This is a genomic window from Niallia sp. M35, assembly GCF_050971705.1.
Taxonomy (GTDB): Bacteria; Bacillota; Bacilli; order Bacillales; family Cytobacillaceae; genus Niallia; species Niallia circulans_A.
In genome coordinates this window covers 1-57,671 of sequence record NZ_JBPCEP010000012.1, presented here as the reverse complement: position 1 = coordinate 57,671, position 57,671 = coordinate 1, and the positions used below count along the sequence as shown (strand labels likewise).

General features: G+C 36.5%; 51 protein-coding genes, 1 pseudogene and 1 riboswitch (1 of these 53 running past the window's edge). Of the genes and pseudogenes, 8 read left to right on the top strand and 44 right to left on the bottom strand.

What is annotated here, in order from left to right:
* The 4 genes from NiCM35_RS17345 to NiCM35_RS17330 all read right to left on the bottom strand — a co-directional run.
* Window positions 1–460, bottom strand: partial view of a bifunctional diguanylate cyclase/phosphodiesterase gene (locus tag NiCM35_RS17345; RefSeq protein ID WP_433780288.1) — the 5' end (the start) only. Its footprint begins 1,577 nt before the window's first position; 460 of the gene's 2,037 nt are visible here — the first part of the coding sequence; its start codon is at window positions 458–460; its stop codon lies beyond the left edge, outside the window.
* A 247-nt stretch (window positions 461–707) separates the two neighbouring features.
* Entirely contained in the window at window positions 708–1,307 is a 600-nt protein-coding gene (locus tag NiCM35_RS17340; protein WP_095333371.1) for a class I SAM-dependent methyltransferase, read from the bottom strand.
* 51 nt (window positions 1,308–1,358) lie between these two features.
* Entirely contained in the window at window positions 1,359–2,939 is a 1,581-nt protein-coding gene (locus NiCM35_RS17335) for a response regulator (RefSeq protein ID WP_433780286.1), read from the bottom strand.
* Complete coding sequence (locus NiCM35_RS17330; RefSeq protein WP_235973233.1) at window positions 2,917–4,722, bottom strand: sensor histidine kinase; 1,806 nt, start codon at window positions 4,720–4,722, stop codon at window positions 2,917–2,919. Before NiCM35_RS17330 ends, NiCM35_RS17335 begins: the two co-directional genes overlap by 23 nt.
* A 294-nt stretch (window positions 4,723–5,016) precedes the next feature.
* On the opposite strand from NiCM35_RS17330, the gene NiCM35_RS17325 reads away from it, so the two are divergent.
* The 3 genes from NiCM35_RS17325 (at window position 5,017) to NiCM35_RS17315 (ending at window position 8,123) form a co-directional block, all read left to right on the top strand.
* Entirely contained in the window at window positions 5,017–5,922 is a 906-nt protein-coding gene (locus NiCM35_RS17325) for a carbohydrate ABC transporter permease (RefSeq protein ID WP_433780379.1), read from the top strand.
* Window positions 5,922–6,749: a carbohydrate ABC transporter permease gene (locus NiCM35_RS17320; protein WP_047941802.1), complete on the top strand. Its 828-nt coding sequence runs from the start codon at window positions 5,922–5,924 to the stop codon at window positions 6,747–6,749. The genes NiCM35_RS17325 and NiCM35_RS17320 overlap by 1 nt, the downstream gene beginning before the upstream one ends.
* 75 nt (window positions 6,750–6,824) lie before the next feature.
* The gene (locus NiCM35_RS17315; protein ID WP_123260011.1) at window positions 6,825–8,123 is read left to right on the top strand and encodes an ABC transporter substrate-binding protein; all 1,299 of its coding nucleotides are present in this window, start codon (window positions 6,825–6,827) and stop codon (window positions 8,121–8,123) included.
* Window positions 8,124–8,386: 263 nt separating this feature from the next.
* On the opposite strand, the gene NiCM35_RS17310 is transcribed toward NiCM35_RS17315, so the two are convergent.
* The 12 genes from NiCM35_RS17310 to NiCM35_RS17255 all read right to left on the bottom strand — a co-directional run bounded on the left by NiCM35_RS17310 (window position 8,387) and on the right by NiCM35_RS17255 (window position 22,172).
* A complete protein-coding gene (locus NiCM35_RS17310) occupies window positions 8,387–9,544 on the bottom strand; it encodes a 3D domain-containing protein (protein WP_433780284.1) in 1,158 nt (385 codons plus the stop codon).
* 218 nt (window positions 9,545–9,762) lie between these two features.
* Window positions 9,763–10,215, bottom strand: coding sequence for a GNAT family N-acetyltransferase (locus NiCM35_RS17305; protein WP_095333385.1), 453 nt, complete (start codon window positions 10,213–10,215; stop codon window positions 9,763–9,765).
* Window positions 10,216–10,231: 16 nt separating this feature from the next.
* Window positions 10,232–12,172, bottom strand: a complete 1,941-nt coding sequence (locus NiCM35_RS17300; RefSeq protein ID WP_433780282.1) for a GTP-binding protein — start codon at window positions 12,170–12,172, stop codon at window positions 10,232–10,234.
* A gap of 94 nt (window positions 12,173–12,266) precedes the next feature.
* A complete protein-coding gene (locus tag NiCM35_RS17295; protein WP_341123777.1) occupies window positions 12,267–12,653 on the bottom strand; it encodes a ribosomal maturation YjgA family protein in 387 nt (128 codons plus the stop codon).
* Window positions 12,654–12,802: 149 nt separating this feature from the next.
* Window positions 12,803–13,006: a zinc ribbon domain-containing protein gene (locus NiCM35_RS17290; RefSeq protein ID WP_047941808.1), complete on the bottom strand. Its 204-nt coding sequence runs from the start codon at window positions 13,004–13,006 to the stop codon at window positions 12,803–12,805.
* A gap of 326 nt (window positions 13,007–13,332) precedes the next feature.
* Window positions 13,333–14,322 (bottom strand): tRNA dihydrouridine synthase, encoded by a 990-nt coding sequence (locus NiCM35_RS17285; RefSeq protein ID WP_433780280.1) that lies wholly within the window; start codon window positions 14,320–14,322, stop codon window positions 13,333–13,335.
* A 1,904-nt stretch (window positions 14,323–16,226) separates the two neighbouring features.
* Window positions 16,227–17,594: a 23S rRNA (uracil(1939)-C(5))-methyltransferase RlmD gene (rlmD, locus tag NiCM35_RS17280; RefSeq protein WP_433780278.1), complete on the bottom strand. Its 1,368-nt coding sequence runs from the start codon at window positions 17,592–17,594 to the stop codon at window positions 16,227–16,229.
* 138 nt (window positions 17,595–17,732) lie between these two features.
* Complete coding sequence (locus NiCM35_RS17275; protein ID WP_095333395.1) at window positions 17,733–18,692, bottom strand: diacylglycerol kinase; 960 nt, start codon at window positions 18,690–18,692, stop codon at window positions 17,733–17,735.
* Window positions 18,693–19,070: 378 nt separating this feature from the next.
* Window positions 19,071–19,988, bottom strand: a complete 918-nt coding sequence (locus NiCM35_RS17270) for a hypothetical protein (protein WP_095333397.1) — start codon at window positions 19,986–19,988, stop codon at window positions 19,071–19,073.
* A 65-nt stretch (window positions 19,989–20,053) separates the two neighbouring features.
* Window positions 20,054–21,139 carry a hypothetical protein gene (locus NiCM35_RS17265; protein ID WP_123258842.1) on the bottom strand — a complete coding sequence of 362 codons (1,086 nt, stop codon included), beginning with the start codon at window positions 21,137–21,139 and terminating at the stop codon, window positions 20,054–20,056.
* The gene (locus NiCM35_RS17260) at window positions 21,136–21,606 is read right to left on the bottom strand and encodes an anti-sigma factor (RefSeq protein ID WP_433780276.1); all 471 of its coding nucleotides are present in this window, start codon (window positions 21,604–21,606) and stop codon (window positions 21,136–21,138) included. Before NiCM35_RS17260 ends, NiCM35_RS17265 begins: the two co-directional genes overlap by 4 nt.
* Window positions 21,603–22,172 carry an RNA polymerase sigma factor gene (locus NiCM35_RS17255; protein ID WP_433780274.1) on the bottom strand — a complete coding sequence of 190 codons (570 nt, stop codon included), beginning with the start codon at window positions 22,170–22,172 and terminating at the stop codon, window positions 21,603–21,605. The genes NiCM35_RS17260 and NiCM35_RS17255 overlap by 4 nt, the downstream gene beginning before the upstream one ends.
* Window positions 22,173–22,330: 158 nt before the next feature.
* Between NiCM35_RS17255 and NiCM35_RS17250 the strand changes: the two genes are divergently transcribed.
* Both NiCM35_RS17250 and plsY read left to right on the top strand, forming a co-directional pair.
* On the top strand, window positions 22,331–24,010 hold the full coding sequence (locus tag NiCM35_RS17250) for a hypothetical protein (RefSeq protein ID WP_433780272.1): 1,680 nt from the start codon (window positions 22,331–22,333) through the stop codon (window positions 24,008–24,010).
* 172 nt (window positions 24,011–24,182) lie between these two features.
* Window positions 24,183–24,803 (top strand): glycerol-3-phosphate 1-O-acyltransferase PlsY, encoded by a 621-nt coding sequence (plsY, locus tag NiCM35_RS17245; RefSeq protein ID WP_164463757.1) that lies wholly within the window; start codon window positions 24,183–24,185, stop codon window positions 24,801–24,803.
* 37 nt (window positions 24,804–24,840) lie between these two features.
* Here plsY and NiCM35_RS17240 read toward each other — a convergent pair whose 3' ends face one another.
* The 5 genes and pseudogenes from NiCM35_RS17240 to NiCM35_RS17220 form a co-directional block, all read right to left on the bottom strand.
* The gene (locus NiCM35_RS17240) at window positions 24,841–25,305 is read right to left on the bottom strand and encodes a hypothetical protein (RefSeq protein WP_433780270.1); all 465 of its coding nucleotides are present in this window, start codon (window positions 25,303–25,305) and stop codon (window positions 24,841–24,843) included.
* A gap of 140 nt (window positions 25,306–25,445) precedes the next feature.
* A complete protein-coding gene (gene gatB, locus NiCM35_RS17235) occupies window positions 25,446–26,873 on the bottom strand; it encodes an Asp-tRNA(Asn)/Glu-tRNA(Gln) amidotransferase subunit GatB (protein ID WP_433780268.1) in 1,428 nt (475 codons plus the stop codon).
* A 12-nt stretch (window positions 26,874–26,885) separates the two neighbouring features.
* Entirely contained in the window at window positions 26,886–28,343 is a 1,458-nt protein-coding gene (gatA, locus tag NiCM35_RS17230; RefSeq protein WP_371472085.1) for an Asp-tRNA(Asn)/Glu-tRNA(Gln) amidotransferase subunit GatA, read from the bottom strand.
* Window positions 28,344–28,357: 14 nt separating this feature from the next.
* Window positions 28,358–28,648: an Asp-tRNA(Asn)/Glu-tRNA(Gln) amidotransferase subunit GatC gene (gatC, locus tag NiCM35_RS17225; RefSeq protein ID WP_095333415.1), complete on the bottom strand. Its 291-nt coding sequence runs from the start codon at window positions 28,646–28,648 to the stop codon at window positions 28,358–28,360.
* Window positions 28,649–28,935: 287 nt separating this feature from the next.
* Window positions 28,936–29,765, bottom strand: a pseudogene (locus tag NiCM35_RS17220) (VanW family protein).
* A 158-nt stretch (window positions 29,766–29,923) separates the two neighbouring features.
* On the opposite strand from NiCM35_RS17220, the gene NiCM35_RS17215 reads away from it, so the two are divergent.
* Window positions 29,924–30,358, top strand: a complete 435-nt coding sequence (locus NiCM35_RS17215) for a MarR family winged helix-turn-helix transcriptional regulator (protein ID WP_095333420.1) — start codon at window positions 29,924–29,926, stop codon at window positions 30,356–30,358.
* A gap of 64 nt (window positions 30,359–30,422) precedes the next feature.
* Here the strand turns inward: NiCM35_RS17215 and NiCM35_RS17210 are convergent, their stop codons facing one another.
* The 9 genes from NiCM35_RS17210 to NiCM35_RS17170 form a co-directional block, all read right to left on the bottom strand.
* Entirely contained in the window at window positions 30,423–30,851 is a 429-nt protein-coding gene (locus NiCM35_RS17210; RefSeq protein WP_047945001.1) for an organic hydroperoxide resistance protein, read from the bottom strand.
* Window positions 30,852–31,027: 176 nt separating this feature from the next.
* The gene (locus tag NiCM35_RS17205) at window positions 31,028–31,486 is read right to left on the bottom strand and encodes a YueI family protein (RefSeq protein ID WP_095333422.1); all 459 of its coding nucleotides are present in this window, start codon (window positions 31,484–31,486) and stop codon (window positions 31,028–31,030) included.
* A 168-nt stretch (window positions 31,487–31,654) separates the two neighbouring features.
* A complete protein-coding gene (locus NiCM35_RS17200; protein ID WP_095333424.1) occupies window positions 31,655–32,770 on the bottom strand; it encodes a CamS family sex pheromone protein in 1,116 nt (371 codons plus the stop codon).
* Window positions 32,767–34,791, bottom strand: a complete 2,025-nt coding sequence (gene ligA / locus NiCM35_RS17195; protein ID WP_433780264.1) for an NAD-dependent DNA ligase LigA — start codon at window positions 34,789–34,791, stop codon at window positions 32,767–32,769. Before ligA ends, NiCM35_RS17200 begins: the two co-directional genes overlap by 4 nt.
* A gap of 17 nt (window positions 34,792–34,808) precedes the next feature.
* On the bottom strand, window positions 34,809–37,040 hold the full coding sequence (pcrA, locus tag NiCM35_RS17190; protein WP_095333428.1) for a DNA helicase PcrA: 2,232 nt from the start codon (window positions 37,038–37,040) through the stop codon (window positions 34,809–34,811).
* A gap of 54 nt (window positions 37,041–37,094) precedes the next feature.
* Entirely contained in the window at window positions 37,095–37,787 is a 693-nt protein-coding gene (gene pcrB, locus NiCM35_RS17185) for a heptaprenylglyceryl phosphate synthase (RefSeq protein ID WP_171509282.1), read from the bottom strand.
* Window positions 37,788–38,385: 598 nt separating this feature from the next.
* Window positions 38,386–38,700, bottom strand: coding sequence for a YerC/YecD family TrpR-related protein (locus NiCM35_RS17180; protein ID WP_095333432.1), 315 nt, complete (start codon window positions 38,698–38,700; stop codon window positions 38,386–38,388).
* Window positions 38,701–38,759: 59 nt separating this feature from the next.
* Window positions 38,760–39,803 (bottom strand): DUF3048 domain-containing protein, encoded by a 1,044-nt coding sequence (locus NiCM35_RS17175; protein WP_095333434.1) that lies wholly within the window; start codon window positions 39,801–39,803, stop codon window positions 38,760–38,762.
* 133 nt (window positions 39,804–39,936) lie between these two features.
* Window positions 39,937–41,682 (bottom strand): adenine deaminase C-terminal domain-containing protein, encoded by a 1,746-nt coding sequence (locus NiCM35_RS17170; RefSeq protein ID WP_095333436.1) that lies wholly within the window; start codon window positions 41,680–41,682, stop codon window positions 39,937–39,939.
* A gap of 168 nt (window positions 41,683–41,850) precedes the next feature.
* Between NiCM35_RS17170 and NiCM35_RS17165 the strand changes: the two genes are divergently transcribed.
* Window positions 41,851–42,225, top strand: coding sequence for a YgaP-like transmembrane domain (locus NiCM35_RS17165; RefSeq protein ID WP_095333438.1), 375 nt, complete (start codon window positions 41,851–41,853; stop codon window positions 42,223–42,225).
* 115 nt (window positions 42,226–42,340) lie between these two features.
* The gene (locus NiCM35_RS17160) at window positions 42,341–43,225 is read left to right on the top strand and encodes an SDR family oxidoreductase (protein WP_095333462.1); all 885 of its coding nucleotides are present in this window, start codon (window positions 42,341–42,343) and stop codon (window positions 43,223–43,225) included.
* Between the two features lie 231 nt (window positions 43,226–43,456).
* Here NiCM35_RS17160 and purD read toward each other — a convergent pair whose 3' ends face one another.
* From purD to NiCM35_RS17090, 14 genes are all read right to left on the bottom strand, one after another.
* Window positions 43,457–44,713, bottom strand: coding sequence for a phosphoribosylamine--glycine ligase (gene purD / locus NiCM35_RS17155; RefSeq protein ID WP_123258836.1), 1,257 nt, complete (start codon window positions 44,711–44,713; stop codon window positions 43,457–43,459).
* Between the two features lie 29 nt (window positions 44,714–44,742).
* Entirely contained in the window at window positions 44,743–46,278 is a 1,536-nt protein-coding gene (gene purH, locus NiCM35_RS17150) for a bifunctional phosphoribosylaminoimidazolecarboxamide formyltransferase/IMP cyclohydrolase (protein ID WP_095333442.1), read from the bottom strand.
* A gap of 43 nt (window positions 46,279–46,321) precedes the next feature.
* Window positions 46,322–46,903: a phosphoribosylglycinamide formyltransferase gene (gene purN / locus NiCM35_RS17145; RefSeq protein ID WP_123260019.1), complete on the bottom strand. Its 582-nt coding sequence runs from the start codon at window positions 46,901–46,903 to the stop codon at window positions 46,322–46,324.
* A 16-nt stretch (window positions 46,904–46,919) separates the two neighbouring features.
* A complete protein-coding gene (purM, locus tag NiCM35_RS17140) occupies window positions 46,920–47,951 on the bottom strand; it encodes a phosphoribosylformylglycinamidine cyclo-ligase (protein ID WP_123260020.1) in 1,032 nt (343 codons plus the stop codon).
* Between the two features lie 79 nt (window positions 47,952–48,030).
* The gene (purF, locus tag NiCM35_RS17135) at window positions 48,031–49,443 is read right to left on the bottom strand and encodes an amidophosphoribosyltransferase (RefSeq protein ID WP_047944712.1); all 1,413 of its coding nucleotides are present in this window, start codon (window positions 49,441–49,443) and stop codon (window positions 48,031–48,033) included.
* A complete protein-coding gene (purL, locus tag NiCM35_RS17130) occupies window positions 49,428–51,644 on the bottom strand; it encodes a phosphoribosylformylglycinamidine synthase subunit PurL (RefSeq protein WP_433780259.1) in 2,217 nt (738 codons plus the stop codon). The genes purF and purL overlap by 16 nt, the downstream gene beginning before the upstream one ends.
* Window positions 51,628–52,314: a phosphoribosylformylglycinamidine synthase subunit PurQ gene (gene purQ / locus NiCM35_RS17125; protein ID WP_163187588.1), complete on the bottom strand. Its 687-nt coding sequence runs from the start codon at window positions 52,312–52,314 to the stop codon at window positions 51,628–51,630. The genes purL and purQ overlap by 17 nt, the downstream gene beginning before the upstream one ends.
* On the bottom strand, window positions 52,311–52,565 hold the full coding sequence (purS, locus tag NiCM35_RS17120; RefSeq protein WP_016205034.1) for a phosphoribosylformylglycinamidine synthase subunit PurS: 255 nt from the start codon (window positions 52,563–52,565) through the stop codon (window positions 52,311–52,313). The genes purQ and purS overlap by 4 nt, the downstream gene beginning before the upstream one ends.
* The gene (gene purC / locus NiCM35_RS17115; protein WP_095333454.1) at window positions 52,558–53,277 is read right to left on the bottom strand and encodes a phosphoribosylaminoimidazolesuccinocarboxamide synthase; all 720 of its coding nucleotides are present in this window, start codon (window positions 53,275–53,277) and stop codon (window positions 52,558–52,560) included. The genes purS and purC overlap by 8 nt, the downstream gene beginning before the upstream one ends.
* A gap of 136 nt (window positions 53,278–53,413) precedes the next feature.
* Window positions 53,414–54,706: an adenylosuccinate lyase gene (gene purB, locus NiCM35_RS17110; RefSeq protein WP_433780256.1), complete on the bottom strand. Its 1,293-nt coding sequence runs from the start codon at window positions 54,704–54,706 to the stop codon at window positions 53,414–53,416.
* Between the two features lie 3 nt (window positions 54,707–54,709).
* Window positions 54,710–55,864 carry a 5-(carboxyamino)imidazole ribonucleotide synthase gene (purK, locus tag NiCM35_RS17105; protein WP_433780255.1) on the bottom strand — a complete coding sequence of 385 codons (1,155 nt, stop codon included), beginning with the start codon at window positions 55,862–55,864 and terminating at the stop codon, window positions 54,710–54,712.
* A complete protein-coding gene (purE, locus tag NiCM35_RS17100; protein ID WP_095333458.1) occupies window positions 55,851–56,339 on the bottom strand; it encodes a 5-(carboxyamino)imidazole ribonucleotide mutase in 489 nt (162 codons plus the stop codon). The genes purK and purE overlap by 14 nt, the downstream gene beginning before the upstream one ends.
* 124 nt (window positions 56,340–56,463) lie before the next feature.
* Window positions 56,464–56,565, bottom strand: a riboswitch (purine riboswitch).
* Between the two features lie 110 nt (window positions 56,566–56,675).
* The gene (locus NiCM35_RS17095) at window positions 56,676–56,873 is read right to left on the bottom strand and encodes an NETI motif-containing protein (RefSeq protein WP_047944722.1); all 198 of its coding nucleotides are present in this window, start codon (window positions 56,871–56,873) and stop codon (window positions 56,676–56,678) included.
* Window positions 56,866–57,411, bottom strand: a complete 546-nt coding sequence (locus tag NiCM35_RS17090; RefSeq protein WP_095333460.1) for a DUF2179 domain-containing protein — start codon at window positions 57,409–57,411, stop codon at window positions 56,866–56,868. The genes NiCM35_RS17095 and NiCM35_RS17090 overlap by 8 nt, the downstream gene beginning before the upstream one ends.
* Window positions 57,412–57,671 lie beyond the last annotated feature (260 nt).

Below are 57,671 nucleotides of genomic sequence, written 5' to 3'. Positions count from 1 at the left end.
CAGATAAAGTAAAATAGCCAAAATGATAGGCATAATTAGCCTCTATAATCATTGCTTTCATTCCAATATAGTGCATAGCACTAATACCAATCCCCATACATATCCCAGCGAATACAATTAATCTACTAGAATTTCTAGCTTTACTTGATAGGAGGAAAGCCAAAAAAGCAGCTAGAATAGCTGGTACTATTGAAAGTATCGTTAATGGAATATTATATTTCATATTTACTGGGAGCATAGAGGCGCTCATTCCAATAAAATGCATCGACCAAATTCCAAATCCCATCGTAATAGACGCTAATCCTAACCAAATATATCGATGAAAAAAACTATTGTAAACAATCCGCTCATTCATGGAAAGCGCCGTATAAGATGCTAAACATGCGATTAAGATCGATAATAGAATAATAGGAATGGAATATTCCACTTGTAAATAAGTTACTGAATCAGCACTAGGCAACGTAAAAATAGTAATTTCCCCTCTAAAAATATTCTTATAAGCGATTTCTCCTGGTTATCTCTTTTCACTTTTGATTAACGCATGGTATATTCAAAACTTTTTACCTAAGACTTTCCGCTTGTATAAATTGAATATAAAGGAAAAATCCACTTTAGACAACCTTTCAATAATGGTATCATCTTCCAATTATTTAAAATAAATGAAAGCCTGTTAAATCTTTAAAGATTTAACAGGCAAGAAATAACGCCTAATAGAGAGATTGATAAATGATAAACGTATCCTTATCTGTCCTATTCCCGACTTTCACCTCTCCTTGCTGTTTGAATAATGCATGATTATCCATAAAAAATCGATATTCATCTGAGGGGAAATAGAGAATAATGTTGACCTTGCGACTACTTTCTTCCAGTGAGTATATGATATTACTAATAATTTTTTGAAAGATAGGCAAGGAAAAGGGATTAAAGAAATAGAAATAATTATCTTCTGGCTGTACCAAATAATCCTCTGCTCTTCCTAAATAAAAATGTATCTTTTCTTTCTTTTTCTTCCTGTTTTTTGCGTATCGTTCTAGATTATGAAGCGCTTGATGATAAAAATCTTCATTGATTTCAACTCCTTTTACAGTCGACTGAAATACATAATGAATATAAAAGTTTAAACGCCCTTTCCCACATCCAAAATCAACTATATGATCTGCTTCCCGAAGCGGAAATTCGCGAAATAATTGCTCCAAATGCTCATATGGAGTTGGTTCATATCGATGATAATGATAGGACTTATGGAATCCTACTTGTACTTCTTCTGTTCCAATATGTAATAATTTATCGTAGTTCAAAACATTCACCTTTCGTCTAGTTTCCTAATATCTAAAAAATCCGAAATATATATTTTCACTTTATCTTATTTCCATCTCACGATATTCATTTGGTGAAACACCTATGATTTTTTTAAATACTTTGCGAAAATATTTATCATCTTGGTATCCAATCATATTAGCAATATCATACACTTTCAAATTACTGCTCTTCAATAATTCTTGGGCTTTTTTCATTCGGATGGTAACTAAATACTCAGAAATATTGATATTATACTCTTGTTTGAATTTTCTTGAAATATATTCTCTACTGATGTAAAAGTGCTCCGATATTTCTTGAAGCTTAATCTCCCGATGAAAATTTGCTTTTATGTACTTTTCAATTTCGTGAATAACATTTTGCGTTCTTCGGGTATTCTGTCTTTTTACTCGGCGAAGAAACAATGATATTTCTTTTTTCTTCCTTGCTTTATATGCTTCCAACTGAAAAATCCCCTCTTTGTCCATAAATGAATAAATTCGCTCCTCTATATTGGAGGGAATTCTTATCGAAAGATTGAACTCCTTATACCATCTTGTACTTATCATTAAATATTCATGCTCCAAATGCAAAAGCTGGCTTAATGATAATGGTGGATTATTCGTTATATCTTTTTGAATCTGCCCAATAAGTGAGTGAAAAGCATGTATTTCTCCCGTTTGAATCGCCATTTTTATCGAGCTAGAATAACCCATTAAGCTTTTTATCTCATGTTCTTTTTTCTCTATCATTATTTTTCCTTGTTGATTATCTAAAACATCTCGATTCATCATAATAGACTTAGCATACTGATAAGAAAGATTCAACTGGTTAACCGAAGTAACTTCTAATCCCATTGATAAAGTACAAGAGATTCCTAATAACTTTAGGATAGTAGTATGTACCTCTCTCATGATGACAACCGCTTCCTCTTTCCTTCTTATAAGAAGGAGGACAATTTCTCCTTTTCCGGTTACATAATGAAAAGCAATTCCCTTATTATTGCTGCTAAGCTCCTCATTTATTACATTCAAGAGTGTAAAAAGAGTAAGATCCTTATCCCCGTTAAATTCTTCCACAATTCCATTACTTACCTGTAAAAGTCCGATTGTATAGACCTGTGCTTTGGTTAAAAGAAATTCCTCCAGGACATGTTTATCGAATAGATCATTATTTAACATCTGTGTCAATTGGTGATCACGGTATGTTGGCTTCATTTTATTAATAAGTTTTGTTCTATTAAGCTTCCTTTTTCTTTCCTCTTCCTCTTGTTTCCACTCATTCACTACCCTCCTTAGGGTATCATTCAGAATTTCAGGGTTAATAGGCTTCAATAAATAGTCTGAGCTTCCATAATGCATTGCTTTTCTCATGTAATGATAATCATCATAGCCCGTAACTACTATCGTCTTCCCATGAGCGTAATGCTCATCCATCCATTTTAAAAGCTGAGTACCGTCGACCTTTGGCATTTTCATATCAGAAAAAATAATTTCGGGATTTGCCGCTTCTATTATTTGAATAGCATCTTCTCCATTACTTGCTTCGTAAATGTCTGTAATTTCATTTCCTGACCAATCAGCAAGAAGCTTAATTCCTTCACGAACATGCCTTTCATCATCAACGATTAGTGCCTTCATCATCAATCACTCCTTCATATAAAAATATAGGAATACGAATCATTACGGTAAATTCTTTCTTTTCAATACTATCGATGACAAAGCTTGCTTGTCCCTCATAGTAAAGTTGCAAACGATCGTAAATATTAATTAATCCGATTGATTCTCTTTCTTTATTCTCCTTTCTACGTTCCTCATCATATAATTCTTCATGAATCATTTTAAGTCTTTCACTGCTTACTCCAATCCCATTATCCTGGACAATAATAACTAAATCACCATCCTCTGTATAAGCACGGATTGTGATTCCTGCATCCTCCATTTTTTGACTAAAACCATGTTTAAAGCAGTTTTCAATAATTGGCTGTAGCAGCATTTTCGGAACAGGAATTTCAAGCGTACTTTGTTCGATTGTTAATATTATATTCAAATCCTCCTCAAACCTCTGTTTTTGGAGACTCAGATAAGATTGTGTATGTTTTAATTCTTTCGTTAGCGGCACCACGTCCTCTCTCATATCCATACTGTATCGCATCATATCCGAGAGAGAAGTCAATAATGTATAAACAGGAACTGCATTCATTTTTAGAGCAAGTGTGCCAATGGACTGAAAACTATTGTATAGAAAATGGGGATTTATTTGTGACTGCAATACCTTTAATTGAGCTGACTTATTTTCAATTTGCAGCTTATATTCTTTGTCTATTAATCTATTGATTTGTAATACCATCGATTTGAAACGCCTACCAAGCATTCCGATTTCATCATATCCTCCCGCCTCAAAGTTTGCCACAAAAATCCCCTTCTCGACCTTTTTCATATTTTCCATTAAAACTTTAATTGGAGCAGTAATCTTAAAGGAAATAATCATTGTTATAACTAATACAATAACTAAAGCCACTAGGGCAATCATCGTATTCATAAATGCTGTTGCCTTCGCCCCTTGATAGAGACTAGAGTAAGGGATACTTTTTACCATATACCAACTATTATCTTGCACAGCAATATTTTCATAAAAAATAACCCCTGAAAAATCTTTACTTTCCCACTTCATGTTATTTTGTTGGGGATTTGTTTGAACTTTATAAAACCATTTATCCTTTGTTTTTTTGCCGATTACAGCTTTATTGGAAGAGTAAATTACAGTTCCATTTTCATTTATAATGGAAATACCTTCCTTATCGTTATATAGTCTATTCACGATTCCATCTATTATGGAAAGATTTATATCAATAGACATAAATCCCAAAATATCATTAGATGGCACATTTCTAATCTTATTATGAAGGGATAGAACAGTTGATTTCTCAGAGTTAGGAATAATCGATAAGCCATTATAACTGTATATCGTATGTGGTGGTTCGATAAGCGAATAGTTTGTTTCACTTTCCTCTAATCTCCGATAATATGGATGAAAATAGATATTTTTATTTTCACCTCTCCCACTTATGCGTGAGTGATAGTTTGTAACAGAATCTCTCCCTTTATTAATATATAAATGCATTTGCTCTATTTCTGAACGAGAATTGTACACATATGCCAGCACTCGACGTACCTCTTCCATATTCTCCTTGTTATTTTCTCCCACTCCCTGTGTTAGTACATTCATGAAAGGAGTATAACGATATAATACGGTAGACATTAAAGCAATATCCTCTAAGTACGTACCTAACTCTTCCTTTCCCTTCTTCATTAACTCTGTATTGTATGCAACTGATTCCTTGTTAACATGATGGATTGTTTGAAAATAGGTAAGGACGATACTGCTTCCAAAGGGAAGAATAGTAGCAAGAAGCAAGAAAATCATTAATTTTTTTCGAATACCCCATTTCATTTTCGGTCGAGAAGCCTTAAATAAACTCCGTTTTTTTGATATACGTCTAAAGTGGATATTATTCTAATCTTTCTCTCCTCCTCTCCAAACCATTCCTTATAAAAAGAATACAAAAGGAGTGGTCAATATATTACACCTTCCTTGTCAATGTAAGCGGTTACCTCAAAAGGTATAACCATTATATTATAAAATTAGGAGGTGCAGAAAGTGAATAATCCAAATAATATAGAAAAAGTAGAAACTCCCCCTATACACCAGACAAGTGTAATGAGAAAAAAATCACTCTCTACCAAAAAGAAAAAGAACTGGAAGGAAGCAGGTTTATTTTCTCTATTTGTAGGTCCCGTTTTTATTGCCTTTACAATTGTGGTGCTTGTTCCATTTTTTTCTGGCATCTATTATTCCTTTACCGATTGGAATGGCATAACTGGAGAGATTAAGTGGGTTGGATTGGATAATTTTAAGTATATCTTCACAGACGATAAACAGTTTCTCCAATCTTTTAAGCTGACTGCTGTTTACACTGTTGTAGCGATTATTTTGACAAACGCCATTGGTTTTAGCCTGGCACTGCTTGTTACTCAAAAACTAAAATCCAGCAATCTATTACGTACTGTATTCTTTATGCCTAATTTACTCGGCGGTCTCTTACTCGGCTTTATCTGGCAATTTATCTTTATTAGAGGATTCGCTTCTATTGGAGAACTTACAGGAATACCACTATTTGAGTTAGCATGGTTAGGAGATAAAAATACCGCCTTTTGGGGAATTGTAATTGTCAGTGTATGGCAAGGAGCAGGATATATTATGCTCATTTATATAGCTGCATTGCAAAACATTCCAAAAGAGCTAATTGAAGCAGCAAAAATGGATGGAGCAAACCGCTTTCAAGTGCTGCGAAATATTAAAGTTCCACTTGTTGCTCCTGCTGTGACAATATGCTTATTCTTAACAACTGCATCTTCCTTTAAAATATTCGACGCCAACCTTTCGTTAACCAATGGAGGTCCTTTTAAATCAACGGAAATGCTGGCACTTAATATTTATACCGAAGCCTTTGTTAACAATCGCTACGGAATTGGGGAAGCCAAAGCACTTATCTTCTTTATTGTTGTAGCTGCCATCTCCATTTTACAGGTTACAATTACTAAGAGAAAAGAGGTGGAATCTTGATGGAAAACAGGTATACTAGCAAAACTTTCTTAATGGAACTGCTTGGTATTATACTAGGCTTATTATTCTTGATTCCCTTTTATTATGTGATTTCTAATTCACTCAAGCCTTTTTCAGAAATACTAACAAATACCTCTTCCTTACCAAGTACGTTTGAATTTGGAAACTATCTAAATGCTTTTGAAAAGTTAAATTTCCTAAAGGTTTTTAGCAACTCTCTTCTTATAACGATAGCTAGCAATATTGTATTAGTCGTATTCTGTTCGATGGCTGCTTATATGCTGGTCCGGACGAAAAAGAAAATTAGCACGATCATTTTCATGGCTTTTGTTGCTGCCATGATTATCCCTTTCCAATCTATTATGATTCCACTTATTAAAACAGCCTCAAGTTTACACTTACTTAATAGTATTTGGGGGCTAGTATTTATGTATTTAGGTTTTGGGTCTGGGATGACTATCTTTTTATATCATGGTTTTATTAAAGGAATTCCAGTTGAATTAGAAGAAGCTGCTATTATGGATGGCTGCTCTCGTTTTGGGGTGTTCTGGAGAATTGTTTTTCCATTATTAAAACCAATTACCGTAACAATCATTATCTTAAATAGTCTTTGGATATGGAATGACTACTTATTACCATCACTTGTCCTACAAAATCCAGAACTGCGGACAATCCCACTTGCTACTTTCTTCTTCTTTGGCCAATACACAAAGCAATGGGATCTCGCTCTAGCAGCACTAATGATAGGAATTGTCCCACTGTTAATCTTCTTCTTTTCGATGCAAAAGCATATTATACAAGGGATTACTAGTGGATCTATTAAATAGGGAGCTAAGAGGCTGTGTTCACAAAGCCACCTCTTCCATATAAATAAGCTATTTCTATAAACAGGAGGAAATCAAATGAAATTTAACAAAATGAAAAGGTATTCCTTATTAACTGGTATCTTATCTGCTTCTCTGCTCTTTGCAAGTGCTTGTTCAAATGAGGGTGCCTCAAGTAACACCTCTTCAAGCAAAGGAGATAAAGTAGTGGTGGACTTGTTTAACGGAAAAGTAGAAATTGCGGATCAATTAAAAGCATTGACTGATCAATATTCAAAAGAACATCCAGATGTAACCTTTAATATTGAAACAGTCGGTGGAGGAGCAGATGGAACGGCTGCTTTAAAAGCAAAATTCGCCTCCAATACAGCTCCTGATATTTTTGGAAATGGTGGATATCAAGAGGCCTTAACTTGGCTGGATAAATTAGAGGATTTGTCAGATCAACCATGGGTAAAGGACGCATATGAAAGTGCCTTAGTTCCCATGACAGTAGATGGAAAAATTTATGGCCAGCCAGTTAACCTGGAGGGATATGGATTTGCCTATAATAAAGCATTATTTAAAAAGGCAGGTATTACGGAAATACCAACAACATTTTCTGAACTAGAAGCGGCTGCTAAAAAGTTAAAAGCTGCTGGAATTACACCTTTTTCAATCGGTTATGGTGAATGGTGGGTTTTAGCTAACCATGGATTAAATGTTCCTTTTGCTTATCAAGAAGATGCCGACGCCTTTATTAAAGGATTAAATGACGGATCAGCAAAAATCGAAGGGAATGAGCATTTTGACAAATACTTTGATTTATTGGATTTAACCATTGATTATGGTAATAAGAATCCATTAACAACAGACTACAATACCCAAGTAACTCTTTTTGCAACAGGTGAAGCTGCAATGATCCAGCAAGGAAACTGGATTCAGCCGATGATTGATAAAATTTCTCCTAACTTGGAAGTAGGCTTTATCCCAATGCCATTAAGTGATGAGAAGGAAAAATCGGATAAGCTAATGGTGGATGTACCTACAAACTGGGTTGTTCATAAGGATGCTCCTAAAAAAGATAAAGAAGCAGCATTAGATTTCTTAAACTGGATGGTTACTTCCGATTTCGCAAAAGAATCTATTGTAAAGGACTTTAAATATGTTCCAGCATTTGAAACAATCACTGCCACGGCTGAAGATATCGGTCCCTTAGGCGCAGAGATTCAAAACTACTCTCAAGAAGGCAAAACATATACATGGCAATTCACGAAATATCCTGATGGTGCTGGACAGGAGTTCGGTGCTAGTCTTCAAGCATATGTAGGAGGTCAAAAATCACGCGAGGAAACAATGAAAGCATTGGACGATACATGGGCTAAACTTAAAAAATAGTAGATTCACAATATAAGATACTAGCTAATATTTATACGTTTATCTTATCTTAACAATTTATTTAAGATTTATTGATAGTTTTGTCATATATTATTCATAATAGATGGGTATGATATAGCTATAGTCATTAAATTGCTTTTTCAAGTCCCCCCTTGAAAATAGACAGTATGAAGGAATGCCAAATAAAAGGCATTCCTCTTTTTTTAGCAAAAAAAAGACTCTTCACACCTGAGAGTCTATATAATAAGAAGAATAGTATTAAATTAATCCAAGATTTTTATTTTGACTGTCTTCCGTCCCCACGCCTTTGCTTTGCTAGTTGATGGCATTAAGACGTCTATTTTATGTCCTTTAATTGCTCCGCCTGTGTCTCCTGCCACTGCTTCTCCATAACCTTCTACCCAAACTTTAGAACCTAATGGAATGACTGCTGGATCTACTGCAATTAATTTCATATTCTTATTCTTTTTAATATTATATCCAAGTGCCGTAAAATCAGATTTTGTATCTTGATGACTATAAGCAGTTGAGGTTACATAAATAACATCTTTTCTGCTTGAAGACTTACTAGAAGATGCTTTGCTCGTAGTAGGTTTTGACTTAGTCGATGCACTAGCAACTTTTTTAGCTGGACTATTTACCTTTACGACTTTCTTCGCTTCTTCTTGCTCTTTCTTCAATGCGGACTCTGCTGCACCTATTTGATCAAGTACTGCTTTTTTCTGGCTCTCAGCCAATTCTACTTCTTTAGAAACAGAAGCATATTTTTTCTGAACAGCCGTTACTGCCTCTTGTCTTTGAGCAACATTTTGCTGCAGTTCATTTTGAGTAGCTGCTAATTCATCATATTGTCCTGTTAATTCTTCTTCTTGCTGATCAATTGCTGCCTTTTCTTCTTCAATTTTCTGAAGATCAGCTTGCTGCTGCTCTAATATATCTTTATCACCATCAAAAATCATCGAAATAGCTGTTGCTCTACTAAGAAAGTCAGCGAAGTCCTTTGAATTAAACAGCACTTCTAAAACAACATTTGTTTGGTCTGTATTCTGCAAGGAAACGAGACGATCTTTCATCACGTCTTTACGTGCCAATACTTTATCTTCTAGAACAACAATTTCTTCTTTCTTTTTCTCTATTTGTTGTTGCGTTTCTTCAATTTTCACCTGCAGATTTGCTATTTTATCTTTATTTTGCTGCATTACTGTTTCAATAGAATTTAATTCCTCTTGAACAGCTTCCAACTCTTTTAAAGTTTTTTGCTTTTCTGCTTCTTTTTCATTAATCAATTGCTGATTTTGATCCAACTGATTTTTTGCCTTGTTCAGTGTTTCTTGACTCGTTTCTGCTTGTACCATAATCGCTGATGTCAAAAAGATGACACTACTTAACGAAATGGCCATTAGTTTTTTTAAGGAACGCATCTAAAAACCCCTTTCTCTATTGTTATAACACATGAAAGAGGCTTCTAAATTACAATTCTATTAAAATAATAAGTCAATCCTTTTAAAATTAGTTTACAAGCTAGTTATTAAATATCGTATATTTTCTAGCATTCTGTAAGTCTAGAAGGGAGAATAACCCTTTGTTACCTTTGTAATAATTCTGTTAATTTTTAATTTTTAACCTTTTCAAAATTGGATTATATATCCTGTGTGAGCTTTATCATATCCATACACTGAATTCCATTTTCATAGATTTCCTCTTCATAGTGTTGAAGAAAAAAATCTTTCTCAATTCGATCGATCCGAAACCCGCATTTTTGATAGAGAGCAAGTTGTGAAATGCTGCTATTCCCAGTCCCTACTTCTATTCTGTTATATCCTAGTTTTCTCGCCTCTTCAATGGCATGCATAACTAACCTTTTCCCTAAGCCTATTCCTTGATAGCTTTCGCCAACAGCTAGATTGATTAATTCTATTGTTTCTTCTTCCATTGGTAATAAAACATAGACACCGATAGTTTGATCCCTATCTTCCGCCATATAGCAAATGCCCTTTTTAAGATATTCTCTGATTAAATGTTCAGATGGGTCTGCTAATAATAATAAATCAAAAGGGGGAGTTTCTCCTTCTCTAAGCTTACGAATCTTCATCAATCGTTCATCCTTTCTATAGACAATGCATCATTTTTTCCGCTTCTTGCCAAGGAACCGTATATCCTGCGCCTTTCGCACAGAAAATAGACGAGGATGTATATGCTGGATCGGCATTTTTATCATAGCCTAGTCCAGCAATCACCTCTTGTTCATTATGACAAGGGTAATAACCCGCAAAGGTAAAGGAAAGCTGGCCTTTTCCTTGCGTAAATGATGCTAAAGTTGTGCTGTATTCCATAAATGTGGAAACGGGAGCCTTTCCGGTAATAACTGCTTTATTATCTATTGTTTCGGGCGTATCAAATGCTCCATGGGCCATTTGTATATCAGCCAGCACTCTGCCCATTTGTTCAATAGCTACTTTTATTTTGAAAGCATAATAGGGCTCTAATAACCGGTTCTGTACTTTTTCCAGTCCTTGGCGCAATGCTCGAAAAGTAGCTTCCCGAAAATCACCGCCGTGTGTATGTTTATTATGGGCTCTCCCTGTTAATAATGTCACTTTTATATCTGTTAAGGGGGAACCAGTCAAAATCCCATGATGATCTCGCTCAAAAAGATGCTGGCAGATGAGATGTTGATTTGCTATAGATAAGTCATCTGTATGGCATCTACTCTCAAATGTAATACCTGTATTTCTTTTTCCTGGCTCTATATGGAGATGTACCTCCGCATAATGACGTAATGGTTCAAAGTGTCCATATCCGACAGTAGCTGTTTCGATTGTTTCTTTATACAAAATTTCCGGTTGACCAAAGTGCACATTTAAAGAAAATCTTTCTAATACTAGCTCCTGAAGAACCTCTAACTGTATTTTTCCCATCACATGCAAGTGAATATCTTGCTGTTTCTCCTCCCATGTTATCTGAAGAGATGGATCCTCTGCTTCTAATATCCGAAAAAGCTTTAGTACCTCTTTTTTATTTACTCCGGCTTCAACTACCACTTTTGAACGAAGCGTTGGCACCAATTCATATACTGTTTTTTCATGCATTGCCCCGACTCCATCTCCCACAACGGCCTCTGTAAGACCTGTTACAGCAAAAATCTCTCCAGCACCGGCTTCATTCACTTGTTGAAATTGTTTTCCAGTATATTTACGAATTTGCGTAATTTTCTCTACCATTCCATTTCCATATGGAAGTTCATCTCTGACATGTAGAGTACCACTTATTGCTTTTAGAAAAGTTATTCTTGTCCCAGCTTGATCATAACGAATTTTAAATACTCTTCCTGCAAAAGGTTGATTCTTCCTATACCTTGTCTTTGTTAATTGATGAAACTGATCGAAAAATTCCTTTATCCCAATATCCTGAAGGGCTGAACCATATCCACAAGGAAATAGCCGCGACGAAATAATCATTTCTTGGATTTTTTCCATCCACAATGTTGGTCGATAGCCATTATCCATATAGTAATCCAAGAGCTCTTCATCTCGCTCTGCAATAAATTCTATTTGCGCTTCCGACATACTGCTATTATCTAAAGAGGAAATATCATATACATCTGTCGTAAATTGGGAACGAATTTCTTCCAGAACACGCGCTGCATCCGCTCCTGTCCGATCTGTTTTATTAATAAAGAAAAATGTAGGAATCTGATGCTTCCTTAATAGATTCCACACCGTTTCGGTATGCCCTTCAATCCCTTCTACCGCACTAATAATCACAATAGCAAAGTCCATTACTTGAATCGCTCTTTCCATTTCTGGAGAAAAATCAATATGTCCAGGAGTATCAATTAAATAATAAGTAGAATCTCCATGTTCAATGATTCCTTGGTCTGCAAAAACCGTAATCCCTCGTTGCTTTTCAATTATATGACTATCTAAAAAGGAATCTTTATGATCTACACGGCCACGTTTAGTTATACTATTTGTATGATATAGAAGCTGCTCTGAAAAAGTAGTTTTTCCCGCATCAACATGTGCTAATATTCCAATTGTCTTATTCATTTTGAAAGCTACTCCTGCGTTTTTAGTTTATACCTATCATTATAGCTGAAATGGCCATAAGGATGGTATAACTACCAGAAAAATCAATTGTAGATCAGTCTCTTTTACTTCTCCAAACAAAGAATGTATCTACTATACAAGCCAGTAAAATTCCTGATGAATAGCGTATTAAATCCATAAATAGGAAGCCCTTTCCGAGAATTAACGCTCCAATTGTTGTATCTCGAAGCTGATTAAGCCAATCCGCTTGATATAATTGACTGCCTTCGATTCCAAAACTGAATAGTATGCTCAGTACTCCTGCTAATAGGAGGCTTTTTCTAATAAATAGAAACCGAAACCCAAAGTAAACCATCATCGCCCAAATCATATCTCCTGCATGAACAGCTATAAAATCAGGAAGATGATTACTAAATTTTCTAGAAGATAATCCTAATAACATCATGAGTATGGTTATAACAAAATAGAATAGTCGGTACATTTTTTTCACTCACAAATTATATTTTATTTAATAAAGCTTGATAATCTCTAACCTTTCTTTCCTATCTGCCCTTAAAATCTAGAGACCCGATATACTAATATGGTCTCTAGATTTTAACTAATTTTCTATTTGTTTAAATTTTGTGCTACTTATCCTAAAAATAAGTCTAAAATATTGGAACCTTTCGATGCTTGTTTATTATAAAACTCTGAGTACCCGCATTTCTTGCAAAAGACAACCGTAAATGTATTATGCTGAATATCCATTAACTTGGATAAACCCGTTCCTGTCATGGCCACATCTTTTGTTCCTATATCTGTTCCCCCGCATTTTACACAGCCTTTGCTTTCCATATTATTACGCTCCTTTTTTTTGTTATATCTTTGTTTCTGTTTTATCATCTCCTTTATTATTACGAAGTAATACGATATTTAGTTTCATTTCTATCGATACAAATAATGATGAATTATTTTTAAAAGCTTATCTAAATTTTCTTCCGAGACATTTTCACTTAATCGTGCCGCTGCGACAATTGGAATCCATTTCGTTTCCATTTGAGAGGCTTTTCACACAATTATAAAGCAGTGCTAGAATACAAAAAAATTGGTTGGCAAAAGTTCGGGTATTACCGATTCATGCCAACCAATTTACTATTTCAATTTATGCTTTTTAAGTTACATTAGCCTACTATCCCTGTCTCATCAGCATTCTTCGCTTCGAAATCATCAAGCATAGCACGGACATCATCAGACGATTGTGTACTCATCAATTGATTTCTCAATTCACTTGCCCCTCTAAATCCTTTCACATAAATTTTGAAAAAACGGTGAAGGGCTTTAAAAGATCGTGTTTCTAATTCCTGTGAATATTTGTCATGAAGATCAAGATGTAATCGTAATAGATCAAGCATTTCTTTACTGCTATGCTCTTTCGGTTCTTTTTCAAAGGCAAATGGATTTTTAAAAATACCGCGCCCTATCATAATACCATCCACTCCATATTTCTCAGCCAGCTCCAAGCCAGTTTGACGATCAGGAATATCACCGTTAATCGTTAAAAGTGTATTTGGTGCCACAAGATCACGAAGTTTTTTGATTTCCGGAATCAATTCCCAATGTGCATCCACTTGACTCATTTCTTTTCTTGTACGCAGATGTATCGAAAGATTCGCGATATCTTGTTCCAAGATATGTGTTAACCAGTCTTGCCATTCCTCTATCTCCGTATAACCAAGTCTTGTCTTAACACTGACAGGCAGTCCACCTGCTTTTGCTGCTTGTACAATTTCCGCAGCAACCTCTGGACGGAGGATAAGTCCGCTTCCCTTCCCTTTTGCTGCGACATTAGGAACTGGACAGCCCATATTGATATCGATTCCCTTAAAACCTAGCTTTGCCATGCCTATACTCATTTGTCGAAAATATTCAGGCTTGTCTCCCCAAATATGTGCAACCATTGGCTGTTCATCTTCTGTAAAAGTCAAACGTCCACGTACACTCTGTGTTCCCTCGGGATGACAATAACTCTCCGTGTTAGTGAACTCCGTAAAAAACACATCCGGTCTAGCCGCCTCACTGACTACATGACGAAAAACAACATCCGTCACATCTTCCATCGGTGCTAATACAAAAAATGGCCGTGGTAATTCCCGCCAAAAATTATCTATCATATAAAACTCAGTTCCTTTCATATAAATCCAATGTTAAACTTCTCGTCTCACAATTAAAACGAAAAATATCCCTGCCTACTTGACCCTTTTCGTCTCAACAAGTTATATCATCGATTACTTAAATCGAAAATTTATCATTTATTAGTAAATCTTTTAAAATTATACCGTCTTCTATATTAAAAGGCTTTAATTCCTCTGTCAAATCAGTATCTCTCTTGCCTGTTAGAAGTCCCCTCTGTACTGGAAAAGTTTAAAATATCTTATCTGATTAGTTTTATACCATCAACAATAACAAACAACTAATTCTATACAAAATTCCAACAACTTTTCATTTTGTTTGTTTTTCGATGTATCCATTTCTTACTTCCACCAAAATCTGTGGACGCCTGAGTCTGTGGATAAATTTTAATTCTTGATAATCAAAACATTTTCTTCTATTCGCTTTCTTTGTATAATAAAATATATCAATATGCCTCTGTAGCTATAGAAGGGAAGAGCGCCGGAAAACATTGTTGGTACCGGGTCGCAAGGCAAGGGTTTCAGAAGCACCGAAAAGCAAAAAAGCTGAGGCAGGTGAAATTCCTAGCCGGTGAAAGTCCGTAGGGAAGCGTGTTCCCCCTAGCCTATGCTTACGAAAGGAGTGCGGGTTCGAATCCCGTCAGAGGCATCCTATTTTCCTCTAATGAAACTTTTCTTACCATCAACCGTATCACTAGTTAATAATCCAAAGGGTGATGTTATCTGTGTTTAAATCTGAATTTGCTAGCTTGATTACCAATCTAGTATGCTATATAATCCCTCTTATTTTCCTTTTCCATTCCACAACTCTAGGTACTTTGTTTAATGTGGTCGCCATACTCGCATTTTCCCTTAGAGCAGCGTATGACATCGCAAAGTACCGTAGAAATCAATCTCACCATTCTTAACGGCTTTCTTGATGAAAAACCTACTAAAATATACCTATTACCACAATTAATTAAGGCATTAATACCTGCTTTTTCACCACTTCTTTTTCCCTGTTTTTAACAATTTTCCCATTATTGATTTACTTTATGAATACTTAACTTTAAACTTAAAAAAAAAGTCTGATCGAGGTGGTTTCCTTGAAGTTTAAATCTATAATCTGTTTCCTTAGACGGAATCATAAATACAGCTATTACTCAAATAGTTGTATTAGATGCGGGAAAAAAAAATCTCATTAGGGATTCTTCTCCCCTCACTCTCCCAACGGATGGAAGGAGAGTGAAAATCTAATCTATTATGATAATGTCATGTAACCCCCACCCCCTATTTCTCCGTTCATCAAGATTAACATTATAAATAAAATGCTATTTGTTGAGTTTAAATCTCCATATAACATCTTTTTTTGAAATGAATAATAACATATAGCTAAATCAGCTTTATTAATCTTTTCCCTCCATAACAGTTGTACTTTATTAACCTTAAATTGAAAAATAAGAAATTTTATTATTCTGTTAGATCAAAGTAATTTTTTGTGGAAAACTTCTATCCATTTTTATTGTTTTTAATTATTTATCCACAAATTAATCAAGTCGGAGTTGTAGAAAATACTAAATATAAATGGGCAATAAAACCAAAAAGACTGAGGGGAATTAAGAGAAACGGGATGAAAAGCATAAAAAACAAAATAAAATTAGTCCTTCGTTAACAACGAGGACCTAGAATTTAATAAAGCAATAAAAATTTCCAATATTGGCAAAATTCATTTTTATGATCCTAAGTATAACCAAGTCTGAAAGCTAGTACAACATGGAAAGAATTCCGGGAATACTTATTAGGATTGCAGCTTTTCACTGAATCAAAAAAATCAGTTGAACCACTTTGGGAAAAAAGTCTTTACAAGGTATGTGGTCAATGTGTACATACCTTGCTTAAAAACCTTGTTATACCAAAGTTAATCTCGCCACCGCCTCCACATGCATCGTTTGAGGAAACATATCCACAGGCTGTACTTCTTCTGTCTTATAGCCACCATCCTCTAATATGCGCAAATCACGAGCTAAAGTCGCTGGATTACAGGACACATAGACGACTTTCTTTGGCTTCATATCAAGAATTGTTTGCAGTAATGCTTCATCACAGCCTTTTCTGGGTGGATCTACTACTAAAACATCTGCTTCATTTCCTTCTTTATACCAGTTGGGGATAACTACTTCTGCTTCTCCTACTGCAAAATCGACATTGTGGATATCATTTAACACAGCGTTATTTCTTGCATCTTCAATTGCTTGTGGGACAATTTCAACTCCAAATACTTTCCTTGCCTTTTTTGCCAAAAATAAAGAAATGGTGCCGATTCCACAATAGGCATCAATTACTTTCTCTTCTCCACTCAAATCAGCATACTCCAATGCTTTCTCATAAAGCACCTTTGTTTGTTCCGGATTTACTTGATAAAAAGAACGAGCTGAAATAGCAAATTTTACATCGCCAATATAATCCGTAATCGTCTCTTCTCCCCAAAGTACACGAGTAGTATCTCCCATTATCACATTTGTTTTTTTGTTATTCACATTGTGGATAATCGATTTAATATTTGGCACCTTTTGAACAATTTCATCAACAATTGCTTTGCGATTGGGGATATCCTGTGTACGGGTAATTAAGACAATCATGATTTCCTTCGTAACCAATCCTCTTCTTACCATAATATGACGTAAATCTCCCTTATGACGAGCTTCGTCATATGCACGAACCCCATATTTTGAACAAATATCTTTTACTGTATTTACGACATAATCATTTTCTTCTTGTTGGATGAAGCATTGCTCCATATTAATAATTTGATGAGAGCGCTGTTGATAAAATCCGCCAATGAGGCCACCTTCTTGTTCTCCAATTGGAACTTGGGATTTATTACGGTAACGCCAAGGGTTTTCCATCCCGAGTGTTGGATGAACAATCGTATTGATTTTTCCAATTCGTTCTAAAACATCCTTCACGTGTTTATGTTTTGTTTTCAATTGTCCTTCATAGCTTAAATGCTGTAATTGACAGCCACCGCATTCCTTGTATATAAGGCATGGCGCTTCTACACGATAGGGACTTCTTTCTTTAATCTCTAGCAGACGACCAAAACCGTAATTCTTATTTGTTTTAATTACTTTTACAGTTGCTTTTTCACCTGGAAGTCCATTGGGGATAAAGAGGGGGTAACCATCTATCTTTGCCACACCTGAACCTTCATGGGTTAAATCTTCAAAAACTATATCTATTATATCGTTCTTTTGAACGGGTAATGTTTTACTCATTATCGTCTTCCTTTACGTCGATATTTCCGAAAAAAATAAGCGTGGTAATTGTATCATATTATGAGGAAAGCTTCATTGGTATATGCATAATCTTTGAATGTTACCCAAAACAAAAAGTGAGGGGATTTCTTCTTCCACTCACTCCTTATTATTGTCTATTTGTAACATCTCTTTATAATCCTTGACATCTGGTCGGTCTTCATCGCGAATCGCGTCAAGCGGTACAAATAACTCAAAGTGACGATACAAATTAATAAATTCAGCTGGCAATAATCCGCCAAATTCTCCATCAAGATTTACTTGTACTTTCTCATCTGAGCTAACCTTTATATAATTCGCATTCGTATAAATGACATTAGGATCATTTATATGTTCTCCACGTAACGCAAGGCTCGCAATTCGAATAAACTCTGCAAGGTTTGCCTTTTTTAAGATCAATAGAGAGAATAACCCATCATTAATAGATGCGCCAGGGGCTAATTTTTCGAAACCGCCAACAGAATTAGTCAGACCTACAAGAAACAACATGGCTTCTCCATCAAATAACTTGCCGTCGTACTCGATTCTGACATGCGAAGCTTTAATGAAAGGCAGCATTTCGATACCTTTTAAATAGTATGCTAGCTGTCCAAGCATGGTTTTCAATTTACTAGGAACTTCATAAGAAATTTCTGTTAAATGTCCGCCACCACTAATATTAATGAAGTATTTGTCATTCATTCTTCCAATATCAATTGGAATAGTATCACCTTTTGCGATAACATCTACTGCACCAATGACATCTCTAGGAATATGCAATGCTCTTGCGAAATCATTTGTCGTTCCTACTGGAATAATTCCAAGCTTTGGACGATATTCCTGTTCTGCCATTCCATTGACTACTTCATTAATCGTTCCATCACCGCCTGCAGCTATGACGAGATCAAATCGTCTTTCTACGGCTACTCTCGCTGCATATGTTGCGTCCTCTGGTCCAGTCGTTGCATGACAGGAAGTTTCATACCCTGCCTCTTCTAATCTTTTTAGCACCTCTGGTAAATGTCTTTTAAAAGCTTCCCGACCTGAAGTAGGATTATATATTATTCTTGCCCTTTTCATATTCATCATCCTATAATCAAGATTCAATTTTTTCCATAACCAATAACATCATATACGATACTACTTGCTTAGGCAATGTTTAACTCTAGTTATTACCATGATATGTATCTTTTTTCATGATAAATGTCCATGTCTCAAGCATCTTCCCACATTATAACCCAATCTATTAGTTCATCATACTTTTCTCATTCTTATTCCTGTTTTTTTCTATTAATCAAACGTTTGATTAACTTTTTTTCGCCATTCCTTACAGCTATTCATCCTTTATAGAGGAATTTTGACAAAATAGAAAGACAGAAATTGCTAGACAATGCCTTATTCCAAAAGAAAGATCTTCCTCCATATTTAATCATCTGAGTCCAATCTTTCCTCCTTTTATTAATGATTTGTTACATTTAAAGTACCACTATCAAAAATGTTAATGGAAGAGCCACCCTTCCCTTTTTGCAAAAATGCATTAGTTATTTCTTCTATATGCTTCTTTTCTTTATTTGGAAATTCCCAATCCTCCTGTTCCTGATTGTTAATGAGTGTATCATCTACGGAAACTTTCACATTTTTTGTTTCATCTAATATTAAATCAATTTGTGGAACATTATTGATTGTCCAATTATTTTTTAAATTACGCGGATTTACTGTAATGTCATTTTGCAAATCAATAATATCTAACTTTTTGCTCGTTGGAACAAGAATAGTAGTATTTATAGAAGCATAGTCTCTGTAAAATTCAGAAACGCGATATGGCAATTGCTTTAAACGGATAAATAACGTATCACCCTTTTGCGATACAAGTAAATAATCCTCTGGCTTTAAAACATCTTCCTTCTTCGATTGAACAGCTCGATAGGTTCCAAATAGAGAAAGAACATCATCGTTTGTTCCTTCAATCGTAATTGGATTTTGCCGATTGTCAGATTCAATGACAATTCTTTTAATATCGTCCTTCATTGCATAATTAAATTCAGGTAAATCACTTGTTACTTCCTCTCTTTTTAACCCTTGTTCTACTAAATCCATAATCCCTGAGGATTGGAGAAAGACCATTGCAATTCCAGCTGTCCCAATTATTCCAACGATAATGATGCTGAAAAGATCAAAGCTTAAATATGGTTTTTCTTGTTTAGAAGAAAACAAGTATAATAAAATTTCTATTCCAAGAATAACTAAAATAATTGGCCACCAAACTTTTAAAACAGTCACTATTTTCCAATCAAAAAACTGCGTAAATAATAGAAATACACCAAGAAATACTAAAGATAAGCCCATCGAAAAAGTGCCCACTCGCCATGTTCGCATTCTCTTCTCTCCTTATGTAAAGCCTTAGCTATTTTGAAACAGCTACAAAAAAGCAAGGCCATAACTTAGATTTTTTTCTTTTTCGTCCCTTTTAGTAGATGAATACCACCGATAATAAGAACTAAGCACACAATTCCTGTCTGGAAATATTGATAAAAGAAAAAGTGTAAATCAATATTTATTTCCTTTTGGATAATAGGGGAAAAGATCGGCAAAATAATATTAATCATTAAATAATATAAACCAACTACTAGTAGACCAATGCCAAACCATTTTTGATAGTTAATCAAATAAGCAATAACAGGGACGTCCTCCAACTCTTCTTCTCCTACTTTCGAGGCCTTTTGTAATCCGTCAAAGAAACTGTAGAACCAGATAATCGGAATAACGAATAAAAATAGCCCTAATCTTAATTCGTTAAGAATAAAAATAGAGAACAAGAATGCAGCCATTAGCTGAATCCCTCTTTGCTGTAACCCTAAATATAAATGCCCTGCACCAGGAAACACTGATAAGAAGGTCGCAATAAATTTGCTTTTCTTTCCCTCTTCTCTGTTCTTTTCAAAGTCTTGAAAAATTGTAATATCTTCTAATGCTTCTCCTTTTAGTTTTTTATTAAACTGCTGAGAAACGTCGTAAAAACCATAAACCCAGATTACTGGCAAAATCGCTAAAAATAGAAGAAACTCATTTGTATAGGTCAAAAACGCGATAAATATAATCATAATTCCTAAGCCTAAAAATGTCGTTAGGAGGGTTATTCCTCGATAAACTAATCCTAATTGGATATGACCTAATCCAGGGAAAAACGATAAAACAATCGTATAAAACCGCTCAGACTCCGTTGTTTTTGCCAGTATAGGTGCAGCCTCCCCAGTTTCAGAATCCGCTGCAAAACTTACTCGTTTCTTTAAATAGCTGCTGGTTGTAATTAATGTGTCGATAAAACTAATGCAGTATATAATAAAACCAATAAAAACTACTATAAATGTTAACTCATTGAGAGATCCTGCACTAAGCATCACAATGGACACAAACGCTAGTCCAAATACTGCTAGCCCATAAAAAAAGCCTCGCAGCTTTTTTCCAATATAGAATAGCCCGCCTCCTGGAAAAAATGCTAAGATTGTCGCGACAATCGGGTTTTTCATTTTTTAACTTCCTCCTTCTTACTACCATCAAATGAATCCATCCAGGCAAATGTCTTATCCACTAAGCCACCTGATTTTGGCTCATTTTTAAAAGATACTTCCGTTTTTTGAATTGTTTCTGTATGTTTTACAATGGACTGAAAAAATCCTGCCGACATGAGAATCAAAGTAAGACTCGCGGCAATTGCATAATGGAATATGGATGACTGATAAATAGGACGTTTCTTTTCTTCTGTTGTTTTTATCTCCATATTTTCAGAGGATATTTTTTGCATAATATCATTCATAAAAGCTGCTTCATCTGAAATTGAAGGAAGTGTCTCCTCTTGCTTGTCTACTGCATCTATATATAATTCTAAGCATTGATCGCATGTATACAAATGATCTTCGAGTAGTGATCTTTCCTTCTCACCTAGTTCATCTTTTACATACTTCATCCAATAATCTTTAGAATAATGTGCTGTCATAAAAATTCTTCCTCCTTCCAATGCGTTTTGATCCAGAGTCTTGCGCGATACAGCTTCGTTTCAATTGTTTTCACTTGAACATTTTGTTCTGCTGCCATTTCTTGATAACTTTTTTCTTGAATGTAAAAACCATAAATGACGTCCCTGTAATTAGCTGGGACTTCCTCCAGTCTTTTCTGCACAAGTCTTTGTCGTTCGCGCCTCAACACTTCTAGTTCTACATCATCAGTCTGAGAGCCTCCTATATGGGATTTCAATTCCTCTGCCATCTCTTCTTTTCTTCTTTGTTTTTTTCTTCTCATATCAATAGCATGATTGATAGCAATTCTTGTTATCCATGTTTTAAATCCTTGATTCTCATATTTGGGGAGAGAGGTATAGATTTTAATAAACACTTCTTGTGTAGCATCTTCCGCTTCTTTTTGGTCCTTTAAAATGCTGTATATCGAACGAAACAAGTAGTCCCGATGCTTTTCTACTAACAAACGAAATGCGTGATCATTTCCTGCTTTTATCTTTTCAATTAATACTTGATCACTAATGGCCTCTCCCCCCTTTCCTGCCATTCTATAATAATAGACGGTACTGGATGGTCATACCCCTACAGTTTTTTTATTTTTTCATGCTTATAGACTCTCTTTTGTAATAGTATCATTATTACATGAAACTTTTTAGCCTTACTTTCGTATTTCATCTATAGCAAATTATCAAAAGGAGAATGTGCATGCATTATTTATTTGCATTACTAGCTTTAACACTGAATCCATTTATATGGAAAAGTCATTTTCATAAAAAAAGATTTCTTGTCTTTCAAATTAGTCGCTTGTTCACTGGGATTCTTATCATATTTTGTCTTGATTATTTTCAACTAATTGATCATTCTTTGCAGGCTCTCTTTAAATTCGGCTCTATTTTTCTTGCCTTTTTCTTACTCTTAGACTTACTATTTGGAAAGGTAAAGGGATACAGAATAACTGGAATTTTATTCCTGTATTTTGTCTTATTTAGCCTATATGTCCAATTTATTTATCCTTTAACGATTACAGGAGATAAATATCAGTTTGTTCAGGAAAAAGCAACCGTTATTGATAAAGAAGCTGTTTCCACAAATGAAAAGCATATTGTTGTTGTTCCTGAAAGCTACGCACGCTATCGAAGTGAGAAAAAACTTGGAGAGGTTTCTCATCCTTCCTATTACGATTTAGGAACCTCTACCTTGCAAAAGATTAATGATCATCTGTATTGGGTAACACCGATTGAATATACTGGCTTCTTCAAATGGATCAAAGGAGACGACGTGCCTGGTTTTATTAAAATGAGTGCAGAGGATGAAAATGAGGATGCCATTTTGGTTAAATCATCCATGAAATATGTACCTTCTGCATTCTTCCAAGAAGACTTAAAAAGATTAGTAAGAAGTAAGCATAAAGATACAATTTTACTTGAAGCCAGCTTTGAGCCAGACGATAATGATAAACCATATTATGTCGTACCATATGGTCAGTATAATAAATTCCGCGAGATAGTAGATATTAAAGGAATATATATTATTGACCCTGCCACTGGGAAAATAGAGGATTATGGAATGGACAATATACCTGATTTTATTGATCATGTCATTCCTACAAGTGTGGCGGAAGATTGGAATGAATGGTATGGTAAATATATTCACGGCTTCTGGAATACACTATTTGCAAAAGAAGATATGAAACTACCAACTGCTTGGGAAGATATGAATGAAGTAAATGGTGTTTTTAATGAAGATTTACAACTGCATTGGTTTACCGACTTCACACGCCCAAAATCAGATAGTGGAAGTATGGTCGGCTATTCGATGCTTAATGCTCGTACTGGGGCTCTTACCTTCTACACAGAGGCAAATGGATCTTTAAATGGAAAATCCGCCATAAATGTTGCAGAGAAAACCTTCCGCGCTCAAAAATACGAGGCTGGTACTCCGCTACTCTATACGATTTATGGTCAGTTCACATGGGTTGTTCCGCTCATGGACAGCAATCATGTATTAAGAGAAATTATGTTAATCAACGCCAAGGATGAAAAAGTTTATAGTTATCATACAGAAAAAACAAAGCTGTTTAATGATTATAAATATGCGCTTGTCACCTTGTTAAAGAATGATAAAACAGTTCCTAACAATATCGCGGACAAAAAAACAATCACTGGCACTGTCGACTATGTATATAAAGCAGAAGTAGAAAATAGCACGATTGTTAAATTTATGTTAGAAGGAAATAAAACCATTTTCCAAGTTTCGTCAAATGATTTCCCTTATAGTATTTTCCTAGAAAAAGGGATGCAGCTAACCGTAGATTATGTGGATACAGAAGAAATGATCGTTACGGTTGAAAAATTAAAAATTAGCAATCAAGAATTAAATAATTAAAAGTCTTTCCTATGCAAATACCTTAAAAGACTGGAATTTAACAAAAAAATAGTATCTATTGTTTATAATATAGGGAGAAGGGAACAAACTTCTCCCTCTTTCTGCATAGAATAAAAAAGGAGAACAAAGATAGTGTTTTAAACTAGTAAATTTCATTTATAGGAAAGGAGTAATGTATTTGCTTATTCTACTATTAGCTTCCTACTTAATTGGTTCTTTTCCGACCGCCTTAATTATTGGTAAAGTTTTTTACGGCATTGATATTCGGAAACATGGAAGCAATAATCCAGGAGCGACTAATTCGATTCGCGTATTAGGCAAAAAAGCCGGAATTGCTGTTCTTCTACTCGATGTTGGAAAAGGAGCACTCGCGGCAAGTCTGCCCTACTTACTAATGGTAGATGTTAATCCCTTATATACTGGATTGATAGCTGTTGTTGGTCATTGTTTTCCAATCTTTGCAGGTTTTCGCGGCGGAAAGGCAATTGCTACAACTGCTGGCACCTTACTCGTTGCTAATCCTGCTCTATTTTTGATTTCCTATTTCGCTTTCTTTGCTATTATAATTATTACAAAATATGTGTTTCTTGGTAGTATTTCTGTTGGAATAACCATCTTCTTATATGCGCTATTTTCACCCGATATCCAGCATGACTGGCTCTTTTTCTTGTTTTTATTACTATTAATCTTTTTACATCGCTCTAATATTATAAATTTTATTCATCACAAAGAACCTAAAGTAAACGATAAAAACGTAAAAAAGGATCGAATTAACCCGAAGAAGATTGTCTAATCCCCTTCTTTGGACAAGCTTTTTAAGAAATTGTTGATTATGAACTTTTCCTGGGAAATACTGTCGAATGGTTGGAAATCAAATCAGGGAGTTGCTCTTTGGAGAGCAGCTCCTTTATTTTTGTAGTTTTTTGGTGGTAGGGAGTGCTTGCTGGGATGAGGTGGTTTGGTTGATATTCCTCTGTTTGGCTGATTTCCTCCCCGCTTTGGCTGATTCTCTCCTCACTTTGGCTGCTTCCCTCCTCACTTTGGCTGCTTCCCTCCCCGCTTTGGCTGATTCCCTCCCCGCTTTGGCTGATTTCCTCCTCACTTTGGCTGATTCCCTCCCCGCTTTGGCTGATTCCCTCCTCACTTTGGCTGATTTCCTCCCCGCTTTGGCTGATTTCCTCCCCGCTTTGGCTGATTTCCTCCCCGCTTTGGCTGATTCCCCACTCACTTTGGCTGATTTCCTCCCCGCTTTGGCTGATTTCCTCCCCGCTTTGGCTGATTCCCTCCTCGCTCAAATGCCATTTATATCAGCCACTATCGAAATTCACTTAATTCCACTTAATAAAGCTATTTTTTCCATACTATCCTCCTTTCTCCATAAAAAAAGCTGCCAACAAAGAACATTTGCTGGCAGCTAAAGAGATAAATCTTCTTATTATCTTTTATTCATTTCCTGAACTAATAACTTGTTGACCATTTGTGGATTTGCTTGGCCTTTTGTTGCTTTCATTAATTGCCCAACAAGGAAACCAATTGCTTTTTGTTTTCCGTTTTTAAAGTCTTCTATGGATTGCGGATTATTATCTAACACTTCACCAATAATTTTCAGTAATGCACCTTCGTCAGAGATTTGCACTAGCCCCTTCTCTTTTACAATGGCTTCCGCATCGCCGCCGTTTTCAATCAGTTCTTTAAAAACTTGTTTCGCAATCTTACTGGAGATTGTCCCATTTTCAATCAGCTTAATCATGCCAGCAAGGTTTTCTGGAGTAAGCTTTACTTCAGCCAACTCCTTTTGTTCGGCATTTAAATAAGCAGAGACATCTCCCATTACCCAGTTAGAAGCTAACTTTGGCTCGGCTCCATTTGACACAGTACCTTCAAAGAAGTCAGCCATTTCCTTCGTAACGGTTAATACTTTTGCATCGTACTCTGGTAAGCCCCATTCTTCCATATAGCGCTTTTGTCTTGCATCTGGCAACTCTGGAATTTCCGCACGGATTCTTGCCTTCCAGTCTTCATCAATATATAAATCTGGTAAATCCGGCTCAGGGAAGTAGCGATAATCATCAGAACCTTCTTTTACACGCATTAACAATGTCGTACTTGTTGCCTCATCAAAGCGGCGTGTTTCCTGATTAATAACACCACCGGAAGAAACAACTTCTCTTTGACGTTGCTCTTCGTATTCTAATCCTTTGCGGACAAAGTTAAAGGAGTTTAAGTTTTTCAGCTCTGTCTTTGTTCCAAATTCCGCTTGTCCTACTGGACGAATGGAAATGTTGGCATCACAGCGCAAAGAACCTTCTTCCATTTTACAGTCAGATACACCTGTGTATTGAATGATGGATTTCAATTTTTCTAAATATGCGTATGCTTCATTAGGTGTACGAATATCTGGCTCAGAAACGATTTCAATTAATGGCGTTCCTTGACGGTTGAAGTCCACTAACGAATATCCTTTCTCATGATTCAATTTCCCAGCATCCTCTTCTAAATGAACACGAGTAATGCCAATTCTTTTTTTATAGCCATCGACTTCAATTTCAATCCATCCATGTTCACCAATAGGCTTATCAAATTGAGAGATTTGGTAAGCTTTCGGATTGTCCGGATAAAAATAGTTTTTACGGTCAAATTTCGTTTCTGTAGCTATTTCACAATTTAATGCCAGAGAAGCTTTCATGCCATATTCTACAGCCTTTTTATTTAAAACAGGCAGTACACCCGGATATCCTAAATCTACTACTGTTGTGTTTGTATTTGGTGCAGCGCCAAAATGGTTAGGACTTGCGGAAAATATTTTTGATTGTGTTTTTAACTCTACATGGACTTCTAGCCCAATGACTGTTTCAAATTCCATTTTTTTCACCCCTTACAGCGTTGGTTTTTGTTTATGATAGTCTGTAGCCTGTTCAAACGCATACGCTACTTTATAAACAGATGCTTCATCAAAGTGTTTTCCGATAATTTGTAAACCAAGCGGTAAACCGTTAGAGAATCCACAAGGAACAGAAATACCTGGAACTCCAGCAAGGTTCACTGGAATTGTTAAAATATCATTTGCATACATAGTTAAAGGATCATCTACCTTTTCTCCCAATTTAAAGGCAGGAGTCGGTGTAGTTGGACCAACAATTACATCATATTTTTCAAAAACATCTTCAAAGTCTTTTTTAATAAGAGTACGTACCTTTTGTGCTTTTTTATAATAAGCGTCATAGTAGCCAGAGCTTAAAGCAAAAGTACCAAGCATAATTCTACGCTTCACTTCATCTCCGAACCCTTCAGCACGAGAACGTTTGTATAGATCGATTAACGTTTCCGCATTATCCGCACGATATCCATAACGAACTCCATCAAAACGAGATAGGTTTGCTGATGCTTCTGAAGAAGATAGTAAATAGTAAGTTGCCAGGGCATATTTACTATGTGGCAGGGATACTTCTTCCCATGTTGCCCCTAATTTTTCCAATACTTTCAAAGCATCTAGAACTGATTGGCGCACAACTTCGCTAACACCCTCTGCTAGATACTCTTTCGGCACAGCTATTTTCATGCCCTTAATATCTCCAGTAAGCCCCTTTGTAAAATCAGGAACCTCTACATTTGCCGACGTAGAATCCATTGGATCTACTCCAGAAATAGCATTAAGTAAGAAAGCATTATCTTCTACCGTACGTGTAATTGGGCCGATTTGATCCAATGAGGAGGCAAATGCTACTAAGCCAAAACGAGAAATTCTTCCATATGTAGGTTTTAAGCCGACCACTCCGCAAAATGCTGCTGGTTGACGAATAGAACCACCAGTATCTGATCCAAGAGAAAATAATACCTCCCCTGCTGCTACAGATGCTGCTGATCCACCTGATGATCCACCAGGAACGGTCTCAAGATTCCAAGGGTTTTTCGTCTTTTGATAATAGGAATTCTCAGTTGAAGAACCCATAGCAAATTCATCCATATTAAGTTTTCCAATTGTTATTGCTCCTGCTGCTTGCAGCTTGTCTATAACTGTAGCATTATAAATCGGCTGGAAATTTTCTAAGATTCTGCTTGAACAGGTTGTTCTTAAATTCTTCGTAACAATATTATCTTTGATACCAATTGGCATTCCGAATAAGCTGCCTGAATGTTCCCCGTTCACTAATTTACTATCTAATTCACTAGCTTTAGATAAAGCATTTTCTTCATCTAATGTTAAAAATGCTTGTACTTTCTCATCTACATCTTTTATACGACTATACGATTCCTTTACTAAATCCGATACAGATATCTCTTTTTTATGTAATAGTTCTTGTAAATCTGTCATTTTTTGATCAAAAAGACTCATGTAGTTTCCCCTCCTTACTCCATAATAGATGGAACTTTAATTTGCCCATCTTGATGATCTGGTGCGTTACGTAAAACTTCCTCAACAGGCAGACCTTTTGTTGGTACATCTTCACGCAACACATTTTTCATATCTAAAACGTGGGAAGTTGGCTCGATCCCCTCTGTGTCTAGCTCATTTAGTTCTTCTGCAAAAGAAATAATAGCATCTAATTGCTTTTGAAAAAGCTCTGCTTCCTCTTCTGATATTTCAAGTCTAGCAAGATTGGCAACATGTTTTACTTCTTCCTTTGTTATTCTTGACATTATGTATGTCACCTCCATCATTATACGTACAACACAATAATCTGATAATAGCAAACAAATCAATAGGAAAGCAACCGAAAGAAGGAATATATCTTGTCAGAAGGCGATTTCTACAAAAAATAATGTCTTTCCACTACCATTAACCTAATTGAATTTCCATTAGCTATTTCCAAAATAAAAAATCTTTACATTTAATCAGTATCATTTCTCTTATTATACCATCTTGTCTAAGATGATTGTCCCTTCCTTTAAATACAAAAAAAGAAGAGCAGTTTTCTCTTCTTTTTTTATGGTGTATTTTCCTCATCAGAAGTAAGGAGTGGCTCATACATCATTATTGCATGGTTTTCTGTAATATACTCTTCTTCCAATAATACTCCTCTCCTGTTATACTTTTTCCGATAAATTTGGTTATGGCGGATATAACCTCCGAAATAAGCGGGGGTTATTTGGTGTGCCTTTTCAAATACATCATAACGATATAAACTTGGCGATGCTCCTCTCCATTCTCCTTTCAAATGAGAATCTGTCACTTCGAGGCATAGTTGAAAAGAGGTATCTGTTTCATTCTTAATTTGCAGGTCTAAATAATTGTAGGAACAGGTGCTCCACTTCCGAACGGCTGTGTTCTGTTAGAATCCGGAAAAACATCATAACTATGCCGATGTCTTTCCACTACGGTTAACGGGGTATGCAAGGCCATCCAATAAATAAGATTAGACAACTGACATAGTCCCCCGCCAACGCCCGTCCGATAACTTCCTGCAAAAAGAACCATGCCATCAACGTAACCTTTTTTATATGTCGGCCTTCCAATTGTTCTCCAATAGGAAAAGGTTTCTCCTGGTTCTAGTACGATCTGATTTATTTTTGAAACAGCTATTTTCAAATTAACAATTTTATTATATTGCAGTTTCATATCTACATCTTTTAGTTCTCTTAAGAGCATTGTTTTATGGGTAAAATAAGAATGGGGTAATAAAGCGGTTTGTTTTTTCATCGCATATTGTTTTCTTGCTATGATCCATTGGGCATATCTTTTGGTTATATAGTATTTCTTTCCGACATAAAGGCGCAAGGCTGATCTTTTTTTTGGTCTTAACGCTGTGATATCCATATTCACTCTCCATTTTTTCCCTTTTCCTACTTTATTTCGCTAATTACTTATAAACTCCTTCTTTTTCAGGTTATTCTCTGCAAATAGATAGGAAAAGGAAGCAAAATCCGCTACAATAGTTTATATTTAGAAGAAGACTAAAAAGCTAGGTGACAAAAATGAATGAATTAGATGCATTAAAATTAGAAAATCAACTTTGTTTTCTTTTATATGCAAGTTCTCGTGAATTGACGAAAAAATATAAACCATTGTTGGAAGAGCTCGATGTAACGTATCCACAGTACTTAGTACTTTTACTACTTTGGGAGCATAAAAGCCTTAGTGTAAAGGAAATGGGACATCATTTATATCTTGATTCGGGTACATTAACACCGATGCTAAAAAGAATGGAACAGCAACAACTACTAGAACGCAAACGTTCCCTTGAAGATGAGCGCTCGGTACTAATTACATTAACGGAAAAAGGTGCTTCTTTACAACAAAAAGCTGAGTGTATTCCAACAGAGATCCTAAAACTTTTCGAAAAATCGGATAAGGAAATCAATGATTTAAAGCAATCCCTTCAATTGCTTTTGCAAAATTTAACGAAATAACATAAGGAAATATAAAAGAGAGAAGAAGAAATTTCAAATTCCTTCTTCTCTCTTTTACAAAATATTAAGCTGTAACAACTTCTAATTGTACCTCGATATTACCTCTTGTTGCTTTTGAGTACGGGCAGAAATTATGAGCTTTGTGTACTAAATTCTCTAGTACTGTCTTTTCAATTCCAGTTCCTTTTACAGATAACTTAACACTTAGTTTAAATCCTTGATCTGTTTCATCCTTTAATAAGCTGACACTAGCTGTTGTTTCAGATTCAAAATTAACTTTTTCTCTCTGTGCCATTAATTGTAGCGCCCCGTCAAAACATGCTGCATATCCTGCTGCAAATAATTGCTCTGGATTTGTCGCATCTTCCAATTCCTTCGCTCTTTGTGTACCTGGCATAGCTGTATCAAATTGAATAACATAATCTTCAGATTCTACTCTTCCTTCTCTTCCTCCAGTTGCTGTAACAGACGTTGTAAGAATTGTATCGCTCATGATTCATTCCTCCAATAAATTTTGTTTTCACAATTACATTGTACACAATATAATTGGACAACACAAATGTTTTTTACTTTCTTTCTTTTTTTATTTACCTATTTCAAGAGAAGTAAACATGCACGCAATGTTAATCCATAATAAAAAGCCCAAAAGATTTTCTTTTGGGCCATTTCTTATTTACTAAACCATTTTCCAATCGTCGTAAGCAATCCCTTTTTCTGATCTGTTTTTGAAGATTCCTCTGCAACTAAATCCGTTTTTGGCTCTCCGATATATATATCTTCTTTATTAATCGCATGATCATAAGCAATTAATAAACCAATATCACTGTCTGCCTCCTTATTGGTTACAATCGTGTATTCCATATGGGCTTCGTTAGCTTCCTTGATATACTTCGATAAGTACGAATAGTCTAGATGACCATTTAAATATAGCTTCGCACCCGGATTCTGTTTCATCGCATCTAATATTTCCTTATAGGGGGATGGTTCCATTACTTGTGATTGCTGTAATGCAATCACCACTCTTTCTCTTAAGGTACTGAGAAATTTTCTTCGTTCTTCTGGCTTTGTTTCCTTCGCCCCATACATCCCCTTTTGCATATAATCATCTAAGTTAGGGTTTGATGACATACTCACAACTCCTTTAAATAGATTCCTCTTTCCATACTATACTCTAATCCGCTAGTAAAAAACCTTGTACCTTTTTGAACTTTTTTTGTCATCATACAAAAAAAAGAGTGACAAGCATCATTCATTCCACTCGTTTAAGGGAAGCATGATGCTGAACACTCTCCATCATTATTGATAAATATGAATATACGGCTCTTCTGCATCTACATCACGAACAATTAATGCTTCTGGTCCATAAACAGATGTAATGCTAACCTGTACAGAAGAAGAATTATTTGGAGGGAAATGCTCCATCACCTTTCCTGCGACAAATTGTGTGAAGCCGAGCGCTTCTGCTTCTCCATAAAATTGAATCGGAATCTCGATACTTAAATTCTGCATTTTATCATTCACGTAGAAAGCTCTTCCGACCACACCATTAAAGTTAGGAAAATATTTCTCGATATCTTGCTTGAAATAAGAAAATGCATCTACTTCTGATTTATATTTTGTATCAGAGCTTGGGAATAATACATATTTTTCGTTAATACTTTCCCAATCACCAATACTATTACTGTTTCCTGCAATCTTTGCGTAAGCGAAGAAGTTTCCAGGTACAACTGAAGAGCTTTCCTTTTGCTCAAAAAGAGAGATAATAATCGGAACCTGTCCAAGACCTTCGACTCCTCTTATTCTTTTGACTACTTCTGCTGCAATTTTCTTTCCTTCTTTTTCAAGCTTTGTTCGATCAATTTTAAGCTCCTTAGCCGCGCCCTTTTCTTCATAGGTGTATACAGAATTCATTGCTAAACCAATGGAAATTCCCCCAAGCTTTAAGCTCTTATCATCCGTTTTCACCAAATAATCATGCTCCAGTATATGAGCTAAATAAACAGGTACTTTACCCTTGTCCTTGCCTGCTGGGTTTAGCCCATCAGGATTCTTTTCTGACTTTCTGCCCAGCCAGCTGGTGATTAAATCTTTATCTAAATACTGACCTTCTTGAAAAAAATATTCTTCAGGGTCATAGGCATTTTGTGCAATTCTCATTAAGCCTGTTTCAAATTCAGCAATATCATAACGAGTATTTAAATTGTTTACTACTAATCCTCTTGCTTCAGATGGCTTAAATGGAACCACTACCTTATAATAATCATCAGAGATTTTATAGTTCGGCAGAATAGCTGTTTCCGTCGTATTACTATCTACATCCTCTGTCTTTACTTTTTCTTCTTTATTAAAGTTTGGTGCACAAGCTGATAGAACCAATACTAGTACCAACACCATCAATACGTGTTTCTTCATTCGTTAAACACACCTTTATTCTTCAATTCTGCCATAAGTCTTTCCTCATCCCAAACTTCAATGCCTAGCTGTTCCGCTTTTGTCAGTTTACTTCCTGCCTCTTCCCCTGCAATCACTAAATCTGTTTTCTTTGAAACACTTCCTGTTATTTTACCACCTAATAATTCAATTTGTTCTTTTGCTTCATTACGAGAAAGCTGCTCTAGCTTTCCTGTTAATACAATTGTTTTGCCAGAAAAGACTGAATCACTCTCTTCTACTGCTATTGGTAATGGACCGGTATATTCCATATTAACACCATATGTTTTAAGCTCAGTAATTAATTCAATTACTTCTTCTTGTTCGAAAAAAGTAACGATCGAATCAGCCATTTTTTCACCAATTTCGTTAATAGCTGTTAAATCCTCTTTAGTGGCTACCATAAGCTGGTCCATTGTTTTAAATTCCATCGCAATTGTTTTGGCCGCCTTGGCCCCTACATGTCGAATTCCTAAACCAAATAATAACCTTTCAAGGGAGTTTTGCTTTGATGCTTCAATTGCTTCTAATAAATTATGAACAGATTTTTCGCCCATTCTTTCTAATTGAATTAATTGGTCGAATTGTAAAGTGTATAAATCAGCAACATCTTCGATTAGTTTTTCGGAAAATAATTGGCTGATTACTCGCTCACCTAGTCCGTCTATATTCATTGCATTTCGAGAAACAAAATGAATCAAGCCTTCCCTAATTTGTGCTGGGCATTTTGGATTAATACATCGTAAGGCCACTTCCCCTTCGATACGAACAAGTTCACTCTCGCATTCAGGACAATGAGTTGGCATCAGAAATTCTTCTTCTTCACCAGTTCTTTTTTCTACTAAAACATTTACTACTTCTGGAATAATGTCTCCAGCCTTTTTTATTACGACCATATCGCCAAGCTTAATATCTTTTTCTCTTATTAAGTCTTCATTATGCAAGGAAGCTCTTTTCACTGTTGTACCCGCAACCTTTACTGGCTCAAGTACAGCAGTAGGTGTAATCACACCTGTTCTTCCAACATTTAGTTCGATGCTTAGAAGCTTCGTCATTACTTCTTCAGCTGGAAACTTATATGCTATCGCCCATCTTGGACTTTTCACGGTTGTTCCAAGCTGTTCTTGATGTACTAAATTATCTACCTTTATCACAATACCATCTATTTCGTATGGCAAGTGAGGGCGTTTTTCCTGCCAGCCTTCAATATAATGTAAAACATCTTCGATGGTTACACATCTTTTTCTTTCTTTATTCGTCTTAAAGCCAAGAGTATCTAATAAATCAAGGCCTTCGCTATGAGATTGAATACCAGTCTGCCCAGCGTCTCCAATCGCATAGAGAAAAATATCTAAATTTCGAGAAGCCGCAATGCGAGGATCTAATTGACGTAACGAGCCTGCTGCAGCATTCCGTGGATTTGCAAATGGCTCTTCTCCATTTTCATCTTTCGCTTTATTCAGTGCCTCAAACGACTTTTTTGGCATGAATGCTTCTCCACGGACTTCTAAACTCACCGCCTGATTTAATCGGAGCGGAATGGAGCGAATTGTTTTGAGATTCGCTGTAATATCTTCTCCAGTGGTTCCGTCTCCTCGTGTAGCTCCTTGCTCAAATAAACCATTCTCATATCGAAGAGAAACAGCAAGCCCATCTATCTTTAATTCACAAACATATGAAAAATCATCACCGATAACTGCACGAACCTTCCGATCAAAATCACGTAAATCCGCCTCATTAAATGCATTTCCTAAGCTCAACATCGGCTTTTGATGCTGAACCTTTGAGAACATATCCAATACTTCTCCTCCGATTCTCTGGGATGGAGAATCATTGGTTTTTAAGCTTGGGAATTTTTCCTCCAACTGGATTAATTCATTTAATAATGCGTCATATTCCGAATCAGGAACAGAAGGATTATCCAGAACATAATATTCATATCCATATTGATTTAATAAATTATGCAGCTCTTTTACTCGCTTCTCTGCAAGGTTTTGTTCCATATATCCGTTTCCTTTCCTTATCCTTTTTGAATCGGTGCAAATTTAGCCAATAATCGTTTAATCCCTACTGGGCTCGGAAAAGCAATATCTAATTCTTTTGAATCGCCTTCGCCTTTTACACTTACAACTGTACCAGTGCCCCATTTTCCATGGACTGCTTTATCGCCTATACTCCATCCGATTCCTTCACCGCCTGTTGCAACTGCCGCAGGACGAATAACAGCCTTTCTTGTTGGCTGTTGTTGTGTGTAAGAGCTTCGACTACTATTTTGAGGAGAAGCCATTCTTTGCCTATTTGAAACTGGATTTAATCCTTCTAGTAAATCTTCTGGAATTTCTTTTACAAAACGAGAAGGTGGATTCATATTGGTACGTCCAAATAACGTTCTCATCTGTGCATTGGTTAAATATAATTGCTTTTCAGCTCGCGTAATGCCTACATATGCAAGGCGTCGTTCTTCCTCCATTTCCGTTTCTTCCATTAATGAACGGGAATGAGGGAACACACCTTCTTCCAGACCAATTAAGAAAACAATTGGGAATTCCAAACCTTTTGCAGAGTGCAAGGTCATTAAGACAACCGAATCCGCTTGATTTCCGTCATCATCTAACTTATCAATATCAGCAACCAATGCTAAATCTGTTAAGAATGCAATTAACGATTTATCATCGTTAGCTTCCTCAAAGTTCTTCGATACGGACATAAATTCTTCAATGTTTTCTAATCTACTTTGAGCCTCAATCGACTTTTCTGCCTTTAGCATATCTACATAACCAGATTTATCAATAACTTCTTCGACAAGTTCTGTTACAGATAAGTATTCCTGCATTCTTGTATAATTTTGAATCAAATCACGGAATTCACTGGCAGCTTTTGTAATCTTTGGACTTAAACCAATTAATTCAACAGCTTCTAATGCTTGATACATAGACATATCATGCATTGCTGCGAAATTGGCAATCTTATCAACAGAACTAGAGCCAATTCCACGTTTTGGAACATTAATCACTCGTTGAAAACTAATATCATCGTCAGGATTAGCGATTAAGCGAAGATAAGCAAGCGTATCCTTAATTTCCTTTCGATCATAGAACTTTATACCTCCAACAATCGAATATTCAATATTGGCTTTAAGAAGCATTTCCTCCATAACACGAGATTGTGCATTTGTTCGATACAGAATAGCTATATCTGATAAATTCAAAGAGCTTTCTCTTCTTAATTCTTGAATTTTCCCAATAACAAATTGTGCTTCTCCTTGCTCGCTATCTGCTCGATAATAGTAAATTTTGCTTCCGTCTTCATTCTCTGTCCATAAGTTTTTATCTTTACGGCTAGAGTTATTAGCAATGACTTGGTTTGCTGCCTGTAGAATTCTTTTGGTGGAACGATAATTTTGTTCCAGCATTACTACTTTTGCATTTGGATAATCCTTTTCAAAAGAAAGGATATTTGAAATATCTGCACCACGCCATGCGTAAATAGACTGATCAGAATCACCAACTACACATAAATTGCGGAATCGACTTGCTAGAAGCTTGACCAGCATATATTGCGATCTATTCGTATCCTGATACTCATCCACATGAATATACTGAAATTTACGTTGATAGTATTCCAAAACTTCCGGTACTCTTTGAAAAAGATTAATGGTCTGCATAATTAGATCATCAAAATCTAATGCTTGGTTCTTTCGTAAACGTCTTTGATATTCTGTATATACATCACTAACTATTTGTGAGAAGTAATCACCAGCAGTCTTCGCAAATTCCTCTGGAGTTACAAGTTCATTTTTGGAAGAACTAATACTTGCAAGAATAGCACGGGGATCATATTTCTTCGGATCGATATTACGGTCTTTTAAAATACCTTTAATAACAGATTGCTGATCAGTCGTATCCAATATTGTAAAATTACGATTGTATCCAATTCGATCAATATCTTTTCTCAAAATACGTACACACATAGAGTGAAAAGTTGATATCCATATTTCTTCGCTTGCTCCACCTAAAACAGCTGCTATCCTCTGACGCATTTCCTTCGCTGCTTTATTGGTAAACGTAATTGCTAAGATATTGTATGGATTGACTCCCTTTTCCACCATAAGATAAGCAATTCTCTGTGTTAAAACTCGGGTTTTTCCACTTCCTGCCCCTGCCATTATTAAGAGAGGGCCATCTGTTGCTTTTACTGCTTCCTTTTGCTCAGGATTTAATCCATTTAAAATTTTATCTGTTAAAAATTGCATCTTTTCACCACCATAAGAACATATATTCTATTTTAACTTAGCTTTATTGTTTATTCAACGCTTGCTCTTTTTTATTTCAATTGTGTGTAATGCGGCTGATAGGTCTTTATAAATAACGTTTCCGACTACAATGACATCCGCATATCTTCCCATTTCCTCTGCCTGTTCCACAGTCTCAATTCCTCCACCGTAAAACAAGACCGTCTCGTTCAATTGACTTTTAGCCGCTTTAACAAACGAAGGATTTCCATAACTCCCACTGTATTCCATATAAAAAATAGGCAAATGAAACATCTTCTCTGCCATTAAAGCATAGGCTGCAATATCTTCTTCTGATAAATTTGTTTTCGCACTCGTTAATTTTGCAGCTTTACAATCTTCGTTTAAAACACAATAGCCTTGAATAAGAAATTCATCCCAATCCATTAGTTCTCCGTATTCCTTCATTGCTTCATGATGAAGACCAGTTATCCATTTTGGATCACTGCTATTTAAAACCGTAGGAATAAAATATAAATCAAATCCGGGTGAAACCGAATCTATTGTTGACACTTCTAATATACAAGGAACTGTATAGCGACGAACACGAGCCATGAGATTCAATACATTATCCAACGTAATCCCATCTGTTCCGCCAATGATGATTGCATCTGTACCAGATTCGCATAAACTTTCTAATGCATCATCTGAAATTTCCTTATTTGGGTCTAATTTAAATACATGACGCCATTCGCGCACATCATACATGCAAACTTCCTCCATTCTAACCATTACATCATTTCATTATAGCATTAGATATTCCATCAAAAAAGAAATCCTACCGTATAATTTCTTGTAAATTTTTCTTGGTGCCAAGAAAAGCGCAGGGCACCCGGTAGGAGCGTGTGGGATGGAGTGACCTTTCCTGAGATATAGGAAACACGGTGAACGTCAGTGAACCGATGTTGACTTATCGTAGGGAAAGGGCGCGAAACCCAGCAGCTCCTGGGTGCCCGGAGCTAGACAATCAGAAAAGCGTAGGCGCCTTGATTACCGCCGTTCAAACTGGAGGGGCATCGACTAAGATATAGGAAACACGGTGAACACTAGTGAGCCGATGTTGACTTATCGTAGGGAGATGTCCTGAAGTTTGCTAGGCGGTAGGCGCCGGAGCTAGACAATCAGAAAAGCGCAGGGCACCTGGTTAGAATTTATAGCACTTTTACTATTGGACGAAATAGGCAAAGCAATTGTTTCATGATTCACAAAACAAGTAAGTATGTTTATTCTTTCTAAAATAAAAAAAGGGTTGTCCGAAAAAAGAAAATCGCGTGGACTTAATCTTTTTTGGGGACATCCCTTTATCCTATTCTTCCGTTTCGGTCTGTTCTTCTTTCTTAATTCTTGATAATGCTAGTTCATACGCGTCATTACCATAATTTAAGCATCGTTTTACACGAGATATAGTTGCGGTACTTGCACCTGTTTCTTTTTCAATTGTATGATAAGTATTGCCTTCTCGAAGCATCCTTGCAACTTCTAACCGCTGTGATAGTGATTGAATTTCATTCACTGTGCATAAATCATCAAAAAACTGATAGCATTCTTCTAAACTCTCTAGGGAGAGAATGGACTCAAATAATTGATCCAACTCTCTTCCTCTTAATTTATCTATTTGCATAGGATACCTCCATTTTTTCCTTAATGAATTAACTACATGGATTATAAAAAACTATTTAATTATTTTTTCAGCGTAACAGCACTCTTTAATCCTGGAGTAGAAGGAATAATATTTATCCATGTCTTTCCTGGTATGAGTCCAACTTGTTTATCTTCTTTAAAGGGGAGAATTCGCCCGTTTATATTTTTCCAATCTATTTCCTGCCATCTTCCATGCTGTAACAAATACGCATTGCCGCCAGATAGTAAATCAATGTCTTTTCTTCCTTTATTATCAACAACCTTATGACTCGTTTCAATAATAAAAACATTATCTACCGCCACAGTTGCTTTTGTTTCATTATCTATTGTTTGTTCTCCATTTGAAAAACGAATATATTTCTGAACATCCTGATCATATAAAAACTGTGAATTATAGTTTGGATTTTTCCCATAATTAATGTTGATCGAGCTTGACTCTTCTCCCTCGATTTCCTCTAACTCCTTTGTATTTAAAAATAACAAAGATTCTGGTGCCCCTTTTAGTGAATAATTATTTGCATTTGCCCCCTTCTCAATATTAGCAAAGCTTATGTAAGAATTATGAGGTGCAACTCGGTCAGGGGACCTTTTAAAGAGGGTGCCATCATACTCCATCCCATTTAAATTATCAATATAACCGTTTGTAAGTAGTTTTTTTGCTTCTGGACTATATCCATGTGCAATATATAAACTATTATAACCCTTTGCTAGCTCGATATAATAGTCTCGGGAACTACGGACAGGACCAATAAGCTTAGGGATTGAGCTTTGAAAAATCGCTAGAAATCGGGTAACTTCTCCTTCTGCTAATACTTCATACACAATATCTGCTTCTGTCAGTCCTGTTTGAGGTCTCGCTTTAGGATGATTATTAATCATAACAGAAACTGCACGATTCGTACTTTCTGTGTTACTAGGGAGCCCAGTTAGTGGATACAAAGTAGAAAGATCTTTTATTCCCTCTTCTTCCTTAGCTCCATTGCCAGTTTGATTACCATTATGTTTTCCAACATCTTTCGGTTCACTATTGCAGGCTGTTAAGACAAAAAGCAGAAATAGAGAAACAAACCACCTTTTCTTCATAGTCCCCTCCTATTTCGTTATTGGTGCAATGGGAATGTTGTGACTATATAACTACTCTCCTTATAAGAGAATAGAACTTTACCTATTAAATATATCAGAATATTCTAATTAAACAATAGGACTCTTTTATATTTTAACGCATTATCGCTGGAAAGAGTACAGTTTTATTCATTACGTCATATAAACCTTTTTGGGTTATCCGAATATATGGTAAATGAGTGGAGGTGAAAAATACAATTGTATAAATTGGGTCTTCATAACGATAACCTCTGTCCTTTATATAGTCGAATAGTTCTTTTTCCTTTTCAATTAATTCTTCCATCGACATGGAAGCCATCATCCCTCTTAATGGCAAAGGAATTTCTATATCAACCTTGCCATCTTTCACTAAGACAATCCCTCCGCCTATTTCTTTTAATCGTTCAAATGCGGTTATCATATCTTTTTGGCTTTTTCCTAATAACACAATATCTCCATCACCTGTATAAGAACTCGCCATTCCTCCGATTCTATTGGAGAAACCCTTTAATAAAGTATTGATTCGCCATTCTCCTTCTCGGTCAATCAACATGAAATAACATTCATCATGTTCCTCTGTGAGAATAGTATCAGAAACATTAATTGAAATGGAATAGGGCTTTGTAATGACGGCATTTTCCAAGCTTATTCCAAACGGCATTGAAAATTGCATATCAAGACTATTTACATTCCACTTTATATCTAATGGACTTAAATCAAACTGTTTCCAATCAACAATAGGGTACGCATCTCTCATTTCTCTTCCATCTTTTTTCACCCAAATTCCTTTTGCTAATACAGAAACAGGAGTTGGATTTTTTTTATCCTTCAGAAAGTTGATATTTGCAACTCTTCCCGTTGCAATATTCCCATGCAAATGTTCCATTCCATGATATTTAGCGATATTAATGGTTGCCATATTATAGGCATCTATTACTGGTACGCCATGATTCATCGCAATCCGAATAAGCTGATCAATATGGCCATTTTCATAAAAGGAAGAAGGAGATCCATCTGTTGTTAGCATAAAATAATCATATTGTTCAATGCCCAATTCTTTTATTTCCTTTAATAATTTCGGTAAATCTGGGCGAATAGACGAATAACGAAGACTAACTTTGTATCCTTGGAGCAAACGATTTAACACTTCTTTCCCAGTCATTGCTTCATGATCACTATCCACTCCCAGCAACATCAATTTGGCCAGTGTTTTCTCCGATGCTCCTGGAAAATGCCCCTCAATTCTTTTTCTTAATCGTTTCGTCTCCTGCATCCAATGAAGCATCATATCATCACCATCGAGAAGCCTCGGCCATCCCGTTAGCTCTCCTCCTTGAATAACTGCATCATGCTCCAGCCAACTTTTTACATTCCCATGAGAAAATATTAGTTCTTCCTCTTGCAACTCTGTTTGGGCATCATATCTGCTCCACCATAATATAGTGGAAGGAATATCTTTCATGAAGTTTAAAAAAGTAAACGCTTTCTTTTTTTCTAACTGCATAGCCAAAACTAAGTTATCATTCACATGTGTCGTTGTTCCAAATTGTGATGTATATTGGGCTAAGGTTAGGGGATTATAAATTTGAAAAGGATGCGCATGTGGTTCAATGTATCCTGGAACTAAAAAAAGATTAGTGCAATCAACAATTTCTGCTTGATCTATTTGTTTGGGCATATCATTGCCCACATAAATAATTCTATCTTGATATATCCATATATTAGCAAGTAACCACTTTCGTAATACCTGATTTAAATATGTTGCATTTTTTAAAACGATTGAAGGGGATTTTTCACCATTCAAAATGGATACATGGTCACGCAAAACTTTGTTTTTCCATCGATATCGCTGAGCTAACACTACGCTTCCTCCCTTTTCATATCTGTTACCTGTATATAAAAATGTAACGATTTTTCTTTATAAGATGAAGAATTTGTATGGAATTCCCTAAGATTAACATTATTTTACCATATAAAGTAACAATTCATATTACCGTTTTGTTAAATTTATGTAGGAGGAACGAAACTTATGAATCCAAAACAAAATATAAGTTTGATCAATGCGCTTATTCGAATTACCTGCGGCTGTGCATTTCTCGCATGGAGCACAGCAAAAATGGCAAAAAAGCCTTATAAACAATCTTATTTTCTTATTGCTCTACTTGCTGGAATGAAAATTGCAGAAGGGATTGTTCGTTATTGTCCAGTTGTTGCTCTTTATGAGAAAAAGGATGCAATTATGCCAAAATCTGAGCACAACCATTCCAAAAGTCAAAGTTCCAATATCCCCTCATCAGATGAAAGTAAAACCAATAATTCTGAGTCATCATCTAAGGAAGTTACTGAGATGATGGAGCAATTTAGTCCAGAGAAGATATTTTCCCCAGATGATATGAAAAAATAATTACTGCACGGGCTATCCGAGAGATTGGATAGCCTTTATCTCTTGCTAAATATAGGTTTAGGAATGCTAGGATGTGGTAAATGCATTAACAGAAACGAACGAAGGAGCTGGTCAAATGACAAAGCCAAAAAACCCATTAGATCTATACTATAACGATGACTTTCCAAAACAATATCAGGAACCTCCTGGTGTCCAAGCTAAAATGGATCCACAACCTGACTGTGGAGAAACTAGCTATCAAGGATCTGGTAAATTAAAAAATCGAAAAATATTAGTTACCGGTGGTGATTCTGGAATTGGGCGTGCAGCTGCCATCGCTTATGCTCGTGAAGGTGCAGATGTAGCGATTAACTACCTACCAGAAGAACAAGAAGATGCTGATGAAGTACAAAAGTTAGTCGAAGCAGAAGGACAAAAAGCCATTCTTATACCTGGAGATTTAAGTAATGAAAGTTTCTGCAAGGACTTAGTGGACAAAGCCTATAATGAACTTGGTGGACTCGACGTATTAGCCTTAGTTGCAGGAAAACAACAAGCAGTTGATGATATTATGGAACTTTCAACAGAGCAGCTAAGAAAAACTTTCGAAGTAAATGTATTCTCTCTCTATTGGGTAGTGAAAGCAGCACTTCCATACTTGCCAAAGGGAGCTTCTATTATCACAACTACGTCTGTTCAAGGCTATAACCCTAGTCCCAATTTATTAGATTATGCTCCATCTAAATTTGCTATCAATGGCTTTACTCGTGGACTTGCCAAACAATTAGCATCTAAAGGAATCCGGGTAAACTCCGTTGCTCCAGGCCCAATTTGGACTGCCTTACAAATTACAGGCGGACAGCCAAGTGAAGCCATCCCAACATTCGGTCAGCAAGCTCCATTAAAACGAGCTGGACAACCAGTCGAACTATCTAGTATTTATGTTTTCTTAGCATCCGATGAATCTAGCTATGTTACCGCACAAATATACGGAATAACAGGCGGAATTGAATTAGCATAAATTATAAAAGAGGAAGTTCTTTCGTTACCTATGACATTGCTTTTTACATGTTATCGGGCTATGAGGACTTCCTCTTTTACCCATGCTCCTTCTTTTTCCTGCTTCCCGGCACAGACAGCCTTTCTCTGTTGCCTTTCACTATATATACTTATGTTTTCCACTAACATACTAAAACAACAAAAAACCCCCATATGCAATCATCAACAAAGTCTCACATACAGGGATTCCTTCTTATTTTACTGCTTTAAAGCCAATGTCTTTTCGATAAAAAATGCCATCGCTCTCTAATTTCTTTAGTTCTTTATATACTTTATCCTGTGCCTCTTTTAATGTACGGCTCTTAGCAGCAACTAACAAAACACGTCCGCCATTCGTGGTAAATGCACCAGCTTCATTTAAGTCGGTTCCCGCATGAAAAATAGAGACATCCTCCATTTTATCTAATCCTTGGATAACCGCACCTTTTTCATATGCTTCTGGATAGCCTTTTGCCGCAATAACTACTCCTAGCATATCCTCTTCATACCATTCAATCGACGGAGTTTCTCCATTTAAAATAGATAAAATGACTTCCACTAAATCGGACTTCATCCGTGGTAAGATGACTTGTGTTTCTGGGTCCCCTAGTCTTGCGTTAAACTCAATTACTTTTGGGCCTTTATCCGTTGCAATTAAGCCAGCGTATAAAATACCTGTAAATGTTCTGTCTTCTGCTATCATTGCTTTTGCCGTAGGTTTTACAATCGTTTCAATAGCAGTTTGCACGATTGCCGGATCAATGTGTGGAACAGGAGAATAAGCTCCCATTCCCCCTGTATTTGGCCCTTTATCTCCGTCAAAAGCACGTTTATGATCTTGCGCAATTTCTAATGGAATCACGGTTTCTCCATTCACAAAAGACATTAAAGAAAATTCTTCCCCGGCTAAAAACTCCTCAATAACAACTGTTGCAGATGCACTTCCGAATTTTTCGCCAACAAGCATTTCTTGGATGCTTTCTAATGCCTCTTCCATGTTCATCGCCACGGTTACACCTTTTCCTGCTGCTAATCCGTCTGCTTTAATAACAATTGGAGCACCCATTTCCTCAATATACGCTTTCGCCGCCTCATAATCCGAAAAGGTTTGGTATTCCCCTGTTGGAATATGATATTTCTTCATTAAATCTTTCGCGAAAGATTTGCTTCCTTCTATTTCTGCAGCACATTGATTCGGACCAAATACCTTTAAGCCAGCTGCTTGAAATGCATCCACTACACCAAGAAGTAACGGTACTTCTGGGCCGACAATGGTTAAATCAATCTTTTGTGTAAGTGCAAAATCAACCAGTTTTTCGACCTCTGTTTCTGCTATTTCAATACGCTCTGCCACATCAGTCATTCCGACATTTCCTGGCGCTACAAAAACTGTTTCAACTTTTTCACTTTCGCTTACTTTTGTACAAATCGCATGCTCCCGACCACCGCGGCCAATAACAAGTACTTTCATTCTTTTATATCCCCCAAGCTTTCAAGATATTAATGTTTGAAATGTCTTACTCCTGTTAATACCATTGCAATTCCGTATTCATTGGCTTTTTTGATGGAATCTTCATCACGAATACTTCCACCTGTTTGAATAATTGCTGTTACTCCCGCTTTTGCAGCCGCTTCAACCGTGTCATCCATCGGGAAAAATGCATCTGATGCTAATACTGCCCCTACTGCTTTTTCTCCCGCTTGCTCTAAAGCAATTTTTGCAGAACCAACACGATTCATTTGCCCTGCACCAACACCTAGCGTCATTTCTTTGTTATTTACTACAATTGCATTTGACTTAACGTGCTTCACAATTTTCCATCCGAATTTCAGCGCTTCCCACTCTTCGTCTGTAGGCTTCTTCTCTGTAGGAATGGTGATGGCTGCATCCTCTAAAGAATAGCGATCAAAATCTTGTGTTAATAATCCACCCTCAATCGAAGTGAATTTCATTTCTTTGCTGCTTCCTGTTCCAAAAGGAATCGTTAATAAACGGATATTTTTCTTTGCTTGTAAAATATCTAATGCTTCTTGGGAATACGAAGGAGCGATTACTATTTCTAAGAAAATTTCATGCAGTTTGCTAGCTGTCTCTGCATCTACTTCTCTATTTAATGCAATAATTCCGCCAAAAATAGAGACTGGATCTGCTTCATATGCTTTCGAGAAAGCTGTGAAAATATCTTCGCCTGTCCCAACTCCACAAGGATTACTATGTTTAATCGCAACTGCAGCAGGCTCTGTAAATTCCTTTACAATTTGGATAGCAGCATCTGCATCATTGATATTATTGTAAGACAGTTCTTTTCCATGCAGTTGCGTCGCATTTGCAATCGAAAATTCAGATCCTAAAGGCTTGCGGTAAAAAGCTGCCTTTTGATGTGGATTTTCTCCATAGCGTAAAGGTTGCTTTAGTTCATATGTAACCGTTAATTTCTCTGGTGTTTCCTCTTCCGTAAGCTCTGTCATATATTCTGCAATCATCGCATCATAAGCAGCTGTATGACGGAATACCTTTGCAGCAAGTCTGCGTCTCGTTTCAAATGAGACTTCCGCTCCCTGCTTTAATTCCGAAATAACCGTTTGATAATCAACCGGATCTACCACTACAGTTACATACTGATGATTTTTTGCCGAAGCACGAAGCATTGTTGGTCCGCCGATATCGATATTTTCAATTGCATCTTCTACGGTTACATCCGGCTTCGCAATCGTTTGTTGAAAAGGATATAAATTGACACATACGAGTTGGATCGGATCAATCTTATGCTCTTCTAATTGAGCGGCATGGCTAGGTTCATCAAATTTAGCAAGCAATCCCCCGTGAATATAAGGATTTAAAGTTTTCACTCTTCCTTCTAATATTTCAGGAAAGCCAGTGACTTCACTAACACTCATTACAGGAATCCCACTATCTTGAATTGCCTTTTTTGTTCCGCCTGTCGAAATTAACTCAAAACCTAATTCATGAAGCTCTTTTGCAAAATCTGTAATACCTGTTTTATCAGAAACACTAATTAACGCTCTTTTTTTCATTATTATTCCTCCTGATATTTCATGCCTGTTGATTACGTACTTATTAATGAAATGCTTCTGCTTTATGGAGCAATTGTTGAATTACCTTTGGATATAACTGGTGCTCTAACGCCTGAATTTTTCCCTGCACGCTTTCCCTAGTATCTTCTTCAGTTAAGATAATTGATTCTTGCGCAATCACCGGACCGGTATCCATTCCTGCATCCACATAATGAATCGTAATGCCCGTTTGCTCGACCCTTGCCTCTATAGCTTGGCCTATGGCATCCTTGCCTGGGAAAGATGGCAGAAGAGATGGATGAATATTGATTATTTTTCCTGCATAAGCTTGTAAAAGTGTGTCGCCTACTAATCTCATATATCCTGCAAGAACAATTAAATCAATTTTATTCTTATCTAAATGCATTAAAATTTCTTTTTCATAATCTGCTTTTTCTGGATAATTCTTCGCTGCAAAAACAAAGGTGGGAATTTCTTCTTTTATCGCTCTATCTATCACATAAGCTCCTGGTTTATCCGAGACTAATAAAGTAATAGATGCATTTAATTCGCCTCGTTTCACTGCATTTATTATTGCCTGAAAGTTAGATCCATTACCAGAAGCAAAAACAGCAATCCGCTTCATATACAGTCCTCCGCCTTTATTTGAGGATGATATTTATTTCCCCGTCGTCTGTTACTTTTCCAATTGTATACGCCTTTTCTCCTATTCGAGTAAAGTGATCAATGATCTGTTCTTCGTCCTCTTTGCTTACAGCAAGAACCATTCCCGTTCCCATATTAAAGATGTTATACATCTCTTTACGATCGATTTCGCCAATTCCCTCCATTTTTTCAAAAACAGCAGGTACTTCCCAATTAGCTTCATCCAATTCCATTCCCAAACCTTCTGGAAGCATTCTTGGAATATTTTCGATAAATCCTCCCCCAGTAATGTGAGCGAGACCTTTAATTTCAAATTCTGCTAAAGCAGAAAGAACGGGCTTTACATAAATTCTAGTCGGCTTGATTAACTCTTCACCTAATGTACAGCCGAATTCCTCGATATAATCAGATAAAGACATACTCGCTTTTTCGAAAAATAATTTTCGCACAAGAGAATAGCCATTGCTATGAATACCATTAGAAGCGAGACCGATCAAGACATCTCCAGCTTGGATTTTTTCACCTGTTATAAGTTTTTCTTTCTCACAAGCTCCCACAGCAAATCCTGCTAGATCATATTCTTCTTCCTCATACATGCCCGGCATTTCAGCTGTTTCTCCGCCAACCAACGCACATCCGGCTTGCTCACAACCGTCTGCAATTCCTTTGACAATGGCCTCGATTTTACCAGGCTCAGCTTTTCCACAAGCAATATAGTCAAGGAAATAGATTGGTTCTGCCCCTTGGACGACGATATCATTTACGCACATTGCCACAGCATCAATTCCAATCGTATCGTGCTTATCCAGCATAAAAGCAAGCATTAGCTTTGTTCCTACCCCATCTGTCCCCGATACCAAAACGGGGTTTTGTAAATTTAGAACAGATAAATCAAACATGCCGCCAAATCCGCCTAATCCCCCCATAACGCCTGGACGAATCGTTTTCTTCACATGCTTTTTCATTCTTGTTACTGCCTCATAGCCTGCTTCTATATTAACGCCTGCTTGTTTATAAGCCTCAGCCATTTTATGCCTCCTAAATTGTGATAATTCAATGGAAAAGCGACATCATCGCATGCCGCCTTTCTTTTATTTACCGTTATTGTTAAACTTTTTCATATGGATGATCAGCGTTCGGATAAATTTCTGTCGGGTACTTGCCAGTAAAGCAAGCTAAACAATGCCCTCTGTTTTCCCCATCATCTGTACGGCCAATCGCATCAATCATTCCTTCTGTACTTAAGAAGATGAGCGAATCAGCACCAATGATTTCACGCAGTTCTTCTACAGAATATTTCGATGCAATTAACTCTTCTTTTGTTGACGTATCAATTCCATAGAAGCAAGGATTTTTAATTGGTGGAGAACTGATTAATACATGTACTTCTGTTGCTCCTGCTTCTCTTAGCATCGTTACAATGCGTCTACTTGTTGTACCACGTACAATTGAATCATCCACCATTATTACTCTTTTCCCTTCTACCACTCCACGAACAGCCGAAAGCTTCATCTTGACACCTTGCTCGCGAAGGGATTGCGAAGGCTGAATAAATGTTCTGCCAACATAACGATTTTTAATTAATCCAAGCTCATACGGAATGCCTGTTGCTTCCGCATATCCAATTGCTGCTGAAATACTAGAGTCAGGTACTCCCGTTACTACATCTGCTTCAATTGGTGCTTCGATTGCTAATCTTTTCCCAAGATTTTTACGCGCAGTATGGACATTGATCCCATTGATATTGCTATCCGGTCTAGAGAAATAAACATACTCCATCGTACACATTGCAATATTAGAAGCGACAGAAAACATTTCTGAACGGAAGCCGTTATCGTCAATGATTAACAGTTCACCTGGTAATATATCACGAACAAACTCTGCTCCAACCACATCAAAGGCACATGTTTCAGATGCAACAACATAAGCATCACCTAATTTCCCTAAAGAAAGAGGACGCATTCCATTTGGATCTAGGGCAACCATTAATTCTGTTTCCGTTAAAATAAGAAAAGCATAGGCACCTTTAATCATTGTCAGCGCATTTTTCACTCTTTCTTTAAAAGCCGCAAAGCCGCCTCTTCTAATTAAATGTGCAAGCACCTCTGTATCAGAGCTTGTTTGAAAGATACTTCCTTGTGCTTCTAGCTGGCTTTTTAAAGCTGTGGCATTTACTAAATTTCCATTGTGAGCAAGTGCCATACTTCCGCTTTGGAAGTGGAACAGAAGAGGCTGGACATTTTCATATCCGCCGCCTCCTGCTGTGGCATAACGTACATGCCCAATTGCAGCTTTTCCGCTTAACTCTTTTATTGCTTCTTGCGTGAAAATTTCAGAGACTAATCCTTCTCCCTTAATTCCTTTTAATTTTTCTCCATCTGTCGCTACAATGCCAGTGCCTTCTTGACCACGATGCTGTAAGCTATGCAGTCCATAATATGCCAATTGAGATGCATCCTCATGTCCCCAAACACCAAAAATGCCACATTCCTCATTTAACCCTCTTATTTCAGCAAGCATGGAATTGCTCCTCTCCAGGCATTCGTTAACGAATCAACCTGTTCATTTACTAGAATAGTTTCCCCTTGACTAATGGTAAGAACGGCTGTATCTGTAACTTCTCCTACTAGTGTAGCAGGAACTAAATTTTCAAAAGTCTCTTTGTTTTCTGGTTTAATTGAAAGCAAGAAACGTGATTGTGATTCACTAAAAAGTGCTGTTACAGCATCTTCTGTAACCTTTACTTTGGCTCCTAATCCTTTTGAGTTGATTAAGCTTTCCGCAACAGCAACAGCTAAGCCACCTTCCGCTAAATCGTGAGCAGATTCTACAACGCCTGCACGAATTGCCTCCAGTACTGCTTGCTGATACGTTTTTTCAAGCTCTAAATCTAAGGAAGGTGCCTTGCCAGAAATAGTTCCTTCAAGCAATTTTTGCAGTTCACTTCCGCCAAACTCTGCTTTTGTTTCCCCAAGCACATAAATTAAGTCACCAGCAGATTTAAAGCTTTGTGTAGTAATGTCTTTCGTATCCTTTATTAATCCGACCATGCCAATGACAGGAGTAGGATAGATAGCTGTTCCATTTGTTTCGTTATATAAAGAGACATTCCCGCCGATTACTGGTGCATTCAAAGCTAAGCAAGCTTCACTAATTCCATCTGCCGCTTTTTCAATTTGCCAGAAAATCTCTGGTTTCTCTGGATTTCCAAAATTCAAGTTATCTGTAATGGCAAGTGGTTCTGCCCCAGAACAAACAATATTACGTGCTGCTTCTGCTACTGCAATCTTGCCGCCTGTTTCTGGATCTAAGTATAAATATCTTGCATTACAGTCCGTTGTCATCGCTAATGCCTTTTTCGTTCCGCGAATACGTACTACTGCAGCATCAGAGCCTGGTGCAACAACTGTATTCGTCCGAACCATATAGTCATATTGATCATAAACCCACTCTTTGCTTGCAATTGTAGGCTGTTTTAACAGATTAAGAAGTGTTTCTCCATAGTTGTTTACGGTAGGAATATAGTTTTCCATTGCTTGGAACTCACGATAATATGTTGGTTCACTAGATGGCTTATGATAGACAGGCGCATCCTCTGCCAAAGCATCTGCAGGCACATTTGCTACTACTTCTCCTTTATGAAGAAGACGAAGCATTTTATCACCTGTTACAACACCAATTGCTACTGCTTCTAAATCATATTTATGGAAAAGATCTTTAATTTCTTGTTCTCTTCCTTTTTTCACGACAATCAACATACGTTCTTGTGATTCAGAAAGCATCATTTCATAAGCAGTCATTCCTGTTTCTCGCTGTGGTACTAAATCTAAGTTCATTTCAATACCAGAGCCGGCTTTACTCGCCATTTCTGCACTGGAACTTGCCAGTCCTGCAGCCCCCATATCCTGAATACCAACTAATGCATCTGATTGAATCAGTTCAAGACACGCTTCCAAAAGAAGCTTTTCCATAAATGGATCTCCAACTTGTACTGCTGGACGCTTTTCATCTGAGTTCTCTGTTAATTCCTCAGAAGCAAATGTCGCACCATGAATACCGTCACGTCCTGTTTTGGCTCCAACATACATAACCGTATTCCCCACACCATGCGCTTGGCCTTTTTTTATATCTTCATGATTAATTAACCCAACACACATCGCATTTACAAGCGGATTTCCAGCATAGGAATCATCAAATGCAATTTCTCCACCAACTGTTGGAATCCCTATACAGTTACCATAGCCAGCAATTCCAGCAACTACTTCTTTAAAAAGGTATTTTGTCCGTTCATTATCTAATTCACCGAATCGTAGTGAGTTAAGAATCGCAATTGGTCTTGCTCCCATGGAAAAGACATCACGGATAATTCCGCCTACGCCTGTTGCTGCGCCTTGATATGGTTCAATAGCAGATGGATGGTTGTGACTCTCGATTTTAAACGCAACAGCTTGACCATCACCGATATCTACAATCCCTGCACCTTCACCAGGACCTTGTAACACTTGAGGTCCTGTCGTTGGGAATTTTCTTAATACTGGTTTCGAATTTTTATAACTGCAATGTTCTGACCACATAACAGAAAATAACCCAATCTCTGTATAGTTTGGAAGACGACCAAGAATTCCTTCTACCATCGCAAACTCTTCATCCGTCACACCCATTTGTTTGTAAATTTCTTCTGATTTAATTTGTTCTGGACTTGGTTCAAGCATTAACGACATTTGCTTCCCTCCACTGACTAACGATTGATTTAAATATTTTCAGACCATCTGCTCCACCTAAAAGCTCATCTACCGCTCTTTCTGGGTGTGGCATCATGCCAAGGACATTACCTTTTTCATTTATGATTCCCGCAATATTTTCTAAACTTCCGTTTGGATTTGTACCATTGTAAGTAAAGATAATTTGGTTATTTGCTTTTAAGTTTGCTAATGTTTCTTCATCACAGTAGTAATTGCCTTCTCCGTGCGCAATCGGGACAGTGATTACTTCGTTTTCCTTATATGCAGAGGAGAACATCGTATTATTATTTACTACTTGCAGTTCAACTGGCTTACAGATAAACTTTAAGCTTTCATTTCTTCTCATCGCGCCAGGCAGTAAACCTGCTTCTAATAATATTTGGAATCCATTACATACACCTAGAATTGGTTTGCCTGCTTCTGCTGCTTTTATTACTTCTCTCATTACATTACTGAATCTTGCAATCGCTCCTGTACGAAGATAGTCACCATAAGAGAAACCTCCTGGAAGCAAAATTCCATCAAAGCCTTCTAAGCTGTCTGTATCATGCCAAACGTATTCTACTTCTTCTCCAAGCTCGTCTTTCACCGCATGAAACATATCAACATCACAATTGGATCCTGGAAATACGATTACTGCAAACTTCACTGTGCAACAACCTCCTCCACCTCATAGCGGTAATCCTCAATAACTGTATTAGCAAGCAGCTTTTCACACATTTCCTTCACTAGCTCATCTATGTTTCTTTCTGATTTATCAATTGTTAATTCTAGATATTTACCGATACGTACATCTTCTACTTCTTTATAATTTAATGAATGCAGTGATCCTTTTACGGCATTTCCTTGTGGATCTAATACACTTTCTCTTAATGTGATATATACTTTAACCTTAAACATGTTGACTGCCCCCTAATCTCGCTAAAATAGTTTCATATGCATCTGTTAAATTTCCTATATCGCGGCGAAATACGTCTTTATCTAATTTCGCATTAGTTTCTTTATCCCAGAGTCGGCATGTATCCGGCGAAATTTCATCCGCAAGAAGAACATTTCCCTCTTTGTCTTTGCCAAATTCTAATTTGAAATCAACCAGGTTAATTCCCAATTCTCCAAAAAATCTGCATAATACTTCATTTACTTCCAATGCCTTTTTCTTTAAAATGGCAACTTCATCTGTTGATGCAAGCTTTAACTCTTCGATATGGTCCTCCGTAATCATTGGGTCACCTAATGCATCATCTTTGTAGTAAAACTCAACTAGCGGTTTTGATAACGAAATTCCCTCTTCTATTCCTAATCTTTTTGAAAAACTGCCTGCTGCTAAATTTCGAACAACAACTTCTAACGGAATAATGTCCACTTTTTTCACAAGCTGTTCTGTTTCTGACAATCTTTCCACGAAATGCGATGGAATACCAAAGTCTTTTAATTTTAAGAATAGTAAACTAGTAATCTCATTATTTAATCGACCTTTGCCTGTAATAGTTGCTTTCTTCTCTCCATTAAAGGCAGTAGCGGAATCCTTATATTCCAGCCAAACTATATTCTCATCCGAAGTTTCATACACTCTTTTTGCTTTTCCTTCATACAATAAAGCTCTCTTTTCCATTTGAAGAGTCTCCTTATCAAAAAAATTAGGGATAAAACGAAAAATTCTAACTTGCAATTTCTTACTCAAAATTCGGTATATTCTGTTTTCATAATTTATAGTAGAGCTGCCATATTAGGTGACAGCTCTTATTTTTTTATAGTCCAAGACGATCAAAAATCGTATCAACATGTTTAATATGGAAGTGATAATCAAAACAATCATCAATTTCTTCTTTTGTTAACTTAGAAGAAATGACTGCATCGCTATCTACTAGCTCACGGAATGGTACTTGCTTTTCCCATGATTCCATTGCTCTAGGCTGTACAGTATCATACGCCTCTTCTCTTGTAAGCCCCTTATCTATTAGAGCTAGTAATACTCGTTGTGAGTAAATTAATCCCAGTGTACGATCCATATTACGCTTCATATTCTCTGGGAATACAGTTAGGTTTTTCACGATATTACTGAAGCGATTTAACATATAATTTAAGGCAATCGTTGCATCAGGAATAATAATCCGCTCAGCAGAAGAGTGAGATATATCTCTTTCGTGCCATAGAGGAACATTTTCATAAGCAGTCAGCATATAACCACGAATCACACGAGCAAGACCAGCCATATTTTCTGAACCAATTGGGTTACGTTTATGCGGCATTGCTGAAGAACCTTTTTGTCCTTTTGCGAAAAACTCTTCTACTTCTCTTGTTTCACTTTTTTGCAATCCACGAATTTCTACTGCAAATTTTTCAATGGATGTAGCGATTAACGCTAAAGTAGACATATAATCCGCATGGCGATCGCGCTGTAACGTCTGGGTTGAAATCGGCGCTGGCTTTAATCCTAATTCTTTACAAACATATTGCTCAACAAAAGGATCAATATTAGCATAAGTTCCTACCGCACCAGAAATCTTACCGTATTCAATACCTTCAGCAGCTGCTTTAAATCTTTCCAGATTACGTTTCATTTCTTCATGCCATAGTGCTAGTTTCAAACCGAATGTTGTAGGTTCTGCATGTACGCCATGTGTACGTCCCATCATAACGGTATACTTATGTTCTTGCGCTTTGTTTTTTAAAACAGCAATAAAGTTCTCTACGTCTTTTAATAAAATTTCATTTGCTTGTTTAATTAAGTAGGAAAGTGCTGTATCTACAACATCTGTAGAAGTTAGACCGTAATGCACCCATTTTCGTTCTTCTCCAAGTGTTTCCGATACCGCTCTAGTAAATGCTACAACATCATGTCTTGTATCCATTTCTATTTCTTTAATACGCTCGATATCAAATGAAGCATTTTCGCGGATTTTTTTTACATCCTCTTGTGGAATTTCACCAAGCTTTACCCAAGCCTCACATGCTAAAATTTCTACCTCTAACCACGCTTTAAAGCGATTTTCCTCTGTCCAAATGTTTCCCATTTCTGGTCTTGTGTAACGATCAATCATTGTTTATCCTCCGATTTTTTCTTTCTGTACCTTCCATATGTGCGTATTCTCGATTTCATACAAAGCCATTTCAACAGAAGAACGAAGCAAGGTAGCATGCCCCATCTTTCTATTTTCTTTAGGATCCTGTTTTCCATAAAGATGGATCTTCCAATCCTGTAATTCAGGAATTTGTTCGATTATCTTTTCTTGATGCTGACCGAGAATATTAACCATAACAGTAGGTCTTAATAATCTAGTGCTTGCTAACGGCCAATTGCACACCGCACGGATATGCTGCTCAAACTGTGAAGTCTCGCATGCCTCAATTGTATAATGCCCAGAGTTATGTGGTCTAGGTGCCAACTCATTAATATAAATCTCTTCATCCTCGGTCAGGAACATTTCTACTGCTAATGTTCCTACCAAATTTAGATTTTCAGCAAGCTTACTTGCCTTTTCAATCGCTAAGTCCTTTGCTAAGTCACTAATGCGAGCTGGAACAATTGATTCATGCAAAATATTATTAAGATGAATATTTTCACTAACTGGAAAAACAGTAGCTTCTCCCTTTCCACTTCTAGTGATAATAACTGATATTTCCTTATTAAAAGAAATCCATTTTTCTAATACACAGACTCCATTATTCAAAAGCTTTTCCGCTTCTGCTATTTGGCTGCTTTCTTTAATAACATATTGGCCTTTTCCATCATAACCTCCACGGGCCGTTTTTAAAACAGCTGGATAGCCTAATTCTGCTAATCCATTATAAATATCCCTAGCTTTTTCTACTACAACATATGGAGCTATATTAATACCAGCTTGTTCGATTGCTTTTTTTTCCTTCACCCGATCTTGCGTTATTTCTAATAAAGCTGAACCCTGAGGAACATACGCATTATTCGTTAGCCATTCGAGACAAACAGCATCTATATTTTCAAATTCATACGTAATGACATCACTAATCTCTGCTAGCTTCTTAATAGCAGATAGACTATCATATGCATCTACTATTTTATAGTCAGCTATCTGCCCACAAGGAGAGTCTTCAGTCGGATCTAATACAGCAATTCTAAACCCTTGTGCTTTTGCCGCAATTGCCATCATCCTCCCTAGCTGACCGCCACCTATAATGCCAATCGTCTGCCCAGGTAAGATTACTCGATTAGACAAGCTCATCACTACTTTCCATCACTTCTTTTTTTGTTCTTTCTCTCATGGAAAAAAGTCTTTCTGCTATTTCTAAGTCTGAGGCACCAAGGATTTGGGCTGCAAGAAGTCCAGCATTAGTTGCCCCAGCTTTTCCAATTGCTACAGTAGCTACAGGAACTCCTCCAGGCATTTGTACAATTGACAATAATGAATCCAACCCATTTAGAGCTCTTGATTGAACAGGAACTCCTATAACAGGCAAAGTTGTCTTAGCTGCAACCATCCCTGGAAGATGTGCTGCTCCTCCTGCTCCCGCAATAATTACTTTAATTCCTCTATCTCTCGCGCTTTCAGCATATTCAAACATTAAGTCAGGAGTACGATGAGCAGAGACTACTTTTTTCTCGTAATCTACTTCCAGTTGATCTAATATGCTACAAGCATGCTTCATTGTCTCCCAATCTGATTTACTCCCCATGATAATACCAACTGATGCGGTCATGCTCTCCCCCCTGATTCCAATTTAAAAAGCCCTAGACAGAAAACTTCTACACTAAAAGAGAGAAAGTATCTGTCCAGAGCTTAAATAAACCTGAATAAAGTAGGTTTCTACTTTTTTCAGCTCTTTTTCATTCACTTTCCCTCATAGTCCAGTATTTTACGGTTACCGGGTAGAAACTTATGGGCCATATTCCCATTATTATATGAGGGCTATTTAATTAAACAATTATTTCGTTTATCTGTTAGTTAACACTATACCATCTTAACAAGCATATTTATATATTGTCAACACTAAATGTCGAACAATTAATATAGTTTTATTTTTATTGTTCGTGATTTAACCTTCTAATTGGATAGCTTCAAAGATTATTTGCTGTGACACAGGCTCATAAGACATTTGACCATTTACCTTTACTTCTTTAAAAACAGGCTTTTCCATCCGCTTTATTGGCATATAGCCTTCCTGTTTCATTCTGTCTAAACAGTCATCAATCGACTCATTTGTTTGCACTTCAAATCTTTTTTTCTTACTCATTAAATAACTTTCCTTTCTTAACACTTTTCACCCAGAACCCGCCATATATTGTTTTTGGCTCATATGCAATTATAAATGCTTTTGGGTCTAATTCTTTAATTGTTTGATATAATTTTAATTCATATTTTCGAGGAGTCAATATCTGCAAAGCCATACGGTCGCCTTCTAATCCTTGTGCAGTCCACGTTGTTACTCCATATCCCTGTGTTCTTAATGATTTCGGTAAATCTCGATCATATTCCTTTGTAATAACATTTACTGTTATATATCCTAAAGCCAGTTTTTCCTCTATCTTCATCCCTACAATGACTCCTATTCCATAACCAATAGCGTAGGCAACCAAGTTTTGAATTTGATCTAAATTATCTAAAACCAGCCCTAATCCAATAACATAAATGACTACCTCAATCATACTGATGAAGGCAGCTAAGTATCTTTGTCCCTTTAAAGTTAAAATCATTCGTATCGTAAAAAAAGAAACATAAACAATATTAATTACAAGAATAATCAATATCATTGTAACACTATTTTCAAGCATATACTTTCTCACTCCCAGATGTATTAATCATTCCTATATTATACTTATAATTACCTATTTAGAGAGAAGTAAACAATCTTCCCTCTACATACAGAAGACAGATAAATCAGAAAAAGGATTAAATAATAGAAGAAAGTAGAATTTTTTCATTTTCATATCTAATTCAACTTTGACAAATTAATCCCTAAAATCAGATTTATGATTCGGATAATATTTAGTATAGAAAAAAGACCTAAAAGCATATGCTCTTAGGTCTTTTA

Excerpts from the sequence above, each read along its gene's own strand:
- purS (WP_016205034.1), bottom strand. The coding sequence starts at position 52,565 with ATGTTTAAGGTTAAAGTATATATCACATTAAGAGAAAGTGTATTAGAT.
- purD (WP_123258836.1), bottom strand. The coding sequence starts at position 44,713 with ATGAAAGTACTTGTTATTGGCCGCGGTGGTCGGGAGCATGCGATTTGT.
- NiCM35_RS17285 (WP_433780280.1), bottom strand. The coding sequence starts at position 14,322 with ATGATAGATAATTTTTGGCGGGAATTACCACGGCCATTTTTTGTATTA.
- NiCM35_RS17200 (WP_095333424.1), bottom strand. The coding sequence starts at position 32,770 with ATGAAGAAACACGTATTGATGGTGTTGGTACTAGTATTGGTTCTATCA.
- NiCM35_RS17210 (WP_047945001.1), bottom strand. The coding sequence starts at position 30,851 with ATGAGCGATACAATTCTTACAACGTCTGTTACAGCAACTGGAGGAAGA.
- plsY (WP_164463757.1), top strand. The coding sequence starts at position 24,183 with ATGTATTTGCTTATTCTACTATTAGCTTCCTACTTAATTGGTTCTTTT.
- NiCM35_RS17205 (WP_095333422.1), bottom strand. The coding sequence starts at position 31,486 with ATGTCATCAAACCCTAACTTAGATGATTATATGCAAAAGGGGATGTAT.
- NiCM35_RS17335 (WP_433780286.1), bottom strand. The coding sequence starts at position 2,939 with ATGATGAAGGCACTAATCGTTGATGATGAAAGGCATGTTCGTGAAGGA.
- NiCM35_RS17165 (WP_095333438.1), top strand. The coding sequence starts at position 41,851 with ATGAATCCAAAACAAAATATAAGTTTGATCAATGCGCTTATTCGAATT.
- NiCM35_RS17175 (WP_095333434.1), bottom strand. The coding sequence starts at position 39,803 with ATGAAGAAAAGGTGGTTTGTTTCTCTATTTCTGCTTTTTGTCTTAACA.
- pcrB (WP_171509282.1), bottom strand. The coding sequence starts at position 37,787 with ATGTATGATGTGCGCGAATGGCGTCATGTATTTAAATTAGACCCAAAT.
- NiCM35_RS17320 (WP_047941802.1), top strand. The coding sequence starts at position 5,922 with ATGGAAAACAGGTATACTAGCAAAACTTTCTTAATGGAACTGCTTGGT.
- purK (WP_433780255.1), bottom strand. The coding sequence starts at position 55,864 with ATGAGCTTGTCTAATCGAGTAATCTTACCTGGGCAGACGATTGGCATT.
- NiCM35_RS17215 (WP_095333420.1), top strand. The coding sequence starts at position 29,924 with ATGAATGAATTAGATGCATTAAAATTAGAAAATCAACTTTGTTTTCTT.
- purH (WP_095333442.1), bottom strand. The coding sequence starts at position 46,278 with ATGAAAAAAAGAGCGTTAATTAGTGTTTCTGATAAAACAGGTATTACA.
- pcrA (WP_095333428.1), bottom strand. The coding sequence starts at position 37,040 with ATGCAATTTTTAACAGATAAAATTTTAAATGGATTAAATCCTGAGCAA.
- NiCM35_RS17305 (WP_095333385.1), bottom strand. The coding sequence starts at position 10,215 with ATGAAGATTCGTAAGCTTAGAGAAGGAGAAACTCCCCCTTTTGATTTA.
- NiCM35_RS17255 (WP_433780274.1), bottom strand. The coding sequence starts at position 22,172 with ATGGCAGGAAAGGGGGGAGAGGCCATTAGTGATCAAGTATTAATTGAA.
- NiCM35_RS17265 (WP_123258842.1), bottom strand. The coding sequence starts at position 21,139 with ATGAAAAACCCGATTGTCGCGACAATCTTAGCATTTTTTCCAGGAGGC.
- NiCM35_RS17300 (WP_433780282.1), bottom strand. The coding sequence starts at position 12,172 with ATGAATAAGACAATTGGAATATTAGCACATGTTGATGCGGGAAAAACT.
- NiCM35_RS17270 (WP_095333397.1), bottom strand. The coding sequence starts at position 19,988 with ATGCGAACATGGCGAGTGGGCACTTTTTCGATGGGCTTATCTTTAGTA.
- ligA (WP_433780264.1), bottom strand. The coding sequence starts at position 34,791 with ATGGAACAAAACCTTGCAGAGAAGCGAGTAAAAGAGCTGCATAATTTA.
- gatB (WP_433780268.1), bottom strand. The coding sequence starts at position 26,873 with ATGGAATTTGAAACAGTCATTGGGCTAGAAGTCCATGTAGAGTTAAAA.
- NiCM35_RS17260 (WP_433780276.1), bottom strand. The coding sequence starts at position 21,606 with ATGACAGCACATTATTCTAAAGATTATTGGATGAAGTATGTAAAAGAT.
- NiCM35_RS17090 (WP_095333460.1), bottom strand. The coding sequence starts at position 57,411 with ATGCTTGAAAATAGTGTTACAATGATATTGATTATTCTTGTAATTAAT.
- gatA (WP_371472085.1), bottom strand. The coding sequence starts at position 28,343 with ATGAGTCTTTTTGATCAAAAAATGACAGATTTACAAGAACTATTACAT.
- NiCM35_RS17310 (WP_433780284.1), bottom strand. The coding sequence starts at position 9,544 with ATGCGTTCCTTAAAAAAACTAATGGCCATTTCGTTAAGTAGTGTCATC.
- purL (WP_433780259.1), bottom strand. The coding sequence starts at position 51,644 with ATGTCGTTAATGCTTGAACCAAGTCCAGAACAAATTAAATCAGAAGAA.
- NiCM35_RS17160 (WP_095333462.1), top strand. The coding sequence starts at position 42,341 with ATGACAAAGCCAAAAAACCCATTAGATCTATACTATAACGATGACTTT.
- NiCM35_RS17290 (WP_047941808.1), bottom strand. The coding sequence starts at position 13,006 with ATGGAAAGCAAAGGCTGTGTAAAATGCGGGGGAACAGATATAGGAACA.
- purC (WP_095333454.1), bottom strand. The coding sequence starts at position 53,277 with ATGGAAAAGAGAGCTTTATTGTATGAAGGAAAAGCAAAAAGAGTGTAT.
- gatC (WP_095333415.1), bottom strand. The coding sequence starts at position 28,648 with ATGTCAAGAATAACAAAGGAAGAAGTAAAACATGTTGCCAATCTTGCT.
- NiCM35_RS17315 (WP_123260011.1), top strand. The coding sequence starts at position 6,825 with ATGAAATTTAACAAAATGAAAAGGTATTCCTTATTAACTGGTATCTTA.
- NiCM35_RS17295 (WP_341123777.1), bottom strand. The coding sequence starts at position 12,653 with ATGTACCGACTATTCTATTTTGTTATAACCATACTCATGATGTTATTA.
- purB (WP_433780256.1), bottom strand. The coding sequence starts at position 54,706 with ATGATTGATCGTTACACAAGACCAGAAATGGGAAACATTTGGACAGAG.
- NiCM35_RS17275 (WP_095333395.1), bottom strand. The coding sequence starts at position 18,692 with ATGAAAAGGGCAAGAATAATATATAATCCTACTTCAGGTCGGGAAGCT.
- NiCM35_RS17250 (WP_433780272.1), top strand. The coding sequence starts at position 22,331 with ATGCATTATTTATTTGCATTACTAGCTTTAACACTGAATCCATTTATA.
- purM (WP_123260020.1), bottom strand. The coding sequence starts at position 47,951 with ATGGCTGAGGCTTATAAACAAGCAGGCGTTAATATAGAAGCAGGCTAT.
- rlmD (WP_433780278.1), bottom strand. The coding sequence starts at position 17,594 with ATGAGTAAAACATTACCCGTTCAAAAGAACGATATAATAGATATAGTT.
- purN (WP_123260019.1), bottom strand. The coding sequence starts at position 46,903 with ATGAAGCGGATTGCTGTTTTTGCTTCTGGTAATGGATCTAACTTTCAG.
- NiCM35_RS17180 (WP_095333432.1), bottom strand. The coding sequence starts at position 38,700 with ATGCAAATAGATAAATTAAGAGGAAGAGAGTTGGATCAATTATTTGAG.
- NiCM35_RS17095 (WP_047944722.1), bottom strand. The coding sequence starts at position 56,873 with ATGAGTAAGAAAAAAAGATTTGAAGTGCAAACAAATGAGTCGATTGAT.
- NiCM35_RS17325 (WP_433780379.1), top strand. The coding sequence starts at position 5,017 with ATGAGAAAAAAATCACTCTCTACCAAAAAGAAAAAGAACTGGAAGGAA.
- NiCM35_RS17330 (WP_235973233.1), bottom strand. The coding sequence starts at position 4,722 with ATGATTTTCTTGCTTCTTGCTACTATTCTTCCCTTTGGAAGCAGTATC.
- purF (WP_047944712.1), bottom strand. The coding sequence starts at position 49,443 with ATGCTTGCTGAAATAAGAGGGTTAAATGAGGAATGTGGCATTTTTGGT.
- purE (WP_095333458.1), bottom strand. The coding sequence starts at position 56,339 with ATGACCGCATCAGTTGGTATTATCATGGGGAGTAAATCAGATTGGGAG.